Origin of the sequence: Litoreibacter ascidiaceicola (assembly GCF_900129235.1) — a bacterium.
GTDB classification, from domain to species: domain Bacteria; phylum Pseudomonadota; class Alphaproteobacteria; order Rhodobacterales; family Rhodobacteraceae; genus Litoreibacter; species Litoreibacter ascidiaceicola.
In genome coordinates this window covers 566,373-621,246 of record NZ_FQUV01000001.1, presented here as the reverse complement: position 1 = coordinate 621,246, position 54,874 = coordinate 566,373, and the positions used below count along the sequence as shown (strand labels likewise).

56 protein-coding genes and 1 tRNA gene (1 of these 57 running past the window's edge) are annotated in these 54,874 nt (G+C 60.0%); 32 read left to right on the top strand and 25 right to left on the bottom strand.

All coding sequences use genetic code 11. The annotated features are described in order from the left end of the window. The first annotated feature begins 105 nt into the window (after positions 1-105). From ribB to nusB, 3 genes are read left to right on the top strand one after another with little or no spacing between them, the layout of a single operon-like run. On the top strand, positions 106-1,197 hold the full coding sequence (gene ribB, locus BUB72_RS02960; protein WP_245814692.1) for a 3,4-dihydroxy-2-butanone-4-phosphate synthase: 1,092 nt from the start codon (positions 106-108) through the stop codon (positions 1,195-1,197). A gap of 3 nt (positions 1,198-1,200) precedes the next feature. Further along, on the top strand, positions 1,201-1,737 hold the full coding sequence (locus BUB72_RS02955; RefSeq protein WP_073140297.1) for a 6,7-dimethyl-8-ribityllumazine synthase: 537 nt from the start codon (positions 1,201-1,203) through the stop codon (positions 1,735-1,737). Beyond that, positions 1,734-2,201 (top strand): transcription antitermination factor NusB, encoded by a 468-nt coding sequence (gene nusB, locus BUB72_RS02950; RefSeq protein ID WP_073140293.1) that lies wholly within the window; start codon positions 1,734-1,736, stop codon positions 2,199-2,201. The genes BUB72_RS02955 and nusB overlap by 4 nt, the downstream gene beginning before the upstream one ends. Here nusB and BUB72_RS02945 read toward each other — a convergent pair. Further along, complete coding sequence (locus tag BUB72_RS02945) at positions 2,198-2,803, bottom strand: class I SAM-dependent methyltransferase (RefSeq protein WP_245814691.1); 606 nt, start codon at positions 2,801-2,803, stop codon at positions 2,198-2,200. The genes nusB and BUB72_RS02945 overlap by 4 nt on opposite strands. An 88-nt stretch (positions 2,804-2,891) precedes the next feature. Here BUB72_RS02945 and BUB72_RS02940 point away from each other — a divergent pair, with 88 nt between their 5' ends. Further along, complete coding sequence (locus BUB72_RS02940; protein ID WP_175549110.1) at positions 2,892-3,776, top strand: LysR family transcriptional regulator; 885 nt, start codon at positions 2,892-2,894, stop codon at positions 3,774-3,776. Here the strand turns inward: BUB72_RS02940 and BUB72_RS02935 are convergent. Further along, a complete protein-coding gene (locus tag BUB72_RS02935) occupies positions 3,773-4,219 on the bottom strand; it encodes an aggregation factor core (protein ID WP_139250599.1) in 447 nt (148 codons plus the stop codon). The two genes, BUB72_RS02940 and BUB72_RS02935, sit on opposite strands and share 4 nt — an antisense overlap. A gap of 178 nt (positions 4,220-4,397) precedes the next feature. Here BUB72_RS02935 and BUB72_RS02930 point away from each other — a divergent pair, with 178 nt between their 5' ends. Both BUB72_RS02930 and BUB72_RS02925 read left to right on the top strand, forming a co-directional pair. Beyond that, the gene (locus BUB72_RS02930; RefSeq protein ID WP_073140281.1) at positions 4,398-4,691 is read left to right on the top strand and encodes a hypothetical protein; all 294 of its coding nucleotides are present in this window, start codon (positions 4,398-4,400) and stop codon (positions 4,689-4,691) included. Positions 4,692-4,898: 207 nt separating this feature from the next. Then, on the top strand, positions 4,899-5,333 hold the full coding sequence (locus BUB72_RS02925; protein ID WP_073140515.1) for a DUF1801 domain-containing protein: 435 nt from the start codon (positions 4,899-4,901) through the stop codon (positions 5,331-5,333). Positions 5,334-5,335: 2 nt separating this feature from the next. On the opposite strand, the gene BUB72_RS02920 is transcribed toward BUB72_RS02925, so the two are convergent. Next, on the bottom strand, positions 5,336-5,752 hold the full coding sequence (locus BUB72_RS02920; RefSeq protein ID WP_073140277.1) for an SRPBCC family protein: 417 nt from the start codon (positions 5,750-5,752) through the stop codon (positions 5,336-5,338). After that, complete coding sequence (locus BUB72_RS02915) at positions 5,745-6,068, bottom strand: ArsR/SmtB family transcription factor (RefSeq protein WP_073140273.1); 324 nt, start codon at positions 6,066-6,068, stop codon at positions 5,745-5,747. Before BUB72_RS02915 ends, BUB72_RS02920 begins: the two co-directional genes overlap by 8 nt. 115 nt (positions 6,069-6,183) lie before the next feature. Here BUB72_RS02915 and BUB72_RS02910 point away from each other — a divergent pair, with 115 nt between their 5' ends. After that, positions 6,184-6,639: an MmcB family DNA repair protein gene (locus BUB72_RS02910; protein ID WP_073140270.1), complete on the top strand. Its 456-nt coding sequence runs from the start codon at positions 6,184-6,186 to the stop codon at positions 6,637-6,639. A gap of 150 nt (positions 6,640-6,789) precedes the next feature. On the opposite strand, the gene BUB72_RS02905 is transcribed toward BUB72_RS02910, so the two are convergent. Together BUB72_RS02905 and BUB72_RS02900 are read right to left on the bottom strand one after the other, a co-directional pair. After that, complete coding sequence (locus tag BUB72_RS02905; protein WP_073140266.1) at positions 6,790-6,987, bottom strand: hypothetical protein; 198 nt, start codon at positions 6,985-6,987, stop codon at positions 6,790-6,792. Next, on the bottom strand, positions 6,984-7,730 hold the full coding sequence (locus BUB72_RS02900; RefSeq protein WP_083588533.1) for a DUF6502 family protein: 747 nt from the start codon (positions 7,728-7,730) through the stop codon (positions 6,984-6,986). The genes BUB72_RS02905 and BUB72_RS02900 overlap by 4 nt, the downstream gene beginning before the upstream one ends. 81 nt (positions 7,731-7,811) lie before the next feature. Between BUB72_RS02900 and BUB72_RS02895 the strand changes: the two genes are divergently transcribed. Then, positions 7,812-9,110 carry a vWA domain-containing protein gene (locus BUB72_RS02895; RefSeq protein ID WP_073140260.1) on the top strand — a complete coding sequence of 433 codons (1,299 nt, stop codon included), beginning with the start codon at positions 7,812-7,814 and terminating at the stop codon, positions 9,108-9,110. On the opposite strand, the gene BUB72_RS02890 is transcribed toward BUB72_RS02895, so the two are convergent. Continuing rightward, the gene (locus tag BUB72_RS02890) at positions 9,107-9,307 is read right to left on the bottom strand and encodes a DUF6324 family protein (RefSeq protein WP_073140256.1); all 201 of its coding nucleotides are present in this window, start codon (positions 9,305-9,307) and stop codon (positions 9,107-9,109) included. The genes BUB72_RS02895 and BUB72_RS02890 overlap by 4 nt on opposite strands. A 164-nt stretch (positions 9,308-9,471) precedes the next feature. Here BUB72_RS02890 and BUB72_RS02885 point away from each other — a divergent pair. Next, positions 9,472-9,548 (top strand) — tRNA-His (locus BUB72_RS02885). A 28-nt stretch (positions 9,549-9,576) separates the two neighbouring features. Here BUB72_RS02885 and BUB72_RS02880 read toward each other — a convergent pair. The 4 genes from BUB72_RS02880 to BUB72_RS02865 form a co-directional block, all read right to left on the bottom strand. Continuing rightward, the gene (locus BUB72_RS02880) at positions 9,577-10,134 is read right to left on the bottom strand and encodes a hypothetical protein (protein ID WP_073140253.1); all 558 of its coding nucleotides are present in this window, start codon (positions 10,132-10,134) and stop codon (positions 9,577-9,579) included. Between the two features lie 61 nt (positions 10,135-10,195). After that, positions 10,196-11,041 carry a zinc metalloprotease gene (locus BUB72_RS02875; protein ID WP_073140250.1) on the bottom strand — a complete coding sequence of 282 codons (846 nt, stop codon included), beginning with the start codon at positions 11,039-11,041 and terminating at the stop codon, positions 10,196-10,198. A gap of 1 nt (position 11,042) precedes the next feature. Further along, positions 11,043-12,524, bottom strand: a complete 1,482-nt coding sequence (locus BUB72_RS02870; protein WP_073140247.1) for a DUF4123 domain-containing protein — start codon at positions 12,522-12,524, stop codon at positions 11,043-11,045. A gap of 121 nt (positions 12,525-12,645) precedes the next feature. After that, positions 12,646-12,960 carry a DUF6476 family protein gene (locus BUB72_RS02865; RefSeq protein WP_073140244.1) on the bottom strand — a complete coding sequence of 105 codons (315 nt, stop codon included), beginning with the start codon at positions 12,958-12,960 and terminating at the stop codon, positions 12,646-12,648. Here BUB72_RS02865 and BUB72_RS02860 point away from each other — a divergent pair. The 3 genes from BUB72_RS02860 (at position 12,959) to BUB72_RS02850 (ending at position 16,161) form a co-directional block, all read left to right on the top strand. Beyond that, a complete protein-coding gene (locus BUB72_RS02860; RefSeq protein WP_073140241.1) occupies positions 12,959-13,981 on the top strand; it encodes an RluA family pseudouridine synthase in 1,023 nt (340 codons plus the stop codon). The two genes, BUB72_RS02865 and BUB72_RS02860, sit on opposite strands and share 2 nt — an antisense overlap. Before the next feature lie 179 nt (positions 13,982-14,160). After that, entirely contained in the window at positions 14,161-15,057 is an 897-nt protein-coding gene (rpoH, locus tag BUB72_RS02855) for an RNA polymerase sigma factor RpoH (RefSeq protein WP_073140237.1), read from the top strand. A gap of 111 nt (positions 15,058-15,168) precedes the next feature. Further along, a complete protein-coding gene (locus BUB72_RS02850; RefSeq protein ID WP_073140234.1) occupies positions 15,169-16,161 on the top strand; it encodes an ankyrin repeat domain-containing protein in 993 nt (330 codons plus the stop codon). Here the strand turns inward: BUB72_RS02850 and BUB72_RS02845 are convergent. Beyond that, positions 16,158-16,511: an MmcQ/YjbR family DNA-binding protein gene (locus BUB72_RS02845; RefSeq protein WP_073140231.1), complete on the bottom strand. Its 354-nt coding sequence runs from the start codon at positions 16,509-16,511 to the stop codon at positions 16,158-16,160. The two genes, BUB72_RS02850 and BUB72_RS02845, sit on opposite strands and share 4 nt — an antisense overlap. A 187-nt stretch (positions 16,512-16,698) precedes the next feature. Here BUB72_RS02845 and BUB72_RS02840 point away from each other — a divergent pair, with 187 nt between their 5' ends. Continuing rightward, positions 16,699-18,264 (top strand): glycosyltransferase family protein, encoded by a 1,566-nt coding sequence (locus BUB72_RS02840; RefSeq protein ID WP_073140228.1) that lies wholly within the window; start codon positions 16,699-16,701, stop codon positions 18,262-18,264. Between the two features lie 39 nt (positions 18,265-18,303). On the opposite strand, the gene BUB72_RS02835 is transcribed toward BUB72_RS02840, so the two are convergent. The 7 genes from BUB72_RS02835 to BUB72_RS02805 form a co-directional block, all read right to left on the bottom strand. Further along, positions 18,304-20,136, bottom strand: coding sequence for a M3 family oligoendopeptidase (locus BUB72_RS02835; protein ID WP_073140225.1), 1,833 nt, complete (start codon positions 20,134-20,136; stop codon positions 18,304-18,306). 82 nt (positions 20,137-20,218) lie between these two features. Next, complete coding sequence (locus BUB72_RS02830) at positions 20,219-21,022, bottom strand: phosphodiesterase (RefSeq protein WP_073140222.1); 804 nt, start codon at positions 21,020-21,022, stop codon at positions 20,219-20,221. 129 nt (positions 21,023-21,151) lie between these two features. Then, positions 21,152-24,595 (bottom strand): pyruvate carboxylase, encoded by a 3,444-nt coding sequence (locus BUB72_RS02825; RefSeq protein WP_073140219.1) that lies wholly within the window; start codon positions 24,593-24,595, stop codon positions 21,152-21,154. Positions 24,596-24,728: 133 nt separating this feature from the next. Beyond that, a complete protein-coding gene (locus BUB72_RS02820) occupies positions 24,729-25,859 on the bottom strand; it encodes an alpha-hydroxy acid oxidase (protein WP_073140512.1) in 1,131 nt (376 codons plus the stop codon). Between the two features lie 10 nt (positions 25,860-25,869). After that, complete coding sequence (locus BUB72_RS02815) at positions 25,870-26,667, bottom strand: alpha/beta hydrolase (protein WP_073140216.1); 798 nt, start codon at positions 26,665-26,667, stop codon at positions 25,870-25,872. Continuing rightward, entirely contained in the window at positions 26,667-28,046 is a 1,380-nt protein-coding gene (locus BUB72_RS02810) for a helix-turn-helix domain-containing protein (protein ID WP_073140213.1), read from the bottom strand. The genes BUB72_RS02815 and BUB72_RS02810 overlap by 1 nt, the downstream gene beginning before the upstream one ends. A 58-nt stretch (positions 28,047-28,104) precedes the next feature. Beyond that, positions 28,105-29,319 carry a multidrug effflux MFS transporter gene (locus BUB72_RS02805; protein WP_073140210.1) on the bottom strand — a complete coding sequence of 405 codons (1,215 nt, stop codon included), beginning with the start codon at positions 29,317-29,319 and terminating at the stop codon, positions 28,105-28,107. 173 nt (positions 29,320-29,492) lie between these two features. Between BUB72_RS02805 and BUB72_RS02800 the strand changes: the two genes are divergently transcribed. The 8 genes from BUB72_RS02800 to BUB72_RS02770 all read left to right on the top strand — a co-directional run bounded on the left by BUB72_RS02800 (position 29,493) and on the right by BUB72_RS02770 (position 35,977). Continuing rightward, a complete protein-coding gene (locus BUB72_RS02800; protein ID WP_073140207.1) occupies positions 29,493-31,025 on the top strand; it encodes an acyl-CoA carboxylase subunit beta in 1,533 nt (510 codons plus the stop codon). A gap of 7 nt (positions 31,026-31,032) precedes the next feature. Beyond that, the gene (locus tag BUB72_RS02795) at positions 31,033-31,428 is read left to right on the top strand and encodes a RidA family protein (RefSeq protein WP_073140204.1); all 396 of its coding nucleotides are present in this window, start codon (positions 31,033-31,035) and stop codon (positions 31,426-31,428) included. After that, positions 31,425-31,826, top strand: a complete 402-nt coding sequence (locus BUB72_RS02790) for a DUF6497 family protein (RefSeq protein ID WP_073140200.1) — start codon at positions 31,425-31,427, stop codon at positions 31,824-31,826. Before BUB72_RS02795 ends, BUB72_RS02790 begins: the two co-directional genes overlap by 4 nt. Positions 31,827-32,040: 214 nt before the next feature. Next, positions 32,041-32,172 (top strand): hypothetical protein, encoded by a 132-nt coding sequence (locus BUB72_RS19150; RefSeq protein WP_281250176.1) that lies wholly within the window; start codon positions 32,041-32,043, stop codon positions 32,170-32,172. Positions 32,173-32,361: 189 nt separating this feature from the next. Then, positions 32,362-32,721 carry a hypothetical protein gene (locus BUB72_RS02785; protein WP_073140197.1) on the top strand — a complete coding sequence of 120 codons (360 nt, stop codon included), beginning with the start codon at positions 32,362-32,364 and terminating at the stop codon, positions 32,719-32,721. A gap of 355 nt (positions 32,722-33,076) precedes the next feature. Next, positions 33,077-33,277, top strand: a complete 201-nt coding sequence (locus BUB72_RS02780; protein ID WP_073140194.1) for a hypothetical protein — start codon at positions 33,077-33,079, stop codon at positions 33,275-33,277. A 114-nt stretch (positions 33,278-33,391) separates the two neighbouring features. Continuing rightward, entirely contained in the window at positions 33,392-35,392 is a 2,001-nt protein-coding gene (locus BUB72_RS02775) for an acetyl-CoA carboxylase biotin carboxylase subunit (protein ID WP_073140191.1), read from the top strand. A gap of 6 nt (positions 35,393-35,398) precedes the next feature. Continuing rightward, on the top strand, positions 35,399-35,977 hold the full coding sequence (locus BUB72_RS02770; RefSeq protein ID WP_073140188.1) for a hypothetical protein: 579 nt from the start codon (positions 35,399-35,401) through the stop codon (positions 35,975-35,977). Positions 35,978-36,096: 119 nt separating this feature from the next. Here BUB72_RS02770 and BUB72_RS02765 read toward each other — a convergent pair whose 3' ends face one another. Continuing rightward, positions 36,097-36,573, bottom strand: coding sequence for a DUF4174 domain-containing protein (locus tag BUB72_RS02765; RefSeq protein WP_073140185.1), 477 nt, complete (start codon positions 36,571-36,573; stop codon positions 36,097-36,099). Positions 36,574-36,619: 46 nt separating this feature from the next. Between BUB72_RS02765 and BUB72_RS02760 the strand changes: the two genes are divergently transcribed. The 6 genes from BUB72_RS02760 to BUB72_RS02735 all read left to right on the top strand — a co-directional run bounded on the left by BUB72_RS02760 (position 36,620) and on the right by BUB72_RS02735 (position 44,424). Continuing rightward, on the top strand, positions 36,620-37,690 hold the full coding sequence (locus BUB72_RS02760) for a hypothetical protein (protein ID WP_073140182.1): 1,071 nt from the start codon (positions 36,620-36,622) through the stop codon (positions 37,688-37,690). Continuing rightward, positions 37,653-39,785, top strand: a complete 2,133-nt coding sequence (gene scpA / locus BUB72_RS02755) for a methylmalonyl-CoA mutase (protein WP_073140179.1) — start codon at positions 37,653-37,655, stop codon at positions 39,783-39,785. The genes BUB72_RS02760 and scpA overlap by 38 nt, the downstream gene beginning before the upstream one ends. After that, positions 39,785-40,300 carry an MAPEG family protein gene (locus BUB72_RS02750; protein ID WP_073140175.1) on the top strand — a complete coding sequence of 172 codons (516 nt, stop codon included), beginning with the start codon at positions 39,785-39,787 and terminating at the stop codon, positions 40,298-40,300. Before scpA ends, BUB72_RS02750 begins: the two co-directional genes overlap by 1 nt. 112 nt (positions 40,301-40,412) lie before the next feature. Continuing rightward, complete coding sequence (locus BUB72_RS02745) at positions 40,413-41,492, top strand: AI-2E family transporter (protein WP_073140172.1); 1,080 nt, start codon at positions 40,413-40,415, stop codon at positions 41,490-41,492. A 4-nt stretch (positions 41,493-41,496) separates the two neighbouring features. Then, a complete protein-coding gene (locus tag BUB72_RS02740; protein WP_073140169.1) occupies positions 41,497-42,168 on the top strand; it encodes a P-loop NTPase family protein in 672 nt (223 codons plus the stop codon). Between the two features lie 81 nt (positions 42,169-42,249). Continuing rightward, positions 42,250-44,424 (top strand): RNA degradosome polyphosphate kinase, encoded by a 2,175-nt coding sequence (locus tag BUB72_RS02735; protein ID WP_073140167.1) that lies wholly within the window; start codon positions 42,250-42,252, stop codon positions 44,422-44,424. Here the strand turns inward: BUB72_RS02735 and BUB72_RS02730 are convergent. Then, a complete protein-coding gene (locus BUB72_RS02730) occupies positions 44,421-45,464 on the bottom strand; it encodes a YeeE/YedE family protein (RefSeq protein ID WP_073140164.1) in 1,044 nt (347 codons plus the stop codon). The two genes, BUB72_RS02735 and BUB72_RS02730, sit on opposite strands and share 4 nt — an antisense overlap. 255 nt (positions 45,465-45,719) lie before the next feature. Here BUB72_RS02730 and BUB72_RS02725 point away from each other — a divergent pair, with 255 nt between their 5' ends. From BUB72_RS02725 to BUB72_RS02715, 3 genes are all read left to right on the top strand, one after another. Continuing rightward, the gene (locus BUB72_RS02725; RefSeq protein ID WP_073140161.1) at positions 45,720-47,243 is read left to right on the top strand and encodes a Ppx/GppA family phosphatase; all 1,524 of its coding nucleotides are present in this window, start codon (positions 45,720-45,722) and stop codon (positions 47,241-47,243) included. Between the two features lie 107 nt (positions 47,244-47,350). Then, positions 47,351-48,688, top strand: a complete 1,338-nt coding sequence (proS, locus tag BUB72_RS02720; protein ID WP_073140158.1) for a proline--tRNA ligase — start codon at positions 47,351-47,353, stop codon at positions 48,686-48,688. Then, complete coding sequence (locus tag BUB72_RS02715; protein WP_073140155.1) at positions 48,688-49,296, top strand: SGNH/GDSL hydrolase family protein; 609 nt, start codon at positions 48,688-48,690, stop codon at positions 49,294-49,296. Before proS ends, BUB72_RS02715 begins: the two co-directional genes overlap by 1 nt. Positions 49,297-49,349: 53 nt before the next feature. Here BUB72_RS02715 and BUB72_RS02710 read toward each other — a convergent pair whose 3' ends face one another. Together BUB72_RS02710 and BUB72_RS02705 are read right to left on the bottom strand one after the other, a co-directional pair. Next, positions 49,350-50,903: an alanine/glycine:cation symporter family protein gene (locus BUB72_RS02710; RefSeq protein ID WP_073140151.1), complete on the bottom strand. Its 1,554-nt coding sequence runs from the start codon at positions 50,901-50,903 to the stop codon at positions 49,350-49,352. 10 nt (positions 50,904-50,913) lie between these two features. After that, complete coding sequence (locus BUB72_RS02705; protein ID WP_073140509.1) at positions 50,914-51,351, bottom strand: universal stress protein; 438 nt, start codon at positions 51,349-51,351, stop codon at positions 50,914-50,916. A gap of 395 nt (positions 51,352-51,746) precedes the next feature. Between BUB72_RS02705 and BUB72_RS02700 the strand changes: the two genes are divergently transcribed. After that, on the top strand, positions 51,747-53,012 hold the full coding sequence (locus BUB72_RS02700; protein WP_073140147.1) for a lipoprotein-releasing ABC transporter permease subunit: 1,266 nt from the start codon (positions 51,747-51,749) through the stop codon (positions 53,010-53,012). Continuing rightward, positions 53,005-53,688, top strand: a complete 684-nt coding sequence (locus BUB72_RS02695) for an ABC transporter ATP-binding protein (RefSeq protein WP_073140144.1) — start codon at positions 53,005-53,007, stop codon at positions 53,686-53,688. The genes BUB72_RS02700 and BUB72_RS02695 overlap by 8 nt, the downstream gene beginning before the upstream one ends. On the opposite strand, the gene BUB72_RS02690 is transcribed toward BUB72_RS02695, so the two are convergent. Continuing rightward, positions 53,685-54,632 carry an alpha/beta hydrolase gene (locus BUB72_RS02690; RefSeq protein WP_073140140.1) on the bottom strand — a complete coding sequence of 316 codons (948 nt, stop codon included), beginning with the start codon at positions 54,630-54,632 and terminating at the stop codon, positions 53,685-53,687. The two genes, BUB72_RS02695 and BUB72_RS02690, sit on opposite strands and share 4 nt — an antisense overlap. After that, positions 54,629-54,874: the 3' portion of an SCP2 sterol-binding domain-containing protein gene (locus tag BUB72_RS02685; RefSeq protein ID WP_073140137.1), read on the bottom strand. Its footprint extends 42 nt past the window's final position; 246 of the gene's 288 nt are visible here — the last part of the coding sequence; its start codon lies off the right edge, out of view; it ends in the stop codon at positions 54,629-54,631. Before BUB72_RS02685 ends, BUB72_RS02690 begins: the two co-directional genes overlap by 4 nt.

Sequence of the window (54,874 nt, the reverse complement as noted above, 5' to 3'; positions counted from 1 at the left end):
CCTAAATCCCCACCTCTCGGCCCCCGCGACGTCACGACATTGCCCTGCACCCTTCCCAAGCGCCGCCAAACCCTCTAATTGGCAGGCCATCAAAGGATGCTGCCCATGACCGACTATTCAGACGCAATCGCTCCCATCGAGGACATTATCGAGGACGCGCGCAACGGGCGCATGTTCATTCTTGTGGATCACGAAGACCGCGAGAACGAGGGCGATCTGGTGATCCCCGCTCAAATGGCAACGCCCGAGGCGGTTAACTTCATGGCCACCCATGGTCGCGGCCTGATCTGTCTGACGCTCACCTCCGAGCGGATCGACGCGCTGGGCCTGCCGTTGATGGCGTCCTACAATTCGTCGCGCCACGAAACCGCGTTCACCATTTCCATCGAGGCGCGCGAGGGCGTGACCACCGGGATCTCCGCCCATGACCGCGCCCGCACCGTCGCGGTGGCCATCGACGCGGGTAAAACCGCCGCCGATATCGCCACCCCCGGCCATGTTTTCCCATTGCGCGCCCGCGATGGCGGGGTGCTGGTTCGCGCGGGCCATACAGAGGCCGCCGTGGACGTGTCCCGCCTTGCGGGTCTGAACCCCTCCGGTGTGATCTGCGAGATTATGAACGATGACGGCACCATGTCCCGTCTGCCCGATCTGATCAGCTTTGCGCAAAAGCATGCGCTTAAAATCGGTACCATTTCCGACCTCATCGCCTATCGTCGCCGCCATGACAATCTGGTCAAGGAAGCCGCGCAACGCCCTGTGAAATCCGAGTTCGGCGGCGACTGGATGATGCGTGTCTTCACCGACGAAACCCAAGGCGCGGAACATATCGCGCTGACCAAAGGTGACCTGACCAGCGACGCGCCGGTTCTGACCCGCATGCACGCGCTCAATCCGGTCGAGGACGTGCTGGGCCTCGGCCCCAGCCCCGCGTCCGAAATGGCGCAGGCGATGGAGACCATCGCCAAGGAGGGCCGCGGCGTCGTGGTCCTGCTGCGCGATACGCAAATGAAGATCGACCCCGAGGGCGGTCAGTCCCCTAACACCCTTCGCCAGTACGGCCTCGGCGCGCAGATACTCGCGGCCCTTGGCCTGTCGAAGCTGGAGCTTCTGACCAATTCCCCGTCCCCCAAGGTCGTTGGTCTCGACGCCTACGGGCTGTCCATCACCGGCACCCGTCCCATCGAAGGAGCTTAATCCATGGCCACCGCAGAGCAACATCACATCATGGACACGCCCGCGTTCGACAAGCCGGTCAAGCTCGCTATCGTCGTGTCGCCCTATTACAAGGATATCGCCGCCAACCTGATCGCCGGAGCCAAAGCCGAGGCCGAGAAGGCCGGTGCCACGGTCGAGGTCATCAACGTCCCCGGCGCGCTGGAAATCCCGCCCGCCATCCGCATTGCCTTCCGCCAGTCGAATTTCGACGGGTTCGTGGCACTTGGCTGCATCATTCGCGGCGAGACCACGCATTACGACACCGTTTGCAATGACAGCTCTCACGGCTTGATGCTGCTGGGGTTACAGGGCGCAAATATCGGCAACGGCATCCTGACGGTGGAAAACCGCAAGCAGGCCGAGGTCCGTGCCGACCCGAAAGATCAAAACAAAGGGGGTGGTGCCGCTGCTGCGGCCTTGCATCTCATCGCGTTGCAGCGCAAATACGGCGCTTCCAATTCGGGCGTGGGATTCTTGCCGCGCTCAAACGATGATGATGAGAGTTTCCAGATCGCATGACCATTTCAGGTAACCAAAAACGCGCCATGCGCTCCGCCGCGCGGCTCTATGCCGTGCAGGCCCTGTTCCAGATGGAGCATAGCGACCACAGCATCGACAAGGTGCGCGCGCAGTTCGAGGACCACCGCTTCGGGGAAGTGATCGACGACAACGAAATGATCGAAGGCGATATCGAGACTTTCCGCGCCTTGCTTGAGGGCGCCGTGGCCGAGCAGTCGACAATCGACCAGATGACTGACCGCGCACTGGTCGCCAAGTGGCCCATTGACCGCATCGACCCGACCCTGCGCGCGCTGTTCCGCGCTGCGGGGGCCGAACTGGTCGCAGGCAAAACGCCCCCCAAAGTGGTGATCGTGGAATTTGTCGACGTCGCCAAAGCCTTCTTCCCCGAAGGCAAGGAATCCAAATTCGTCAACGCCGTGCTAGACCATATGGCCCGCGAAGCCCGCCCCGACGCGTTTTAGGCTTTTCGCGCCACGATATATCGGCTGCCATAGTCTTCGGCCTCAATGATCTCGTAGCCCGCATCGGTAATTGACTGTTCCAGATAGGCAGGTTTGATCAGCAGCACGTCGGGGGCTTTGCCAAAGAGCTGCATCACCCAAAGCAATGGTGCGAACAACCACTTCTTGGAGCCAAGGCACGGAGTCTTGGTGATCAGTAAACCGCCTTCGCGCGTGATCGAATGGATATGACCCAGCGTGGTGGGCAAATTATCGACCAGATGCAGCAGGTTATAGGCCATGACCGCGTCATAAGCCGTGCCAAGCGCGTCGCTATCCGCATCCGCCACAATGAAATCCAGATTGCTTTGACCCGCCTCCACCAGCTTGTCCTTAGCGATCGCGATCATCTTCGGGGACACGTCGGAGCCGGTATAAAGCGCGACGCTCGGGGCCAGCAGCAACGCGGTCGAGCCTGTGCCGCAGCCCAGTTCCAGCACCCGGTCGCTCTCGCGCAGGTAGGAGCGCGTGCGCTCCAGTGACAGGTGATATTGCTCGGGGTTGCGGATCGCCATCTTGGCGTATTTCTCCGCCACGCCGTCCCAAAATTTTGCAGGTGTCATGATGTGCCTCCATTGCTTGGGGACGTCATACATATGCGCAAGTCATATAGAAATTGCCTAATTTTGGCGATCACCTATACATAAATGCATGAATTGGAATGCCATCTCCTTTGACTGGAACCATGTCCGCGCTTTCCTTGCGACGGTCGAGGAAGGCTCGCTCTCCGCCGCCGCCCGCGCAACGGGTCAAACGCAGCCCACGCTGGGCCGCCAGGTTGCTGCGCTGGAAGAGGCCATCGGGGTGACCTTGTTTGAGCGGGTTGGCCGTTCGCTGACCCTGACCACATCGGGCGCGCAACTGGTCGATCACGTCCGCGCCATGGGCGAGGCCGCCAACCGCATCTCGCTTGCCGCGTCCGGCCAGTCGCAAAGCATTGAAGGTCTGGTGCGTATCAGCGCCAGCGATGTGCTCTCGGCCTACCAGTTGCCGCCGGTCATCGCCCAACTGCGGGACCGCGCGCCGGGGATCGAGGTCGAGGTTGTCTCCTCCAACGCCATCTCGGACCTGTTGCGCCGCGACGCCGACATTGCCTTGCGCCATATCCGGCCTGAACAGCCGGAGCTGATCGCGCGCAAACTGGCGGACAGCGATGCCTATCTCTACGCGACGCCGGACTATCTGGCGCGCGTTGGCAACCCCAAGGTGGTGGACGATCTGAAAGCCGCCAATTTCATCGGCTACGGCGCGCCGGACGAGATGCTTCCGCATTTCGTCGCCATGGGCCTGCCGCTGACCCGCGACAATATCCGGTATCATTCAGATAGTGGCGTGGTGGGCTGGCACATGGTTCGTCAGGGGCTTGGGATCGGGGTGATGTCCGAGCATGTTGCCGCCCTGACGCCCGATATTGTGCGTGTAATGCCGGGTTTGCCACCGGTCAGTTTCCCGACATGGCTGGTCAGTCATCGCGAGCTGATCACCAGCAGCCGCATCCGGCTGGTCTTCGATCACTTGGCCAAAATGCTGGGTTAAGCCCCGCAAAACCCGCGTATTGTGGCGCGTCGGGTATTGTCGAACACTGCGAAGCCGGAAGCCCCACCTGCGTTGATCCGCACCTCTGCCCCTGCGATCTCGCCGCCAGACACTTGCGTCTGGCCCAGGTCGCCATGGCGCAGCACGTCATCCACGTCGATGGTGAAGCTGATCTCCGCGCCCTCAGGCCAGTCTGATACTGATAGGCTCAGCACGTCCGCCCCGTCGCTGACAGTGACCGAGGCCACGTCGCCGCTGACGCTTTCAAAGGGCTGAAACACCTCGACGCCTGCGCCGCCGCCTTCGGTGTCGAAGATCAATCCGCCCGCGCTGCCTGTCATGTCCAGCACCACCGTCGCTGCCCCCAAAGCGCATCCGGAATTTACGAAGGTGAACGTATCCTTCGGGGCCCCTTCTACGAAACGGGCGTCAATCTGGGCCATGGCAGAAAGGGGGGCGCATAAAGCGAAAACAAGGGCGAGGCGGGACATTGGGGGCTCCATTTGTCGGCGGTTCACAGCTCAATTAGCGTGGCAGGACGTTAAGTCCAGCGTTCCGCTTTGATCCTGCACCCCGATCGGGTGTATCATAATGAAGTAACGCGACTCACGGCGGATCGTCATGCCCAAGCTCATCAAATTTCTATTTCGCAACGCCCTTGGTGGCGCACTGGCAGGGGCGTTCTTTTCGGGTCTTTTGATCTGGTCGAATGTTGCAGGGTTGCGGCATCTGGTGCTGGAGACCGCGGACGGACCGTTGGCGGCTGGCATCATGACGGTGTTTTTCATGATCACCTTCGCGTCGGTCCAGATGGGTCGCGCGATCATGGGGATGGCCGACCCCGAGGATAACAACGACCTGACCCCGCCTCGCAATGGCGAAATGGTCGCTATTCGGGTACATGATCGGGGGTAGGTGACGGAACCACCACAACCGTGGGACGCTTATTCCCGCAGACCTGTATGTACAGGTGGGCACCAGGTAACTGAACCAGGGTCCAGACAGAGCCAGCTCCCGAGGAATTGCTTAAGGCAGCTGGAATGTAGCCTCCATATTACGAGGAGGGCAGAACCGTCACTCATGCAGATAGGCCTGCTTGGTCTGCAAAGCAAGGGGCAGCCCATGGCAAATTCGGAAAACAAGACCAAACCGGAGGCCGTTGACCCGGCGGCGATGATTGCTGCTGTCGAGCATCCCCAACGCCGCGCCGACGCCGAGGTGTTGCTGCCGTTCTTCACCCGCATCACCGGTTGGCCCGCGCAAATGTGGGGACCAGCGATTGTGGGCTTCGGGCGGTACCACTACAAATATGAAAGCGGGCGGGAAGGCGATTTCTTGATCACCGGCTTTAGCCCCCGCAAAAGCTACACCTCCGTCTACATCCTGCCCGGCTACCGCGACCTGTCAGAGCCTTTGTCGCGGCTGGGCAAGGTCAAGCACGGCAAATCCTGCCTCAATATCAACAAGCTGGCCGATATCGACATGGACGTCTTAGAGGAACTCGTGCGCGACGGTGTGACCCATATGAAGGCCAACTACACCACCGCCGCGCGCTAGGGTTATTCCGCGTGGGCATCCGCGCGCATCCGTCCCAGATGCTCGTCCCAACCTTTATCAAGTGCGAGTGTCAGACCGAAAGCCTCGGCGCCTTGCGGCAGGCCTGTGTGCTCCAGTGACAGGCGAGTACCACCCGCGACATCCTCCAACGTCCATTTGACGGTGCTGGTTGCATCTCCCATCGGCGCGATGGTGAAGGTGTATTCCAAATAGTCATGCGGGCGGGCTTCGTTGACCTTGCCCCACATCAGCTTGTCGCCGCTTTCGGTGCCGAACATCGCGTAGTCCTGCCCGTCCGCCAGCGCCACTTTGGGTTTGTGGAACCAGATCGCCAGCTTGTTCGGTTCTGTCAGGTAGTCCCAAACTTCGGCCTTGGTTGCACGCAGGTAGATGGATTTTTGAATGATGGTGTCAGTCATTGGGTTGGTTCTTTTCAATGGCGGATTTCAAATCTGTGAGGCGGTCGTCCCAGAACTGCTCGAAGAAGACGAGCCAGTCGCGCACGGGGGCGAAGCCTTCTGGGTTCAGGGCGTTCACCCGCTCGCGTCCTCGGGTGCGCACGGTGATAAGGCCACCGTCGCTCAGCACGGTCAGGTGCTTTTTGACGGCGGCGCGGGTCATGTCGAAATTGTTGCTGACTTGCGCGATGGTCATGTCGCTGTCTGCAAGCTGGCGCAGGATTTCGCGCCGCGTCGGGTCTGCCAGTGCTTTGAAGGTGGGTTGTTCGGTTATCATGGAGTGACCTCAGAAGTGGTACCGTTTGGTATCATTTATATATGAAACCATTTGGTATCACGTCAAGGTAATTCTCACACTTGATTTTTGTTTACCTTTTGTTCACATTCTGAATATGCCTGATGACCTGACACTTCCGCTCCAACCCGGCCAGCTTCTGGCGCGTGGTGTTGCACGCCATCTGACCTCGCACGGGTTCGCCTGCCTTGAGGAATTTGTGCCCGAGCGCGGCAAGCGGGTCGACGTGATGGGGCTTGGCCCCAAAGGCGAGTTGTGGGTGGTGGAGTGCAAATCCTCGCGCGCGGATTTTATGTCGGACAGCAAGTGGGAGGGGTATCTGGACTGGTGCGACCGCTATTTTTGGGCGGTCGACGAGAACTTCCCGACCGACCTTTTGCCTGACGGCACCGGACTGATCATCGCGGATGCCTACGACGCGGAGATCATCCGCATGTCGCCGGAGGACAAGCTGGCGGGGGCGCGGCGCAAGGTGATTGTCCAGAAGTTCGGGCGGGTTGCGGCGCTGCGGTTGAACCTGATGCGCGACCCTGATCTGAGACGGTCAAGCTAATCAAATCAAGATCCGCGTGAATTTGATTTGATTAAATTAACCCTTTGAAAACAGGTGTAAAAGCGTTCGGTGCTTTGGTCTGATCTCATTCACAAAAAGAGTTAACACGCAACGGCTGGAGGTAACCCATGGGTTACCCTGTCGGGGCGCTCAATCGACCGCGCATCCCGTGCCACCGATACCGTCATCCTCCCCCGGAACGCAGGCTTCCAGCTTTGAATTCGGGGCGGGCGAGGCTTCGACTGCAGAGGGTTCAGCCATGACCGGCTCGACAATGACGACCTCTTCTTCCGGCATCGCGCAGGCTGTCAAAGCCAGTGCCAAAACCGCCGCTGCAATCCGCCTCATGTCACGTCCTCGTGGTAGAAATATCCGCCTGCGCGGAACCTGACGGCCAATTTGGGGGTGGGTGCGTCGGAAGGCAAGGCCTTCATCGCGGCGGCCTCTTTGTTGATCTGTTCCAGCAATGCCATCTGGCCCTCGCGGAACTGTTGTTCCAATGCCGCGACCTGCGCGGGTGACAGCGCCGCGTAATGCACCGCGCGCTCAAAGAACGGGGCTGCGTCGGAGGTGATGTTGGTGGTGGCCGCGCTTAAATGGTCGCCCATGTTGCGGGCGAGGTAAGCCATCTGATCCTCGGATCCGGCCAGTGGTTGATAGGACGTTTCCAGCAAGGTGACCGTTTCCCCCTCCACCAAAACGGTGCCAGCGGCCAGCAATGTGTCCAACATCGTGCGCGGGTGGACGTCGCGGCGGACCTCCCATGCCAGTGCCTCGAAGGACGGGGCGGGGCCGCTTTTGGGCAGGGGCTTGCCTGCGTAGTCGTCTTCAGTCTGCCACAGCGAGACGAGGCGCGACAGGTGCGTCAGACGCGGCTCGTTCGGGTGGAAGTCCCGCAGCCGCGCCACGTCGCGGCGCTGCAATCCGGTCATCACGGACAGGCGGCTGTCGGTGGGTTTGCCGTCGCAAGTCTTGCGCGCGGCCTCGACGTAATGCGCCTTCAGGCGCTCCGCCAGATCGGGGAACGGCACGCCAAGCGCCACCATCAGGCGGGCGAAGGGGGCGAGGAGGGCATCGAGTATATCCAGCATATGCGCAATATGCACATTTTTCTTGACGGGAGCAAGTGGATTTGAAATATGTGCAAAATACACATTAAATGGAGTACCCCCATGACCAAGATATTTTCAGCCCCCCGCGCAGCCCTTTTGGCTGCAACATTTCTGGCCGCCTGCGCCGGAGGAATTGAGGAAGAAGTTGTGATCGTAGAGCCGGTCTTGGCGGAGCCATCGGTCTCAGCCGAAGCCGCCCCAAGTGCCAAGGTCAGCACGACGATTGCCCCAAGACCGCTGCCGGTTCCTGTGCCGTCCCATCAAGGTGCTGCGCGACGTGGTGTGATTACGGCAGGCGACATTGACGACGCGCTGAACCTCGCGGCATTTTCCCGCTATCAAGCGAAGTCCCGCAAGGAATTAAAGCTGCCGATGGCAAATCTGGCGACGCCGGTATTGGCGCAGTTGCGCGGGGCGGATGGCAAAGCGGCCCCCGGTGTGCGTGTCACGTTGCGCAAACCCGGTGCTGCAGAGCCGTTTTATTCGGGTTATTCCGGCGTGGACGGCATGATCTCGATCTTTCCGGCGAGCCTTGGGGCGGGGCGTCTACGCGAGGTGGAGCTGCGCGCGATCCCTGACGGGCAAGGCGCGCCGATGGTGCAGCGGCTGAGAACTGGGCAACGCGCGCAGGTGCAACTTCCGTTTAACGGGAAGTGGTCGCCAGAGTTTCTGGATCTGGCATTCGTTGTCGACACAACGGGGTCCATGGCGGACGAATTGGCGTGGTTGACCAAGGAATTAAAGGGCCTCGTGCGTCAGGCCAAGCGGGCCGCACCGGGGGTCGATATCCGCTATGGCTTGGTGGTCTACCGCGATGACGGGGATGCCTATGTGGTGAAGAATTACGGGTTCACCAAGAAACAATCGCAGATGCAGGGTTGGCTGCGTGCGCAGTCTGCGGGCGGCGGGGGCGACTATCCCGAAGCGGCGGCACGGGCTTTGGCGTCGGCTGCTGGCATGCAGTGGCGCAATGGCAAGGGCGAGCGGTTGATGATCCACGTCGCCGACGCGCCGGAGCATGACCACCGTGCGAAGGCCTACCTGCAAGCCGCCCGCACGGCAGCGGCGAAAGGTGTGCAGGTGTTCGGGCTGGGGGCCAGCGGCGTGGGACCGGAGGCGGAGTACCTGATGCGCCAAGCGGCGGTGCAGACCGGCGGGCGGTATATGTTCCTGACCGACGACAGTGGCGTCGGCTACGGGCATATGGAGCCGACGGTGTCGTGCTACCGCGTCACCGCGCTGTCTGATCTGGTGAGCCGTGTGCTGCGTTCGGAGCTATCGGGGCGGCGCATAGAGGCGGCCCCGTCCAAAGTGGTGCGCACGGTGGGCAGCTACCGCAATGGTGTTTGCGTAAACTAGCGCTTCTTGCCTTTGTTGATCGCGCGGGCGCCCTGAGCGGCCGCGCGAATTTCTTCGGCGATTTCCTCGGCCTCTTCGGGGTCAAAGTCGAAGGGCAACTCGATACCGTCCGCCTCGACATAGATGCGCACCATCCCGTCGGTGGTCGGACCGATTTGCAGGTTGCCCGCAATTTCGCTTTCGCTGTTGATACCCATTGGACCCTCTTTGCCTTGGCTGGGTCTTGAGGTATCCCTGATGCGGCTGTGAGGCAAGGGGGCAGGACACGGTCGGGCAGGGATCGAACTTTCACTTTAAGCGGAATTAATCGCTTTAGCGGTCTTGCAATCGCGCGTCCCTATGGGTAAATCCCACGCAGTGTGCCGCCTTAGCTCAGTTGGTTAGAGCACTGGTTTGTGGAACCAGGGGTCCCCCGTTCAAGCCGGGGAGGCGGTACCATCCCCCCGATTTGACAGGATGACGCTGATTACTCCTCGAGTTTCGGCGTAAGCACGATTTCGAGCGGAATGGTGAGAGGCACTTGTACCCGTGCCCCGTCGGCGCTGAAACCGGACGTGTAGGTCAGCTCGAACCGCCGGAGCCATTGGTCCGGCTCGCTCACGTCCCCGCCGTCGTAAGCAACGCCGTTGACTGCCATCTTGGCGATCGGAAGCATGTGGCTGGGAGTGCCCGGAATGACGTGCGACGCCCCCGGCGCAAGTGATACCTTTTCTTCGCGAACTTTGGCAGGATTAACAGGGGGCCTGCGAATTTTCGCCTTGTGACGGGTTGGTGTTTGCCCCGCCAGCATTTCAACCACTTCAGTTTGGGTGAAGGCCCGCTGGGCAATCGCGCCGGACGGGTAAGTCACCTCAATCGGGCTCGTGCTTTTGTTCGTGACTTGCAGCCGCGCCGCATAAGGGCGCGGATCAAAGGGCTTGCCCTGCACAATGCACAATTGTCGCGACGCAATTACCGAAAGTTCAAGCGGACCAGCTTGCTGGGTGGTCAGGGCTTCGAGTTTCATTTCGCAGGTCTCGGGCATTTTGGAATTCCCCATACAGGAGGTCATGGTCAGCAGCAAAAAAGCGGCTGCTAGGGTTGCTTTAAACGACTTTGACAACGGCGATCACTCCCTCGGAGCGGAGGATACGGTCGACTTCAATCGCGATCCAGTAATAAAGGTATTTTGGATGAGTGGTGTCGCTGTCCTGTCCCATTACGGTCGTGTTGTCGAAGGCAAATTGAGCCGGATCGTCGGGGGGGATCGCAGACGCAGACAATGTCACGGATTCGTCCGGATCACTTGCCCCTTTGTAGGTCAGCACCGGCGCGGTGTTTGTCGGGCGGTCGTAGCTGTATTCATCTGGCAGGCCCAAGGTGTGGCCCAATTCGTGGATCATGGTCCATTCAATGTCGGCTGCGGTGACGTAAAAAGTCATCGCGGTGCCTTCCTCCACATAGCTGCGCAGAGGATCTGCGGGATCGTCGGCCGTGCCGTCGACGTCGATGGCAATATCCGGCGCGCTGGCAACCTCGCTGCTTTTGAACTTGATTTTGAGCTTTTGTTTCGGGCAACCGGGCTGCTCCACCTGAATTTTGTAGCTACCAGCCTTGGACTCCCATGTGCCAAAAGCCTTGGTGATCGCGCTTTTGACTTTGGCGCCATTCCCGGCTTCGTCGGTTTCAGCGCCGTTGGTGTAGGACAGCTCGAACGTCTTGGTCACCGTTACGGTCCCTGATTTCCCGCTTCTTTCGATCTTGATGTGAGCCTTGTTGTTCAAGGGCCAGCTAGGGTCGTCCATCGGCGAGGAATAATAGGTGCCGTTGCCGTCGGTTGTGAAGTCGTCCTCGGCCGGGCAATCGCAGCACAGGCCCGTGCCACCGGACGAGCCGCCGGGAGGAGAACCGGGTGGGGTGCCGGATGGGGTGGTGCCAGTTGTTGCGCACATGTCAGGCGGCTCCCTTCTGGAAATCAGCGAGCATCTTGCGCCCGCGTTTCATTGCATAGTCTGCGATAGCGGGCAGGGCGGGCTCTAGGGTGTCGTGCTCGGCGGCCAGCTCTATGGCCCACGGAAACAGCGGGTCCTCGAAGAACGCGTGGCCCATTGTGTATGAAAACAGCAGCACGACCCCGCGCGCAGAGGGGTGTGTCACCTTGCGGGCGTCACAATCGTACTCGACGCGCCGTAAAAATTCGTCGAGCCGCGCGCGGTCTTCGTCGCCAAGATGTGGGGTTGCAGTCATGATCAACTGGCGCGCGGTGTCGGGGTTGAAGCGTGACCAACCGCCTGCCTTGGTCAGGTGGCCATCCAGCTGCGTAAAGAGCTTCGCCCAGTTGCGATAGGTCACGTCCGCATCGCCCATCAGGTCTGAATGGGCGCGCAGGAAGGCGGGTTCCAAGTTCGCGCGGCGGGCGCGGCCGTCTTCGACCAGTATCCTGCTAATCTCGGGCATACGGCCTGATTTATGAAACCACCCGCCGAAATAGCTCATCATATACAGCAGGTAGACGTATTCCTCTTTGAAGGTGAACTTTAACGCGTCGCCCTCCCTCAGGCCGTGATCAACGAGGGCATAGAGCTGGTCTTCGGAGAACGGCTTGAAGCGTGGTTCGTCCATGCGCAGCAGCCATTCGGCCAGTTCCTGCCGGAAACGGGGGCGGCGGGCGGAGGCGAAGACATGCGCATCGCGGCTTTGAAACACGAAGGCAGCCGGGCGCTCTGCGGGCAATGTCTCCGGATCGGGCGCGAAGATATGCGCGGTGGCGGCGACCGAAGACAGCGTGATGATCCGGTCGACCAGCGTGCCGTCATGCAGGCGGTAGAACTGCGCCATGCGGTCGGGCCACGCGCGGATCGCGTTGAAATAGAGCGTGGCTTGCTCTGGGTCATAAAAGCGGAAGTATTGCCATTGCGTGCGGTCGCCGTCGGGCACGCCGTCCATGCGCACTTTGGTGAACTTGCGAAAATGGGCGCACAGGTCCGCAAGGGAGGCGGTCGAGCGCAGGTAGATGCCTGCGTCTTTGGACCAATGGGTCCAAGGGCTGGGCGGGTCGGTCAGCGTGAACAGGCTGCGGGTGAAGCTGTTGTCGTCCTCCAGCCGGACAATCCACGGGGCGACATGGCCCAACTCTTCTAACGCGTCGCCGACAAACAGACATTGGTGATCCAAGCCGGAGCCGGTCAGAATTTCGGGCAGATCCGTGATTTTCGCGGCATCCAGAATGGTGAAGGTCGGCATCTCGACATCGTCTACCGCCCCGAAAAGGAGCGCAGCCAGCGTGTCGGGCACGGACTTACGGTCGGTCTCTTCAGTTTGCGCGTCGAGCGGTTCCAGATCCGAAATCAGGTCAACCTTACCGCTTGGTTCTGTGGCAGCGGCATGTTGGTCGGAGGCCCCGCTGGCCGCGCCAAGCTGCCAGATGTCTTCCATGGTACAATCCAAATGTTCAATTTAGTGCTTAAAATGCCCATTCAGGATGCGCCTAGATTGTAGATCTGGCAACGAATTTATCTGCCTTTCTTTCAACGCCTTACGGTAGTGAACAGTTTATTCACGGGCGTGAATTGACGGAAATCTGCTGTGTCAGCTCGCCACTGTCGCGGTTGAAAATCAGGATGCGGTCGTCGGCGGTGACCACCGCATACCAGTTCGGGGCCTGCGTGAAGGCGGTTGCGCGGGTGCCGTTGGGTAGCTCGATATAGTCGGGCAGGGCAAGGTCGGGGGTGCTTGCGTTCAAGCGGATGACAACCAGCGTTATCATCACTACAAGGCCCACAATCATCGTTGCGGTCAGGGTTGTTACCAGCCGCCGCAGAAACTTCAGGTTGGCGGGTTCTTCCGCCGGAAATTCGGGATCATTGTCCATGTCGCCTCAAACTATCGCGGTCGAGATCACTGACGCCCCGCCTGCGCGTCTTGATAAGGCATTGGCCCTGTTTGCGCCAGTGGAGGCGCAGCTGAGCCGGTCACGCATTGTGAAGCTGATCGAGCAGGGCGCGGTGGCGCTTGACGGGGCTGTCGTGACGGAGCCGAAGACCAAGGCCGCGCTGGGGCAGGTGTGGATGGTGACCATTGGCGAGGCGGTAGAGTACAACACCGTGGCCGAAGATATTCCACTGGACGTGATCTTCGAGGATGACGCGCTGATCGTAGTGAACAAGCCTGCGGGTATGGTGGTACATCCGGCCCCCGGCTCGCCCAATGGCACGCTGGTGAACGCGCTGCTGCATCACTGTGCCGACAGCCTGTCGGGGATCGGTGGGGAGAAGCGTCCGGGAATTGTGCACCGCATCGACAAGGAAACCTCCGGCCTGCTGGTGGTGGCCAAGACCGACATTGCGCATCAGGGACTGGCCAAGCAGTTCGAGAAACACACGGTCGAGCGGCGCTACAACGCGCTGGTGTACGGCGTGCCCGAAGCCTCTGACCCGCGGATCAACGGCTTGCCGGGGGTGGCGTTCGAGCAGGGCAACATCCTGCGGGTGATTGCCAACCTTGCGCGCCACAAAACCGACCGTCAGCGGCAGGCTGTGGTCAAAAACGCGGGCCGCCACGCGATCACCCGCGCGCGGGTGTTGGAGCGGTTCGGCAAGCCTGCGGTGGTGTCCTTGCTGGAATGCTGGCTGGAAACGGGGCGCACTCACCAGATCAGGGTGCATATGGCCCATGTGGGGCATTCACTTGTGGGTGATCCGGTTTACGGAGGGCGACGGAAACTGGCCAAAAACGCGCTTCCGGAAGCGGCTCTGGAGGCCATTCGGGAGTTCCCGCGACAAGCGCTTCATGCCGCTACACTTGGGTTCGAACATCCTGTTTCACACGAAATGTTGCGATTTGAGGCACCGTTGCCGCCTGATTTCGAGGCACTTTTGAAGGAATTGGGGTGATTCACTGACATTTATGTGAATACTCGTAACATAACCCTTTTGGAACCAATCCCGAGTTCCTACATTAATTCATAAGTAACCCGCACAGCGTATGTGCGCACCAAAAACTTGAGTAGGGCGAAACCTGCTCGTATATTCACGTTCCGACGACGCACACCTTTTAAGGGGGGCAAGACACAATGGCGAATTACACTGGATTACCAGCTCCGAGCCCGGAGCAAGGTCTAAACAGATATATGCAAGAAATCCGCAAGTTCCCGATGCTGGAGCCTGAGGAAGAATACATGCTGGCCAAGCGCTGGGTGGAAGACGAAGACACCGAAGCGGCGCATAAGATGGTCACCTCGCACCTGCGTCTCGCGGCCAAGATCGCCATGGGCTATCGCGGCTACGGGCTGCCGGTTGCGGAAGTGATATCCGAGGCCAATGTGGGCCTGATGCAGGCCGTGAAGAAGTTTGACCCCGAGAAGGGCTTCCGCCTCGCGACCTACGCGATGTGGTGGATCCGCGCGTCCATTCAGGAATATGTCCTGCGGTCGTGGTCGATGGTCAAGCTGGGAACGACCAGCGGGCAAAAGAAGCTGTTCTTCAACCTGCGTAAGGCAAAGAACCGCATTGGCGCGTTGGAAGAGGGTGACCTGCGTCCTGAAAACGTGGCCCGCATTGCCAATGACCTGAATGTCACCGAGAAAGAAGTGATCTCAATGAACCGGCGCATGTCGGGCGGGGACGCATCGCTGAACGCGGTTGTCTCGGCCGATGGCGAAGGGGCGACGCAGTGGCAGGACTGGCTTGAGGACGAAAGCGCCGACCAAGCTGGCGACTACGAGGCCAAGGACGAGTTGGACACGCGCCGCGAATTGCTGGCCGAGGCCATGGAAGTGCTGAACGACCGCGAGAAGGACATCCTTGTCCAGCGCCGCCTGCAAGACAAGCCGATCACGCTGGAAGAACTATCGGGCCAATATGACGTGTCGCGGGAGCGTATTCGTCAAATCGAGGTCCGCGCCTTCGAAAAGCTGCAAGAGCGAATGCGGGAATTGGCGGCTGAAAAAGGTCTGCTTGAAAGCGCCTAATTTTCGCCAAACTGAGATGCCAGAAGGGGCCGTGCACTGCGCGGCCCATTTTTTATTGGCCCGCTGGAAGGGGGCTATAAGCTTGAGGCAGATGGATCGAAAGGGGCGGACATGATGTTTTCACGCACGGCGCCCGTGGTGCTGTTTACAGCGTTTTGCCTCAGCGTGACCGGAGCCTATGTGACCGATGGCAGCCGCTCTCTTGGCCCTCCCGGGGCGATGAGCGAGGCGCAGCTTCAGGCATTGGACATCTATTACACCGAAATGAGATTGGCGCTTCAAGTCGGCGATACTGCCCGTTTTGAGGAGCTGATTTCGCACCAGATTGAAGACATGCAAACGGGAAGTGCCAGCCGCGTACAGCCCGACCTGTTGCCGGCCCCGTATGGTGAGCTGCGCGACCTGTTGTTCGAGGGCAGCGTGACCTCGGCCAAGGCGTTTCTGGCGCAGCATCCTAACATTAATTTGAACAAACCTCAGGGACGCTACGGGGCCGTGCCGTTGATCTGGGCGATGGGACATGCAGATTTCATGCCGGAGATGGTCAAGCTGTTGCTGGAGCACGGTGCCGACCCCCGCTTTCAAACGGCGCAGGGTTATACCCTGCTGCACGCCGCCGCGTCACCGTTCAACTATTACACCCGCGCGCAGGATGTGGACGAGATGCTGCGCATGATGCCAGCAGACTTGGTTACGCAGGCGAACCGGATGGGGCTGACGCCGCTGCATCTGGCGTTGATCGGCGCACAATCCGCGCAGGTGGAGGGGCTATTGGCCCATGGCGCGGACCCGAACGCGCCGCCGCCAGCGCATGTCGAAGCGGACTATTTGCCGGGGCAACCACCGCTGATGATCGCGGGGGGGAACGCCAGAATGGTCGAGGTTCTGCTTGGGGCCGGTGCTGATCCCACGGCTGTGGACCAGCGCGGGAGGGCGATCCTTGATGTCGTCGCCGAGGGGGCCTTGGCGGCAGAGCGGGACTTGCAGGAGCGCGTCAGCGCGAGTGCGGCGGAAGAGAGCGACCGCGAATATGCCGCGGACTATGCGCGGGCACGGGACATGATCCGCGCGGCAGTGGACGGGCGGATGGCGCGCGGGGGCTAAATGCCCAATTCCGCGCGGGCCTTCTTGGTGAGCTTGGCCGCGACCATGTCGTAGGAGGCACGGATATGGGCCTCCAGCTCGGCGTCGGACAGGCCGGGGGGCTTGTAGTGCTGTATCCATTTCATGCCCCGCGACGCCAGATAAGGGGCAGGGCGCAGGCCTGGCATGTCGGGCAAGATTTCCCACGCGATATCCGAGACCTTGAAGGTAAACGCATCGGCCCCGTCAGCCCAGCCGCCGACCGCGAAAAGCTTGGGGCCGACCTTCCACACATCCGCATTCCCCCATTGCACCACATGATTTGTGGCAGGCAGGGAGGCGCAGAAGGCGTTGAATTCATCTCGGGTCATGGGCGGCTCGCTTGGGGCGTTTGGGCAGTGTGATGTGCAGATGCCCCTATGGCAAGGGAGCAGAGTTTACGCGAGTGGATTTCGATTGGCATGGTTGCTACAGAGATTGCAGCACATGCCACGCGTTCCCGTTGCAGGCAGATTTTCAGCATATTGGTGCCAGAATGACATTGAAAACACATACCCTATGACCGCTTCCAACTTGCCCGCGCGGCCCCGCATATCCGACATGAACAGCGCCTTCATCATTGGCAGCGCGCTGACCTTCTTGGCCCTTTGCGCCCTGTTTTGGGGGTTTACAGCGGATGACGCCTATATCGTCGGGCGATACGCAAAGAACGCGGCGGCGGGCCACGGGCTTGTCTACAATTTGGGGGAATATGTAACGGCGCTGACGTCCCCGTTACACGGGTTGCTGGAGACGGGGTTGGCGCTGCTCGGGCTTGATCCGGTGACCAGTTACCGCCTTATCGCGCCATTCGTGGTGCTCGCGGGCTGGTTTGTCGCGCTTCGCCAGACGGGCATTCAGGGGCAGGCTTTGGTCGTGTTCACTGTGGTGGGATTACTGTCGCCATTCTTGGCGCTGTGGACCGTCGGCGGGTTGGAAACCCCGCTGCTGGCCTGTTTTACGACGCTACTGGTGTCCAAACTGATCGTGGTGAACCGTGCGGGAGTGGTCAGCGGCCGCGACTTCGCCATTTTGGGGTTGCTTGCAGGGCTGATGTTTCTGACGCGTTTTGACAGTGTTTTGGTCAGCGTTCCCGTCCTTTTGGCGGTTTTGATAACGCAATACCGGCGACCAGTCATTTGGGCAGGGGCTGCGTTTAGCTTGGCGTTGGCGGTAAGCTGGTTGGTGTTTTCTTGGGCCTATTACGGCGACATTTTTCCGACGTCTTATTACGTGAAATTGGCGGTCGGTGGTCGGCCACCTATTGATAGCCTGTCGGCGCTTTTGAATTTTGTTGTCCTGTCCGGCCTTTTGGTGCTCGTCTTTTTCGTGCGCTCTGGGGATGTCGAAAAGCGAACACCACTGTCGAAAGCAATCTTGCGTGGGGCGGCGATTAGCGCTGTGCTGCTACTGCTTTACGCCAGCCGGTCTTCGGGGCAGCACATGATGTTCGGCTACCGCCTGTTCATGCCGTATCTGATGGCGGCGGGGTTGGTGCTGTCTTTGTCACTTAGAAAAGAGCGCCCAATGTTGACTGCAGGGCTAGTTGGCGGACAGGCCACGATGATAGGCATCGTCACGTTTTGGGGCGTGAACCCCGCCCCATTGGCGCGGCTTCCGCTGCTGGACCGCGCTTATGCGGAATATGAGTTTATCACCCCCAAAACCTATGGTCTTTTTATGGATATGCTGAAGGCGGATGCGCAAGACATCGCGGCGCATTGGCAGGAGACTGGCCGAGACGTGCAACCGCGCATTTACTTGCGGACCGGTGGCACGGGCTACTGGTTGCCCGAGTTCTACGTGTTCGAGGCGCTGGTGTCGTACCGTCATGGATGCGGCGTGCAAACAGAAGGCTCCATCCTCGGCGCGCATTACATGCAGCAGCTTGGTTTCAGTAAGATGGGAACATATGTCGAGGACAGGGGCCACGCGCGCGATGATGTGGCGCATGATGCACCATTGATGTTTTCGACGACGCTGGAATGGATGGGCCCGCAGGTGACCGGCTACCTGTATGGGCCGGAGCCAACGCCGCTTGAGCTAAGCACCACAATTGGGGGCGGATGCAGCAAGTCGCAGTAGCGCCCGCCCCTTTGGGGGCAGGCACTTGATCGGAGGGGGTTACCCCTCCATCGCCTCCAACTCGTCGATCATCCCCGAGATCATAGACAGGCCCTTGCCCCAGAATTTCGGGTCACTCGCGTCCAAACCAAACGGGGCCAGCAGCTCCTTGTGGTGTTTGGAGCCTCCGGCTTTCAGCATGTCGAAATACTTGTCCTGGAAGTCGTCCCCGCCTTCCTCGTAGACGGCATAAAGCGCATTTACCAAGCCGTCTCCGAAGGCGTAGGCGTAGACGTAGAAGGGCGAGTGGACGAAATGCGGGACGTAGGACCAGAAGGTCTCGTAGCCGTCCATGTATTCGAACGCAGGGCCAAGCGATTCCGCCTGCACCGACATCCACAAAGCGCCGATATCGTCGGGGGTCAGCTCGCCATGGCTGCGGGCTTCGTGGAGTTTGCATTCGAAGTCGTAGAAGGCGATCTGGCGGACGACGGTGTTGATCATGTCCTCGACCTTGCCTGCGAGCAGGATTTTGCGCTCGGCTTGGGTTTTCGCCTTGGAGAGCATCTTGCGGAAGGTCAGCATCTCGCCGAAGACGGAGGCGGTTTCGGCCAGCGTGAGCGGGGTGGAGGACAACAGCTCACCCTGACCCGCGGCAAGCACCTGATGGACGCCGTGGCCAAGCTCGTGCGCGAGGGTCATCACGTCACGAGGTTTGCCCAAATAGTTGAGCATCACATAGGGGTGGACGTCGGCGACGGTGGGGTGGGCGAAGGCGCCGGGGGCCTTGCCGGGCTTGACGCCCGCGTCGATCCAGCCGCGGTTGAAGAACGGCTCGGCGATACCGGCCATCTCGGGGGCGAAGTCGTGATAGGCTTCCATCACGGTGGCTTGCGCCTCTTCCCAGCCCACCAAGCGCGGGTCTTCCAGCGGCAGGGGCGCGTTGCGGTCCCAGACCTGCATGACGTCGAGACCCAGCCATTTGCGCTTCAGCTCGTAATAGCGGTGCGACAGTTTGGGGTAGGCGGCGACGACGGCGTTGCGCAGGGCCTCGACCACCTCGGGCTCCACATGGTTGGCAAGGTGGCGACCGGTTTGGGGCGTCGGCATGCCACGCCAGCGGTCCTCGATCTGCTTCTCTTTCGCCAGCGTGTTGTGAACGCGGGAGAACAGCTTCACGTTTTCGCCGAATACCCGCGACAGCTCGCGCGCACCGGCCTCGCGTTTGGCGCGGTCGGGGTCGGTAAGCAGGTTGAGGGTGCCTTCGATGCCAAGCTCTTCGCCGTCGACCTCGAACTTCAGCCCCGCGATGGTCTCGTCGAACAGCCGGTTCCATGCCGCTGCACCGACCGCAGACTGGTCATGAAGGAACTTCTCCAACTCGTCGGAAAGCTGGTAGGGGCGCATGGCGCGCAGGCGGTCGAAAATGGGCTTGTAGCGGGCGAGGTCGGGGTCTTGGGCGAACAGCGCGTCGAGTTGTTCGTCAGGGATGCGGTTGATTTCAAGCGAGAAAAACACCAAAGGCGTGGAAAACGCGGTGATCTTGTCCTGCGCGTTGGCCATGAACTGGGCGCGTTCTGCGTCGGTGGTGTTTTGGTAGTAGCGCAGCCCTGCGTAGGACATGATGCGGCCGGAGATCAGGTCGATTTTCTCATACCGCAGCACGCAATCCCAAAAGCCCTTGGCGTCCAGATCGGCCAGCTTGCCTTCGTAATCGGCGGCAAACTCGGCGCAGGCGTTCTCCAGCCAGTCCATGTCGCGTTTGAATTCCTTGGCGTCGGGGGCGGTGTAAAGGTCGCTTAGATCCCAGTCGGGCAGGTTGCCCAATCCGCCGCCGCCTTCGGCCAAATCACGAAGGGGAGTTTTGGGTACGGGCAGGAATGGGGTGCGCATGGGAAGTCCTTTATTCGAGTTCCCCCGCAACTTATGTGCGGGGGGCAGGGGCAACAAGGCGAAGGTGAACAATTCGTGGAGATCAGGCGGAATGACCGTCCACTGTCGGCGCGCCGCGCGGGGCAAGATCATCGTTGTGGACGATGACGCCGTCATCGGTGAACAAGACGACCCCGTAGCCGCCCGCCTCGTCAATGGAATGATCGCTGCCAGCGACGCCCAAATACATCGGCGTCTGATGACAGGTACCCTTGAAGGTCGCATAGGGAGTGCCGCGCGCGCCGCCCGAGATGGTGCGATGGACGTGCCCGCATAGCAGCTGCACCACGTTGGGAAATTCTGCAATCAGGGCATGCAACTCGTCCTCGTTGCGTAGGCGAATATCATCCATGCCGTCTAGTCCGGTCAGGAAGGGCGGGTGGTGCAGCGCCAATGTGACAGGCGCGCCGTCGGCCGTCTCTAGAGTGTTGCGCAGCCAGGCTAGGCGGGCCTCACACAGGATGCCGGAATGACGAGGGGTCGCATCCGCGTCGAAACTGTCGAGGCAAATCAGACGATGGCTGCCAAGCTCGACCACATGCTGGACATGGCCGGAGGTCGTCAGTGGCGCATCTGGAAATTCGGCGATAAATGTGGCGCGGTCGTCGTGGTTGCCCAGCATCAGCGAAACCGGAATGTCTACGCGTGCCAGCAGGTCTCTCAGTCGCGCATATTGAACAGCGCGCCCGTGATGGGTCAGATCCCCAAGGATGACGATCCGTGCGGCATCGGGATGGTGTTCCAATGCATGGTCCAACACATCGGCGAGCCGCTCGGAAGGGTTGAGCCCTATGATATCTTCACCCGGTTCAACCAGGTGGGTGTCTGTCAAAACAAGGAGTTTCATCTTGGTTCAAATATTCCCGCCGGAGGCTCCGAACTGAGCCACAAACGAATCCTAGCGGGCCATTTCACAGCCCGCTAGTCCAAGTCTTCCAAAAATATGATGCCGCCCGCACAGCGGGCGACAATTAGGTCAGACCTCTTCGAACTCGATCAGCAGATCTTTGGCGTCGATTTGCCCACCGGGGACGACATGTACGGCCTTGATGATCGCGTCGCGCTCGGCGTGGATGCCGGTTTCCATTTTCATCGCCTCGATGGTCAACAGCAGATCGCCCTCTTTGACTTCGGCCCCGGCTCGGGCCGCGACCGTGGCCACAACTCCGGGCATCGGCGCGCCGATATGGTTGGGGTTGCCAACTTCGGCCTTCGGCATCCGCGCGGTGGCGGAGCTGGCCTTGCGGTTTGGCACGCGCACCACGCGCGGGGCGCCGTTCAGCTCGAAAAACACCTTGGCGTCGCCAGCGTCGTCGGTTTCGCCCACGGCCTGCATGCGGATTTCCAGCGTTTTGCCCGGGTCGATCTCGGCGCTGATCTCCTCGCCCGGCTCCATGCCGTAAAAGAAGGTCCGCGTAGGCAAGGTGCGCACGGGGCCGTAGATTTTATGGCGCTCGGCATAGTCGGTGAAAACTTTGGGGTACATCAGGTAGCCATTCAGGTCTTCGTTGTCGATATCGCGGCCGCCCAGCTTTGCAGAGACCTCGGCACGGGCCGCTTCCAGATCGACCGGCTCCAGCTTCTCGCCGGGGCGGTGGGTCATGGGTTTCTCGCCCTTGAGGATTTTCTTCTGGATCGCCTTCGGCCAGCCGCCGGGAGGTTGGCCCAGATTGCCGCGCATCATGTCGATGACACTGTCCGGGAAGGCCACGTCGGTGTTCGGGTCCTCGACCTGCGCACGGGTCAGGCCTTGGGAGACCATCATCAACGCCATGTCACCCACCACCTTTGAGGATGGCGTTACCTTCACGATGTCGCCGAACATCTGGTTCACATCCGCATAGGTTTGCGCGACCTCGTGCCAGCGTTCCTCCAGCCCGACGGAACGCGCCTGTGCCTTGAGGTTGGTGAACTGCCCGCCGGGCATTTCATGCAGGTAAACCTCGGAGGCGGGGGCCTGCATGCCGCTCTCGAACGCCGCATATTGACCACGCACGGCTTCCCAATAGTCGGAAATCTGGCGCACGGTTTTGATGTCGAGGCCGGTGTCGCGCTCTGTATGCGCCAGCGCCTCGACCACAGAGCCGAGGGTCGCCTGAGAGGTGTTGCCCGACAGCGCGTCCATGGCGCAATCGACGGCGTCCACACCAGCGGCGGACGCCGCGAGGATTGACGCGATTGCGCCGCCTGCGGTGTCATGGGTGTGGAAGTGGATCGGCAGGCCGACCTCTTCTTTCAAGGCCTTTACAAGGATGCTGGCAGAGGCGGGTTTCAGCAGCCCCGCCATGTCTTTGAGGCCCAGTACATGCGCGCCCGCGTCTTTGAGCTGTTTGCCCATTTCGACATAGTATTTCAGGTTATACTTTGCGCGGTCGGGATTCAGGATGTCGCCCGTGTAGCAGATCGCGCCTTCGCAGACCTTGCCGGAGGCGTTCACGGCGTCCATTGCCACGCGCATGTTTTCGACCCAGTTCAGGCTGTCGAACACGCGGAACACGTCGACACCGGTTTCGGCGGCTTGACGCACGAATTCCCGCACCACGTTGTCGGGGTAGTTGGTGTATCCAACGCCATTGGACGCGCGCAGCAGCATTTGCGTCATCACGTTGGGCATGGCCGCGCGCAGGTCGCGCAGGCGCTGCCACGGGCATTCCTGCAAGAAGCGGTAGGCCACGTCGAACGTGGCCCCCCCCCAGCATTCCATGGAGAACAGCTGTGGCATGTTCGCAGCATAGGTCGGGGCGACGCGGATCATGTCGATGGAGCGCATGCGGGTGGCGAGCAGCGATTGGTGCCCGTCGCGCATGGTGGTGTCGGTGATCAGCAGTTGTTTCTGGTCTGCCATCCAATCGGCCACGGCTTGGGGGCCATGATCCTCCAGAATGTTGCGCGTCCCGTAGGCCGGCTGGCCCACAGGTTGCGGCGCGCGCGGGATGCGGGCTTCGGCTGGCACGGGGCGGCCTTCGGTCTCGGGGTGGCCGTTGACCGAGATATCCGCGATGTAGGTCAGGATTTTTGTTGCGCGGTCGCGGCGCTTTTTGAAGTCGAACAGCTCCGGCGTCTCGTCGATGAACTTGGTGTGGTACTCGTAGTTCAGGAAGGTCGGATGCTTGAGCAGATTTTCCACGAAGGCAATGTTCGTGGACACGCCGCGCACGCGGAATTCGCGCAACGCGCGGTCCATGCGCCGGATCGCGGCTTCGGGCGTCGGCGCCCATGCCGTGACCTTGGTCAGCAAGCTGTCATAATAGCGTGTGATCACCGCACCCGCATAGGCGGTGCCGCCGTCGAGACGGATTCCCATGCCGGTGGCAGAGCGGTAGGTGGTGATGCGGCCATAGTCAGGGATGAAGTTGTTTTGCGGGTCCTCGGTCGTGACGCGGCATTGCAGGGCGTGGCCGTCGAGCTTCACATCATATTGTGACGCGCAACCTGTGGCCTCGATCAGGGACTTGCCCTCGGCGATCAGGATCTGCGCGCGGACGATGTCGATGCCGGTGACTTCTTCGGTGACGGTGTGCTCGACCTGAACACGGGGGTTCACCTCAATGAAGTAAAACTCGCCGCTGTCCATATCCATCAGGAATTCGACGGTGCCTGCGCATTCGTAATTCACGTGTTCGCAGATTTTCTTGCCGAGCTGGCAGATCTGCTCGCGCTGCGTGCCTGACAGATAGGGGGCAGGGGCGCGTTCAACGACTTTCTGGTTGCGGCGCTGAACCGAGCAGTCACGCTCGTACAAGTGGTAGATTTCGCCGTGGCTGTCGCCGAGGATCTGGACCTCGACGTGACGGGCGCGGACGATCATTTTTTCAAGGAAACCTGCGGCGTTTCCGAAAGCGGCTTCGGCTTCGCGGCGGCCTTCAAGCACCTTTTCTTCCAGCTCGTCTTCGGAGTTGATGGCGCGCATCCCGCGACCACCACCACCCCAAGAGGCTTTGAGCATCAGGGGGTAGCCGACCTTCGCGGCCTCTTTCTTGATGGCGTCCATGTCGTCGCCCAGAACGCCCGTCGCGGGGATCACCGGAACGCCCGCGTCTACGGCCACTTGGCGGGCGGAAGCCTTATCGCCAAGCGCGCGCATGGTTTCGGCCTTGGGACCGATGAACTTGATGCCAGCTTCGTCACAGGCGTCAACGAATTCGGGGTTTTCGGACAGCAGGCCATAGCCCGGATGGATCGCGTCTGCGCCGGACATTTTGGCGACGCGGATGATTTCCTCAATGCTGAGATAGGCGGCCACGGGTCCAAGGCCTTCGCCGATCTTGTAGGCCTCGTCCGCTTTGAAACGGTGCAGGCCCAGCTTGTCCTCCTCGGCATAGACGGCGACGGTTTTCTTGCCCATTTCGTTGGCGGCGCGCATGACGCGAATGGCAATTTCGCCGCGGTTTGCGATAAGAATTTTCTGAAAATCGGCCATGGCAGAAGGACCCCTATTTGTGCAGTTGCAGCATGAATAGGGGCAAAGGGGCGGTGCGTAAACTAGCTACGACTGGGTAGCCGCAAATTTCTGTTGGCGCTAACAAGATGCTGGAGCCCTTGTTTGTCTGCGCTCACAACAGACGGGCTGGCAGCTCTTTCAGGGTTTTCGTGCCCAGCTGGCCCATGTTGGAGACCATGTCCTTAGCCAGCATATCGGCCAAATGGGCGGGTCCGGCATCGCCCAATGCGCCCAATGCATAATGCCACGGGCGGCCCAGCATGACGAAATCCGCGCCATGGGCGATGGCCCGCAGGATGTCCAAACCTCCCTCGATACCACTGTCGAAGATCAGCGGCAGGGTGGTGGCGGCGCGGACATGGGGGAGGGCCTCGATGGTGGACGGGCCGCCGTCGAACTGGCGGCCAGCGTGGTTGGAGACCCAGAGAGCGTCTACGCCTTCGTCTTGCAGCCGCGCCGCGTCGTCGGCGTTGCAGACGCCTTTGATGATCAGCGGGCCGTCCCATTCGTCGCGCAGGTATTTGACGTAATCCCAGCCGGGCGAGGTGCGCAGCAGGTAGCCGACATGCTCGGTCGAGGACAGGCTGGTGGTCTGCTCTGCGTAGCTGTCCATCAGCTTCATGCGGGGCATGCCGGTTTTGCGGATGCCGTTGAGCCACGCGGGGCGCAGCGCCGCCTGCATCGCCAGCCTTCCGGTCAGGCGCGGGGGCTGGGTCAGGCCGCCACGGGTCTGGCGTTCGCGCCGGGAGGCCACGGGGACGTCGACAGTCATGATCAGCGTGTTGAAACCTGCCGCTTTGGCGCGTTTCATCATGTCTTTGCGAATGTCGGGGTCGCGGGGGGGATACATCTGGAACCACGCATCCTCGCCCAGATACGGGGCCACGTCCTTGGGTGTCTGAGTTGCGACAGTGGACATGGAATATGGGATACCTTGGCGGGCGGCTTCTTGGGCCAGCAGTCGTTCCGCGCCGGGCCAGATCAGCCCGGACATGCCGACGGGCGCGATGCCAAAGGGCAGCTTGTAGTCGCGGCCAAGGAAGGTTGTGGACAGCTCGGGCGTGAACTCGCCATGCAGAATGGAGGGGCGCAACAGCACCTCGTCGAGCTTGGTGCGGTTGCGCTTCAATGTGGCCTCTTGGCCCGTGGCGCTGTCTAGATATTCCCAGACGAAATGCGGGATACGCTTGCGGGCGCGAGCCTTGAGGTCGGAGAGGTCGGGGTATTTTGCGTGGTGATCCATCATGGCGACCTCAGAACTGGCTTAGAAACTTGTAGAGCCGACGCTGCGCATCGCCAGTCCACATATTGATATGGCCCGCGCCTTGGACTGCGTAAAGCTCCTTTTGTGCGGAGCCTGCGGCAGCGAGTAGGGCGCGGCCCATGGAGATCGGGATCAGGTTATCCTTGGTGCCGTGCAGGATCAGAAGCGGCGATTTGACTTGCGGGATGCGCTCAAGCGATGGCCACCGGCTGAGCATCAGGCCCGTTGCCAGCGGCAGTTGCGGATGCATATGCGCCGCGACGTCCTTGAGGGAGGTGAACGGAGCCTCCAGCACAATGGCACGAGGGCGCGGTGTGCCGTGGTCCATCATGTAGCTTGCGCTCAGACTGATCGCGACGGCGGCGCCAATGCTCTCCCCGTAGATGATCGGGACGGTGGGCGCGCCGGTTATGTGACCGGCAGTAAGCGCGCGGTACAGGTCACGAATATCGTTGGTGATGGCTTTTTCGGTCGGCCAGCCCTTGCTGCCATTACCGCCGCGCAAGGACGGGGCCACGAGGCCGTAGCCGCGATCCATCAGCCGTTGGAACCGTGCGGTGCGCTTGGCGATGTGGCCCGCGTTGCCGTGCAGATAGAGGATCGTTGGCTTGCCGCGTTTAGGCGGGGCAGTCCAGATGACCATGCCACCGAGTTTGGTCTCGGAGATGCGGGCGTCGGACGGGGCGATGGCGCGTGGATCCAATGGGTAGACGACAAGACGCTCCAGCGTGAAATAGATGCCGAAGAACAGCGCCAGCAGGACAATCGCGCGCAGCAACAGGCGCATTATTCGACCGTGTAAGGCAGCGTGCCGCGTTGGTCATGATCGACGCTGAGTTTGCTTTCAAGCGGCGGGACGGAGCGTTGGTGGCAGTCGCGGCGCGGGCAGATGCGGCAGGAGATGCCAATGGGTTCAAAAGCTTGCGGGCTGGCAGGGAGCATGTCGTCGGCATAGACCAAAGCGCTGGCATGGGTCATCTCGCAGCCCAAGGCGATCGCGTAGCGGCGGGTGGGTGCGGTGAAGCTGCCACCGGGTTTGGAGACGTCGCGGGCGATGGAGATGTAGCGCACGCCATCCGGCGTTTCGGCCAGTTGACGCAGGAACCGGCCGGGGGTTTCGAACGCGCGATGCACGTTCCACAAGGGGCAGGGGCCACCGAAACGGGCGAATTGCAGGCGCGTGGCGGAATGGCGTTTGGTGATGGTGCCTGCCTGATCGACGCGCACGAAGAAGAACGGAATGCCCTTGGCACCGGGGCGTTGCAGGGTGGAGAGGCGGTGGGCGACCTGCTCGATGGATGCGCCGAATTGGTCCGCCAATTGCTCTAGGTCGTGACGTGTGGTCTGAGCGGCTTCCAGAAACGCGGTGTAGGGCATGAGGGCCGCGCCCGCGAAGTAGTTGGCCAGCCCGATCTTGGCGATATGGCGCGCGGCGTCGGTTTGGAAGCGGGCGAGGTCCAAAGTGGCGTCCAAAAGCTCGTTTTGTTCGAGAAGGGCAATTTGGTGCAGCAGCTGGAAGCGCTGCGTGGAGGGCGTTGAACTGGCGGCAAGGCGGAGTGCATTCGCGACAGGATCGTATCGGCGAAGGGTTTTACTGTCAGTGAATTGCAGCTCGAAGTTGAGGTTTGATGCTCGCAGGATGTCACCCTCGATGGTGCTTGCAAAACGCTCAGCGGCACGGTCCACGGCGTCGATGTAATTGTCGCAATAGTGAAAGAAGTCCCGGACCTCTTCCCATGGGCTGGGCTGCAAATTCGTTGCTTCCTGCCCCAAAACCTCGTCCAGAGAGGCGAGGCGTTCGTGAGTTTGGCGGTAGGCGCGGTGCAACTCGATGAAGGCACGCGACAGCGCAGGCGCATTCGATGCGGCAAGGCGTAGATCAGCCAAAGGCGGGGCGATTTCGGCGAAGATCGGGTCGGACAGGGCTTCGGACATATCGGTGACCATGCGCTCTGCATCGCCGCTGGACAGCTCGGTGACATCGAAGCCGAACTCGCTTGCCATGGCGAGGACCACGGATGTGGAGACCGGCCGATTGTTGTTCTCCATCTGGTTGAGATAGGGCAGTGACACGCCCAGTTTGGCTGCAAAGGCCTTTTGGGTCAGCCCCATACGGGTTCGCAGTTCGCGCAGCTTGGTGCCCGCGTAGAGTTTGCGTGGGGCCATATCCGGCATGCCTTTGCAGTTTTGCTATGTCACGTCATAGCCTTTGCAAAGCTGTGGCTCAAGCGCGGCGAACCGCTTTCTCGCGGCGCAGGACCAGCAGGACGGATACGAGGCTGGCAACTGCGCTCAGCAGCATGACCCATTGCAACGGATAGCTGCCATGGCCGTGTTCCAGCAAGGTGCCGGAAAGGGCTGCGAGCGCTGCGCCGCCGCCGATCATGATGGCCCCGCCGACGCCGGAGGCCGTGCCAGCCAGATGCGGGCGGACGGATAAAAGGCCTGCGGTGGCATTTGGCAGCACCATGCCATTGCCGAGACCCACAAAGGTACAAAAGGCAAAGAAGGTGAAGGCCGAGCCGTAACCGATTGCTGTCACAAACAAAGATGCCGCCATTCCGAAGACCAGCAGGAGGCTGCCGATCAGGATCATGCGGTTTACACCGATGCTGACGGAATAGCGCCCGGATATCAGGTTGCCGACGAAATAACCCACCGCGGGCACCCCGAAAAGGTATCGCGTGGTGGTGGAAGGCAGCTCGTACACCACGGAGGCCACATAGGGGGAGCCGCCAAGGAAGGCGAAGAATGCGCCCGAGGCGAAGGCGGCGGACAGGGCGTAACCCCAGAAACGAGGGGAGGTGAACAGCTCCGGATAGTCCTTGATCTGCGCCATAAAGCTAACGGATTTCGCCTGATTGGTTTCGCCCTGATCGGCCCAGCACAGCAGTGTCAAGCCCGTTCCGGCGGCGAAAGTGAACAGGAAGATCGCGCGCCAACCGAAGATTTCATCAATGAAGCCACCGATGGTGGGGGCAAACATGGGCACCAGCGACATGCCCATGGTGACGTAACCGATCATCGACGCGGCCTCGGCCATAGGGACCACGTCGCGCACGATGGTGCGCGACATCACCATGCCGACCGCGACAGAGGCCGCGATCATGCGGAAGGTCAGAAACATCTCGATCGTCGTCGACAGGTAACATCCGAGCGAAGCCATCGCGAAAATCGCCAGCGCCCCTAAAACGATGGGCCGGCGGCCAAAACGGTCCGATAGCGGGCCGATGATGATTTGGAGCGCTGCGGTGAAAGCCAGATACAGCGAGATCGACAGCTGCATGACGCCGTATTCGGTGTCGAAAGCCTGCGTCATCACCGGCAGCGACGGCAGGAATATCGACATATTCATTGCCGAGACCCCAGCGAGGAGCACGAGCGTTACGATATGTGGCGGAGTGGCGCGATTAAATAGGCGCGCGGACGAATAACTCATGAGCCGACGATAAGACGGCGAATTTGGAAGGTGAACCCGTTAGTTCAGATAATTTGCAGTTTTGCAGTATTCTACATGATGGGTTTGCTTAGTTTGCAAATTTGCCGTTTCGACCTTTGCCGCAACGCGGCGCGGGTGTAGGTTCTGCGCAACTTATTAGGGAGGCCCGCGCCATGAAAGATATCCTAAGCGAATTGGAAGACCGCCGCGAGACGGCCCGCCTTGGAGGTGGGGAGCGCCGCATTGCGGCTCAGCACGCCAAGGGCAAACTGACGGCACGTGAGCGGATCGAGCTGCTGCTGGACGAAGACAGCTTTGAAGAGTTCGACATGTTCGTGGCGCATCGCTGCACCGAGTTCGGGATGGAGAAAGACCGCCCCGCCGGCGACGGCGTCGTGACAGGTTGGGGCACCATCAACGGGCGGCTGGTTTACGTGTTTTCCCAAGACTTTACGGTGTTTGGCGGCTCGCTGTCGGAAACCCACGCGCAGAAGATTTGCAAGATACAGGACATGGCGGTGCAGAACGGCGCGCCGGTGATCGGGATCAACGATTCCGGCGGTGCGCGCATCCAAGAAGGGGTGGCGTCTTTGGCCGGATACGCCGAAGTGTTCCAGCGCAACATCATGGCATCCGGCGTGGTGCCGCAGATCAGCTTGATCATGGGGCCATGCGCGGGTGGTGCCGTGTATTCGCCTGCGATGACCGACTTCATCTTCATGGTGAAGGATTCGTCCTACATGTTCGTCACCGGCCCCGACGTGGTGAAGACCGTGACCAACGAGGTGGTGACTGCCGAGGAACTGGGTGGGGCATCTACGCATACGCGCAAGTCCTCCGTGGCCGATGGCGCGTTCGAGAACGATGTGGAAGCGTTGGCCGAAGTGCGCCGCTTGGTGGATTTCCTGCCGCTGAACAACCGCCAGAAGGCGCCCGTGCGCCCGTTCTTTGATGATCCGGCGCGGATCGAGGACAGCCTTGATACGCTGGTGCCAAGCAATGCGAACAGCCCGTATGACATGAAAGAGCTGATCACCAAGTTGGCGGACGAAGGCGACTTCTTCGAGATTCAGGAGGACTTCGCCAAGAATATCCTGACTGGCTTTATCCGCCTCGAAGGGCAGTCCGTCGGTGTTGTCGCCAACCAGCCGATGGTACTGGCGGGGTGTCTCGACATTGACAGCTCGCGCAAGGCGGCGCGGTTTGTGCGGTTCTGCGATGCGTTCGAAATTCCGATCCTGACGCTTGTGGACGTGCCGGGGTTCCTGCCGGGGACGTCTCAGGAATATGGCGGCGTGATCAAGCACGGCGCGAAATTGCTGTTTGCCTATGGTGAGGCGACCGTGCCGAAAGTGACCGTGATTACCCGCAAAGCCTATGGCGGCGCCTATGACGTGATGGCGTCCAAACACCTGCGTGGCGACTTTAACTACGCATGGCCCACCGCCGAGATCGCGGTGATGGGGGCCAAAGGGGCGGTCGAAATCCTGTACCGCGCCGAGTTGGGGGATGCCGAGAAGATCGCGGCGCGAACTGCTGACTACGAGGACCGCTTTGCGAACCCGTTCGTGGCCGCCGAGAAGGGCTTCATTGACGAGGTGATCATGCCGCACTCCACCCGCAAACGGATCGCGCGGGCTTTCGCGTCGCTGCGGGGCAAGTCGGTGACAAACCCGTGGAAGAAACACGACAATATACCGTTGTGAGGGCGTGATGACCGAATTTCACAACATCTCCGACGCGCCCACGCATGTAGCTCCGTTCTCTCATGCGGTTGAATCTGATGGTTGGGTGATCCTGACCGGACAGATGCCGACCAAGCCGGGAGGGGCCACCACGGACCCGCTGGACGACGGCGTGGAGGCGCAGACGCGTCAGGTGATGTTGAACCTCGAGACTGTGCTGAAGGGCGTCGGGCTGGACCTGAGCCATGTTGTGCAATGTCGCTGCTTTCTGACCGAGTTCGAGCGGGATTATGCGGTGTTCAACGAAACCTACAAAAGCTTCTTCCCGGCCGACAGATTGCCTGCGCGCACGACGGTGGGGGTGACGGCTTTGGCGGTCGGGGCCTTGGTGGAAATTGACTGCATCGCGAGGCGACCTGAATGAAACTTGCGGCGCTGATACTGGGGATCGCGACGGGGGCGGCTTCGGCGGATCAAGCTCCGTTGCAGGCCGTCTCAGCGGTGGAGTATTTGCCCCAAGAAGTGCTGTTCGAGCCATCCGGCGTCGATGATGCGGCGCGCCGTATAGTGCGCATGCGGCTGCTTGCACCACAAATTGTGGACCAAAAACAGTTCGGATTCGATGTCATCGAATCCGATTTTCAAGCGCTCTGTGAAAGTGAAGGGCTTCGAATTGTTGCGGAATCAGCGCCCAATGCCCGTGAAATTGTTGTCTCTGTTGCATCAGAAGCAATGCCATTCGGCGAATCCGCGCCGAATGTGGTGCAATATTTCGATCTGTTCACGGTCGTGGATGGCACCTGTGTTTGGGGTGGATTATGACGAAAACACAATATGTTGGCCAGTTTAGTTCAAGCTGTGGCGCGGATGATGCAATCGCAACACATCGCGTAAGAGACACATCGAAGATATATTTTTTTGCCAATGGAACGGCTACCTTGCGGGAAGGTTACATTTCTGTGACCCGTAATGTGTGCGATGAAGGAGTGGGGATTAGCCTCATTAATGATTCGCCATACCAAAACAGGAGACTCAGATGTCCAAGAGCATCAAAGCACTCGCAGCCTTCGGCTTCGTCGCAATCGTCGCAGCATGCGGCGGCCAGCAAGAAGAAGAAGTTGTTATCATTGAGCCAGTTGCTGCTGAACCAGCATACAACAAATACTAAAACTACATTTGCGGGGCGGGCTTTCCGCATCGCCCCGCAAAACCCTACCGGCCTGACAGCGCAGCCAGCGCGCGCGGCCCACTCCATTTTCAATAGTGATACCCGTCCCGTAACTCGCGCCCGCGCGACCCGTTCGCATGCGCGCGTGTCAGAACGCGGGATGCACGACATACGCTCAAAGGTGACACCATGTTAAAGCACAAGGGCTTTCCCTCGCGGCTGCCGGGAACGGATTTCCAGTTTACCATCCGTCGCGATAACAAGGACGGGGCCACTCCTTTAACCAAGCGCGAACGCTATGCAGACCGGCGTCCGATGGACCGGCGAGCTGATGCCGGATTCATGTGGGCTTTGGTGCAGCATTTCGGTGAGGAGCCGTTCGAGCGTGGCAACCTTGATGCCGGGCGGTTGAGCTGGCTCTTCGGTCGCGAAGTCGTCCCGGCGGAGGATCCGTTCGATCCTGCAAGCTACGAAGCGCTGCTGCGCATAGACATCCGCCGCGTACAAGGCACGTTCCCGAACGCATTTGCTGAAGAATTCATCGAATAATGGGCAAAATTGCGCTGACATATGAGCGATTTAAGCGAATTAATGCTCAAATTGACGCTACGGCAGTAATCGAGTTTGCTCAACCTGCCGCATGCCGCATCGTCGCTGGGCAGGTTAGTCCCTCCAGCACAGAGATGCGCCTGCATGTACAAAACCGTTACCCTTCCCCTCTGAAGAGGTCTGCTCGTTTGGGCAGACCTCTTTTTTTCTGTGCGGGCAGGCGCGGGCGGCAAAGTGCCGATGCCTCCCCTGCGGTTCGCGCAGAATTCCGCCAAATTCAGAAATTTAGAAAGTTTTTGAAACTTTTTCAGGCATTCGGGTGTTGGGTCTCTAAGAGCAATCAAGGAGAATTCCAATGCGTAAGACATTCCTCATCTCGACCCTTTTTGCGGCAGCCTTCGCGCTGTCAGCCTGTGATTCCGACGCCGAACGCGGCCTTGTCGGGGCAGGCGCAGGTGCAGCCGTCGCCTCGGCCACAGGTGGCAACGCCGTTACGGGCGCTGTCCTTGGTGGCGCGGCAGGCGTGTTCTGCGACGACGCAGGCATCTGCAAGTAATAACCAGACAACCACTAACCAGACCAACAGGGCCGGGATGCGCAGATGCGCGCCCCGGCCTTTTTTGATGCAAGACCCCCAGCCGATGGGCTGGGCAAGAGGGGACCTGACCTAATGTTCAAGAAAATCCTGATCGCCAACCGTGGTGAAATTGCCTGCCGTGTCATCAAGACCGCCCGCAAGATGGGTATCAAAACGGTGGCGATATATTCGGATGCCGATGCGCAAGCGATGCATGTGCAAATGGCAGATGAGGCGGTGCATATCGGGCCACCCCCAGCCAATCAATCCTACATCGTTATCGACAAAGTGATGGCGGCGATCAAGGAGACGGGGGCAGAGGCCGTGCATCCGGGGTACGGGTTCTTGTCGGAAAACTCCAAGTTTGCGGAAGCGTTGGAAGCCGCCGGCGTCGCCTTCATCGGACCACCTGTTGGCGCGATCGAGAAAATGGGGGACAAGATCACCTCCAAGAAGATCGCCCAAGAGGCCAACGTGTCCACGGTTCCGGGGCATATGGGGCTGATCGAGGACGCTGAAGAAGCGGTGAAGATTTCGAAGGAAATCGGCTATCCGGTGATGATTAAGGCCTCCGCCGGTGGCGGCGGCAAGGGAATGCGGATTGCATGGAATGACGACGAGGCCCGTGAGGGGTTTCAGTCCTCCAAGAACGAGGCGGCGAGTTCCTTTGGTGATGACCGCATTTTCATCGAGAAGTTTGTCACCCAGCCGCGTCACATTGAAATTCAGGTTCTGGCCGACGCGCATGGCAACAGCATTTATCTGGGCGAGCGGGAATGTTCGATCCAGCGTCGCCAGCAGAAGGTGATCGAGGAAGCGCCATCGCCGTTTCTGGACGAGGCGACCCGAAAGGCGATGGGCGAGCAGTCCTGTGCCTTGGCGCAGGCGGTTGGTTATACCTCTGCCGGTACGGTTGAATTTATCGTCGATGGCGACCGCAACTTCTACTTCCTTGAGATGAACACCCGTTTGCAGGTGGAGCATCCGGTGACGGAGCTGATTACCGGTGTCGACTTGGTCGAGCAGATGATCCGCGTGGCCTATGGCGAGAAGCTGAAGCTGAAACAGAAAGACATCAAGCTGAACGGCTGGGCGATGGAATCGCGGCTTTACGCGGAAGACCCGTATCGCGGCTTCCTGCCGTCGATTGGCCGCCTGACCCGCTACCGTCCACCGGCTGAGAAGCACAATGACAAGCGCGCCGTGCGCAATGATACGGGGGTGTATGAGGGCGGCGAGATTTCGATGTATTACGACCCGATGATCGCCAAGCTGTGTTCTTGGGGGCCAACCCGCGCGGAAGCCATCGAGCATATGCGTGTGGCTCTGGACAGCTTCGAAGTGGAAGGCATTGGCCACAACCTGCCGTTCTGCGCCGCTGTTATGGACCATCCGAAGTTTGTGTCCGGCGACATCACCACTGCGTTTATCGAGGAAGAATATCCTGAGGGTTTCATGGGGGTGGAGCTGCCGAAAGAGACCTTGGCACGCATTGCGTCCTCGGCGGCGGCTATGCACCGCGTTGCCGAAATCCGCCGCGCGCGGATTTCCGGCACCATGGACAACCACCGCCGCAAGGTGGGCAAGGATTGGGTCGTGACCCTGCAAGGCGAGCGCTTTGAGGTGAAGATCAAGGCCGACAAAAAGGGCGCGACCGTGAAGCACGCCGACGGCACCAAGCAACGTGTCTCCTCGGACTGGACGCCGGGCGACAGCCTTGCCAAGCTGAAGGTCGATGGCGAGAAGCTGGTGCTGAAGGTCGAAAAGATCTCTGGCGGGTTCCGGATGCGCCACCGTGGCGCGGACCTGAAAGTGCATGTGCGCACGCCGCGTCAGGCTGAACTGGCATCCTTGATGCTTGAGAAGACGCCACCGGACACTTCCAAGCTGCTGCTCTGCCCGATGCCGGGTTTGATTGTCAAAGTGGACGTGAAAGTCGGTGACGAGGTGCAGGAAGGCCAAGCGCTGTGCACTGTCGAGGCGATGAAGATGGAGAACATCCTGCGTGCGGAGCGCAAGGGGAAGGTCTCCAAGATCAACGCGGATGCCGGCGATAATCTGGCAGTGGACGACATCATCATGGAGTTTGAATAGACCGCGATGGCCGTTTTCGACAACATCATCGACCCAAGGGTGCAGCAGGCAGTTGTCGGCGGGCTCTTCTTGGCGGTGGGGTGGGTTTATAACGGCCATCGCAACCGGCTGCGGGAGCGGCGGCGGCGTCTGGAGAAGATGCAGGATGTGCAGACCGCGTTGATTGCGGAGATCGACCACTACGTGGTGACGTTGAAGCAGTTTGACCTGACGGCCACGTGGCAGCGCATTGTCGGTGCCATGGAAGATGACGACAGCTACACGCCCGTGGTGCCCAGCGAGCGCAACGATACGGTGTTTTCGGCGCTTGTTGCGGAAATTCATCTGCTGCCGGAGGAGGTTATCCAGCCGGTCGTCGGTTACTACAATCAGGTGTTCGCGGTGGATGCGATCATCGACGACTTGCGGTCCGATTTATTTCGGGAAATGGATCAGGTGCAGCGCATCGGCATGTATACAGACTACATTGCCCTGAAGCAGGAAGCATTGGCACGTGGAGAAAGAGCCCTGCGCGCGTTACGCGTCAGCACGGGCCGTGAGCCTAACCCTAGTAGCCGGGTCGCGGGCCCGTCTGACCAGTCATAGGGGGCGGAGATTTTGGTGTCTTGGACATATCACTCACCTCTTGGGTCTACGGTCGGGCAGTATGCCGTTCCTGCGACTAATATAGGTACCTTTGCGTTAATGCGCAATGAAGCAGGAGCTCAATCGTTCAATTCGGCGTCTTGCGCCGCCCGTCTGTCGCGGAGTTCCTGCAAGCGCAGTGGCATCTTGTCGATGGCGCGGGTGATTTCGCGCACATCCCACGGGGATGGCTTGCGCAGCTCCACCTCGCCATCCTTACCGATCAGCACCATCATGAACCCGCGCGGACGCAGTGTGTTGCGAATTTCGGACGGGTTTTTAGGGTCTGAGTCGATCAGGATCACCACATCGCGGTCAATCAGGGGGTCCGGTCGCGCCTCCAAAAGCTCGATCTGGCGGGTGAAACGCGGATCGGCCGGGGTGTCGGCAAACACCACAACGGCGCGTCTGAGCCAGAGAAAATCGCTCAAATTCGCCTCAACTGCATCATATGGGCCAATTGCGGTGGGGTCGTCCAACACGTTTTCGGGCAACCCGGCGGCCGAGGTCTGGGTGGCAAAAAATGCAGATAAAACAAATAAGATAGCGTGTTTCATGAAGGCTCCCTCTGCCCCTAATATAGGGGGCAATTTCGGGAATGGAATGGTGCGCTTGCGCACAAATGCGCCAGCCTTGCGTGTTAAGCCAATGGTCAGCCTTTGGGCTGACAACAAACGCTCCAGCCGGTCGCACAGGGCGACAGGTGCTACAGGGGCGTTTGTTGTGGATATTTGCCTGCATCTTGGGGCGCATCGGACCGGCTCGACCGGTTTTCAGGTCATGCTGAACGGCCAACGGCCTGCGCTGCGCCGCGCCGGACTTGCCTTTTGGGGGCCAGAGCGCACTCGCGGTGGCCTGCTGGCAGGGCTTGTCAAAAACCCGCATCATCTGAGCGCGCGCGATACACAGCTTGGTCAACGCTCCTGCGGGCGGTTGCGCATGGAATTCACGCGGCTGGAGCAGGCAGGTGTCCAGCAGCTTATTCTGAGCGAAGAAAACCTTATCGGCACCATGGCGCAGAACTTGGAGGCGGTGCGCCTCTATGGTCAGCTATCAGACCGTCTTGAACGGGTTGGTCCAGCATTTGAGGGACGTGGTTTGCGCATCGGTATCGCTATCCGTGCATATGACCTGCATTGGGCCTCGCAACTGGCGTTCAGGGTGAAAGCAGGGGCGGCTTTGCCGTCTGCGGCAGATTTGGACCGGCTGGTTACCCAACCACGTCGCTGGCGCGATGTGATTGCCGATATCGGCGATATCTTTCCCATGGCGCAGCTTGTGGTCTGGCCGTTTGAAGGCTGGGTTGCCAATCCGGCCCCGTTGGTTGCGGCCCTCGCCGGTCGGCCCGTGGCACTTGGACCGATGGCCAAGCCGTCTAAATCCAACGCCTCTGCGCCAGCAGCAGCGCTCGCCGAGATTGCTGCGGAACGCGGCGATCTGGATGGCGCTTTGAGGCTGGCCACAGCACGGCATGGCGCTTGCTACATGCCGTTTGACAGCGAACAGGTGTGGAAGCTGCAAGAAGATTACCGCGCGGACATCGCCTGGCTAAAAGCCGGAGCGGGGCCGCGTGTGACCTACCTCGACCCGACCGAAGACACATTCGGCGGGGCAGACATGACAGAAGGAAGCCACCATGACCGACAAGAAAGAAGCGTGGGAAGCACGCGCTGAAAAAGAGCTGCGCGGCCGCCCGTTGGAAGACTTGACGTGGGACAGCCCCGAAGGCATCGCGATCCAGCCGGTGTATACCGAGGAGGACGCGGCGGATCTTGAGCATATGGGCTCCATGCCCGGAGAGGGGCCGTTTACCCGCGGCCCGCGTTCCACCATGTATACGGGGCGTCCTTGGACGATCCGGCAATATGCAGGATTTTCCACGGCGGAAGAGTCCAACGCGTTCTACCGCAAGGCGTTGGATGCGGGTCAGCAAGGGGTTTCCGTCGCATTCGATCTGGCGACGCACCGCGGCTATGACAGCGACCACGCCCGTGTTGAGGGCGATGTGGGCAAGGCCGGTGTGGCGATTGACAGCGTTGAGGACATGAAAATCCTGTTCGACGGCATCCCGCTGGACAAGGTGTCGGTGTCGATGACCATGAACGGTGCGGTGATCCCCGTACTGGCGTCGTTTATCGTCGCAGGTGAAGAGCAGGGCCACGACCGCGCGGTGCTGTCCGGCACCATCCAGAACGACATTCTCAAAGAATTCATGGTCCGCAACACCTACATCTACCCGCCGGAGCCATCTATGCGGATCGTTTCGGATATTATCGCGTTTACGGCGTCGGACATGCCGAAATTCAACTCGATCTCGATTTCCGGCTACCACATGCAGGAAGCGGGCGCGAATTTGGTGCAGGAGCTGGCGTTCACTCTGGCGGACGGGCGCGAATATGTGCGCGCGGCGATTGCCAACGGCATGGACGTGGATGCGTTCGCAGGGCGGCTGTCGTTCTTCTTCGCCATTGGGATGAACTTCTTCATGGAGGCCGCCAAACTGCGCGCGGCGCGGTTCCTGTGGCACAAGATCATGAGCGAGTTTAACCCCAAGAAAGAGGGCTCGCTAATGCTGAGGACGCACTGCCAGACTTCCGGCGTGTCGTTGCAGGAACAAGACCCCTACAACAACATCGTGCGCACGGCTTACGAGGCGATGTCGGCGGTGTTGGGTGGCACGCAGTCGCTGCACACCAATTCGTTTGACGAAGCCATCGCGCTGCCAACAGCGTTCTCCTCGCGGATAGCACGGAACACGCAACTGATCTTGCAGAACGAGACCAAGGTGACCAAGGTCGTCGACCCGTTGGCGGGGTCTTACTATGTTGAGAAACTGACCTCCGATCTGGCGGACGAGGCGTGGAAAATCATCGAAGAGATCGAGGAAATGGGCGGCATGACCAAGGCCGTGGCTTCCGGCATGCCCAAGCTGCGGATCGAGGAAGCGGCGGCTCTGCGTCAGGCGCAGGTGGACCGTGGCGAGGAAGTGATTGTCGGGGTCAACAAGTTCCGCTTGGACAAGGAAGACCCGATCGACATTCTGGATGTGGACAACGTGGCAGTGCGGCTGAGCCAGATCGAGCGGCTCGACAAGATTAAGGCCACGCGGGACCAAGCGGCGTGTGACGCAGCTTTGGCGGCACTCGAAGAGGGCGCAAAGTCGGGTAACGGCAACCTGCTAGAACTGGCGGTCGATGCCGCACGTGCACGGGCAACAGTTGGAGAAATCAGCATGGCCATGGAGAAAACATTTGGTCGCCACCGCGCAGAAGTGAAGACTTTGGCGGGGGTCTATGGCGCAGCCTATGAGGGAGACGCAGACTTCGCCGCGATCCAGAAGGACGTCGAGGACTTCGCCGAGGAAGAAGGCCGACGCCCGCGTATGCTGGTGGTCAAGATGGGGCAGGACGGACATGACCGTGGCGCGAAAGTGATCGCGACCGCCTTTGCCGATATTGGCTTCGACGTTGATGTGGGGCCGCTGTTCCAAACACCGGAAGAAGCTGCACAGGACGCGGTGGACAACGATGTGCATGTCATCGGGATCAGCTCTCAGGCAGCGGGGCACAAGACCTTGGCGCCTAAACTGGTGGAGGCATTGAACGCCGCCGGTGCAGGCGACATTCTGGTGATTTGCGGCGGGGTGATCCCGCAGCAGGATTATGATTTTCTCTACAAGGCAGGCGTGAAAGCCATCTTCGGGCCCGGAACGAATATTCCGGAAGCAGCGAAGGACATCCTCGCCTTGATCCGCAAGGCGCGCGGCTGATGGGCAAGCGGGCGCTCATCCTGATGGGGATGGGTGCCGGCGCTGTTTGGGCGCTGGCGGCGATACCGTTGGCGCGTCAGGTATCATGGCATATGAAAATGCCGCTGATGGACGCCATGGCATGGTCGCTTTTACCCGGTGGCATTGTGCTGTTGTTGATGATCGGCCGCTTGGCCCAGCGGCGGTTCTTTGATGATGCGATCATTGATGGCGAGCCGTATCAGGAAGGGTCCGCCGCCGAAATTGACCAACGTGTGTTGCGCAATTCGGTGGAACAACTGGTGCTCAATATGGCGCTGTGGCCGTTTATTGGACTCACATTGGGGGCAGGGCCTGTGTTGCTATTGGGCGCATCCTTCGGCGTGACGCGATTGTTGTTCTGGCTTGGCTATCACATCTCGCCACCTCTACGGGCCTTCGGGTTCGCAGCGGGGTTTTACCCAACGATCACCCTGTTGGCTCTGGCACTGATCATCGCGGTCGAGGATTGGCGCTTTGCGTCCCTGACCGGTTGATCCCGAAAACGCAAAACGCCCGTTCGCGTGACAAGTTTTCGGTCACATTCGAGCGGAACCCTTGAAACCCGCCGTTCCATAGGTCACATCTGAACGGGAAATGAGGGATGATATGGCGCTACCAGTCCGCGAGCAGGCGAAATATTGGGGCATCGCGACTGCGGTGTTCCTTTTGGCGTTGTGGTATCTTGGCGACGTCATGCTGCCTTTTATCGTCGGTGGCGCGATTGCCTACGGGCTGGACCCGTTGGCCGACCGGCTGGAGCGAATGGGCGCCAGCCGCGTTGTGGCCACGACGGTTATCAGCCTTGTGGCGATCTTCGTATTTATCTTGATGGCGGTGTTGATCATTCCAATGATCGTCAGCCAAGCGGCGGGCCTGTTCGAGAGCGCGCCGGACCTGTTTGCGCGTCTGCGTGATTTCCTGTCGGAGCGATTTCCTGATCTGGGGGATGCAAACTCGACATTACGCCAGTCGTTGTCTTCCATCGGAGCGACCATTCAAGAGCGTGGCGGTGCCTTTGCCCAAAGCGTGTTTTCCTCGGCCCTAGGGGTCATCAACGCCGTTGTATTTATCGTCGTGGTGCCTGTTGTGGCGTTTTACATGTTGCTCGACTGGGACAACCTTGTCGCCAAAATCGACACGCTGCTGCCACGGGACCACGCGCCGCAGATTCGCAGGATCGCGGGGGAGATCGACAAAACCCTTGCCAGCTTTGTGCGTGGACAACTCACGGTGTGCTCCATCCTCGGTGTGTTTTACGCGGTAGGCTTGATGCTGGTTGGCCTCCAGTTCGGGCTGGTGGTCGGGTTTATTGCCGGGCTGATTTCATTCATTCCCTATGTCGGCGCCGTCATTGGCGGTGTCTTGGCGGTTGGCTTGGCCCTGTTCCAGTTTTGGGGCGAGCCCGCGATGATCGGGGCTGTGGCCGCCGTCTTCGTGGCGGGGCAGTTTCTGGAAGGGAACGTGCTGACGCCAAAACTGGTCGGCGAAAGTGTCGGCTTACACCCTGTCTGGCTGATGTTCGCGCTGTCTGTTTTTGGTACTTTGTTCGGCTTTGTGGGCATGCTCGTGGCCGTACCAGTTGCGGCGTCGTTGGGTGTCGTGGCTCGCTTTGGAACGGAGCAATACCGCTCAAGCCTCCTCTATAAGGGGCTGGATCGCGACGAAGAGCCGGAAGGCGACACTTAACATCATGTCTGAACAATTGGCCTTTTCCCTGCCCGCCAAAGAGGCGTTGGGGCGCGAAGATTATTTCGTTTCCGGTGCGAATGCGTTGGCTGTGGCTGCGGTTGAAAACTGGCTCAACTGGCCGTTGAACAAGATGGTTCTGGTGGGGCCGACAGGGTCTGGTAAAACCCATCTGGCGATGGTTTGGGCGCATGAAACCAGCGCGCGGATCGTGCGCGCGGATGCACTGGATGATCCGGTGGCGCTTGCACAGGGACCACTTGTTATCGAAGACCTGCACCTGATCGTCGGTGATCGCGCCGCCGAGACGCAGGCGTTTCATATGCATAACTTAATGCAAGAGGCGGGGCAGCCTATGCTGGTCACGTCTGCCCGTGCACCGGCACGGATCGAGTTTGCGCTGCCTGACCTGAGAAGCCGGATGGAAGGCACCTCCATCGCCACGTTGGAGGCATTGGATGACGCGTTGCTGATGGCGCTGGTGATGAAAATGTTCTCTGATCGCCAGATCGCGCTGAAACCTGACCTTCTAAACTACATCCTGCCAAGATTGCCGCGCAGCTTTGACGCCGTGCGCGGGTTTGTCGAGACGATGGACGCCCGTGCGCTGGCCGAGAAACGCCCGATTGGCAAAGGGTTGGCCCGTGACGTTTTGGCCGAGATCGCGGGTGAATAAACGCCAGCCATCTGGACTCCGGCTCGCAAAATCCGCACATTCATCATCGTGACCTTACATTCTCAAATCAAGACGCTTCCTATGTGTGGTGCTGACTTTCTGACATCCGGCTACCCCGAACCAGTGGAGATCGCTGATCTCGACACGCAAGGGCCATCCCGGTTTTTCAATCGCGAGCTGAGCTGGCTCGCGTTCAATTGGCGTGTGCTGGACGAGGCCGCGAACCCGCGCGTTCCCTTGATGGAGCGTGTGCGCTTCTTGGCTATTTCTTCGACCAATCTTGACGAATTCTATACTGTGCGCGTCGCAGGTCTGCGCGAGCTGGCCAATGCGGGCAATCGCACGCCGTCCTCCGACGGGCGGACGCCAGAAGAGCAGCTCGTGCTCATTGACCAGAACGCCCGCGCCCTGATCACCAAGCAGGACGCCGTCTGGGAAGCCCTGAAAGACGAGATGGAGACCAGCGGCATCTGGCTGCTGGACGCCGAAGATGTGACCCCCAAGGATCGCGAATTCCTTGACCGTTATTTCATGTCGAACGTGTTTCCAGTACTATCGCCACTGGCGATTGACCCTGCGCACCCGTTTCCGTTCATCCCGAATGAAGGCTTCTCGTTGGCGTTGCAACTGGAGCGGCCAAGCGACGGGCGCACCTTGCAGGCACTGCTACCAATCCCTGCACAGATCGAACGCTTCATTTCATTGCCCTGCGAGCCCGGCCAACAGCGCTTCCTGCCGATGGAGCAATTGCTCACCATCAAAATCAGCGAGATGTTTCCGGGGTATCAGGCGGTCGGGCACTGCGCGTTCCGCCTGCTGCGCGACAGCGATCTGGAGGTCGAGGAAGAGGCCGAAGACCTCGTGCGCGAATTTGAGGTGGCGTTGAAGCGACGCCGCCGGGGTGAAGTCGTCCGGCTGAAAATCAGTTCCGGTGCACCTACAAAGCTACGCAATCTGGTGATGAAAGCCCTTGAGGTGACCGAAATCGACGTGATCGAAATTTCGGGGATGATCGGCCTGTCTGACCTGAGCGAACTGGTCTCCGCCGCACCGCCTGATTTGCTTTGGCCATCGTTTAGCCCGCGTGTGCCGGAACGGGTGCAGGATAATGACGGCGACATGTTTGCAGCCATTCGCCAGAAAGACATGCTGCTTCACCACCCCTATGAGAGCTTTGACATGGTCATCCGCTTTCTGGCGCAAGCCGCGCGGGATCCAAATGTGGTGGCGATCAAGCAGACGCTCTACCGGACCTCGAACGAGAGCCCGATTGTGGATGCCTTGTGTGAAGCCGCCGAGAATGGCAAATCCGTTACCGCCTTGGTGGAACTGAAAGCGCGGTTCGACGAGGCCGCCAACATTCGCCAGTCGCGCAAGCTGGAACGCTCTGGCGCGCATGTGGTCTACGGGTTCATCAATTACAAAACTCACGCGAAGATCAGTACTGTGGTCCGCCGCGAGGGCGACTCGCTGGTGACCTACACGCATTACGGGACCGGCAACTATCACCCGATCACGGCGCGGATTTATACCGACCTGAGCCTGTTTACCTGTGACGCATCACTCGGGCGCGATGCCACCAAAGTGTTCAACTATATCGGTGGATACGCGCAGCCGGAGCATCTTGAGAACCTGTATCTGTCACCTACGGGCATGAAGCAGAAGCTGATCAAGATGATCGACAAAGAGGCGGGTTATGCCGCTGATGGCAAGCCTGCGGAAATCTGGGCGAAGATGAACGCGGTCGTCGAAGCCGACGTGATCGACGCGCTGTATCGTGCGTCGCAGGCGGGGGTGAAAATCAGCCTCGTGGTGCGCGGGATTTGTGCCGTGCGGCCCGGCATCAAAGGGCTGAGCGAGAATATCCGTGTCAAATCCATCGTCGGGCGCTTCTTGGAGCATTCCCGCATTGTGTGTTTTGGCAACGGGCACGGGCTGCCGTCGAAGAAGGCCAAGGTTTATATGTCGTCAGCTGACTGGATGGGCCGTAACCTGAACCGTCGTGTGGAAACCTTGGTCGAGATCACCAACAAGACGGTGCAGGCGCAAGTGATGAGTCAGATCATGGCGGCCAATCTGGCCGACACCGCGCAAAGCTGGATCTTGTCGCCTGACGGCTCTTATGTGCGGGCTGACGTCGAGGGGCAGGAGAACCCGTTCAATTGCCACCGGTTCTTTATGGAGAACCCGTCGCTGTCGGGCCGCGGGTCAGCAGGCGCAGGGGATGTGCCCGAACTGACCCACACGCCTGATTAAGCGGGGACTGCTACTGCATTAGGTGACAGCGCACGGCTGGTGGCCCAAGCACCGGCAATGATGCTGACCAATGCGACCAATGCCGCGATGCTCAGGGACGCGGAGCCGCTGAGGCCTGCGCCAACCGTGCAACCGCCAGCCAACACGCCTCCAAAGCCCATCAGCACAGCACCCAAGGCGTAACGGCCTGTTTGCGCGGCGCTCTCGAAGGACGCAGTTTGCAACTCGCCACGCAGGGCGGCGCTTGCAAAGCTGCCGAACAGGATGCCGCCAATGAAGCCTGTGCCGAAACCTGCGGGGACTGCCGTGGAGGCGATAACCCAGAACAGTGTATCGGACCAAGGCAGCGTAAAGGCGGCGGATTGAACGGCAAGCGGATCGAACTCGTCGAACAGCAGCACGCTTGTGGTGGCCCAGCCCAGAACAGGGACAAGACCGATGACAACACCAAGTGCGACATGGTGCCAAGACGGGCGGAAACGCTGGATCAACCAAGCGGCAGCGACGACAGCAATCGCGCCACTCAGGGCCGCACCACCTGACAGCTCTGCGAAGGAGGCAAAAGGCAGGTCTATGGTGACAGAGCCCAAAGCCGTGCGAACAGGTGACAGCACGCCTTTCAACATGGCGTGGGCGGTAATTGCGAAGATGATCAGTACCGTGGCGGCACGCATGTTGCCGGTGGCGCTGAGTACCGTCAGGCGGGAGACGCATCCGCGTGTGAGAACCATCCCGGCCCCGAAGGCGATCCCACCGACGACGATGGCAAGGACCGCAAGATCGGTCGCAAGGAAGCGGTGGTCCTCGATGGCAACGAAGCCGTAAGCGCTGGCCAGTTGGAAGCCGAGGATGGCCGTGGCGAAGGCGGTGAGCCATACGGCACCCGCTGCCCCACGGTCTTCGCTGTCTACGGCTACTGCGCGGCGCAGGCAGAACCGTGAGATTTGTGCAGCAACGCCGAAGACAAGGCCAAGGCCAAGCCCGAACAGCAATTGCAAGGTGCGGGCTTCAAGCCCCCAATCGTAGGTTTCCAGCAGCATGGTGTCTCTCCAATTAATCCCGTGCGGGATATCTGCCTAAAAGACATGCTGTCAAACGGGCAAAGTGGAACGAAGTGAGTAAAAATCCGGATTTGGTGGGAAATAATTCCCAAATGAGCATGCGCGCCTCTGACTCGTGCTGCTTTCGCCGCGCATTCCTCTTCTTGGTTCCTTTCTTGCCCCTTTCGCATTGACGTCGCGCCCCGCCAGCCGCCATTGTCGCGGCCAACGCAAGAACCGGTAGCGAGACGAGCTTTGGACGGATATCACGACGAAGACGGCCCCTTCGGGCGCCCCTTGTTCAACGACCCAAAATCCAAGGCGCTAAAGCGGGTGGGGGCCATTGACGTGGGTTCCAACTCGGTGCGGATGGTGGTGTTTGACGGGGCTGCGCGCAGCCCTGCGTATTTCTTCAACGAAAAAGTCATGGCGGGATTGGGCGCTGGTCTGTCCGAGACCGGGCACCTGAACCCAGAAGGGCGCGACCGCGCGCTGGCGGCGTTGCGACGTTTCGCGTTGTTGGCGCAGGGGATGGGCGTATCGCCGATGACTTGTGTGGCGACCGCAGCCGTGCGCGATGCGTCGGACGGGGCAGAGTTTCGCGCCGAAGTCGCCCGTGAGACAGGGCTGAACCTGTGGGTCGCGGAAGGTGTCGAAGAGGCACGCTTGTCGGCGCAAGGGGTGTTTCTGGGCTGGCCCGAAGCACGCGGATTGATGTGCGATATCGGCGGCTCCTCCATGGAGCTGGCGGAGCTTGGCGACGGTGTTGTCGGACGGCGCGTGTCGTCGCAGATCGGCCCGTTGAAGCTGATGAGCATGAAGGGTGGGGCAAAGGCCCGCAAGGTGCTGATCGACGAGACGATTGATGATCTTCGGGTGGAGATTGACGGCGATTACGAGACCTTGTTCCTTGTCGGTGGCTCGTGGCGGGCGATTGCGCGGCTGGACATGGAGCGTCGCGGCTACCCGCTAAAAGTGCTGCACGAATACCGGATGACTGCCAAATCCATCCTGCAAACTGTCAAATGGATAAACAAGTATTCCGTGGACGAATTACGGGCGATGACAGGCAATTCCGAGGCGCGGATGCGGCTTGTGCCGATCGCGTCACAGGTTCTTAAGTCTTTGATCCAGCGGTTTAAACCCAAGTCTGTTGCGGTCTCCAGTTATGGTATTCGTGAGGGGCTGCTTTACGAGCAAATGCCGTTCGAGTTGAAGCGCCGCGACCCGTTGATCGAGGCTTGTCGCTACGACGAGGCGATGAACGCCCGGATTCCGGGGTTCGGGAAGTTCCTGTACCGGTTTATCGAGCCGCTCTTTGATAAAGCATCGCCGGAACGCATCCGTCTGGTGAAGGCGGCCTGCTTGCTGCATGACGTCAGCTGGCGCGCGCATCCCGACTACCGTGCGGAGGTGTGTTTCGACAACGCGACCCGTGCAAACCTGGGCGGGCTGGACCATCCGGGGCGTATTTTCCTCGGAACGGCCTTGCTGCACCGGTACAAAAACTCCCGCTCCGGCACCCATTTCCAAGAGCTGTTCGACTTGCTGTCCGAACGCGAATTGCGTGACGCGGAAGTGTTGGGCAAGGCTATGCGATTCGGGGCGATGTTCTCGGTCCAGCGGCCCGAATTGATGGGGCAGCTGAAGTGGCACCCGAAGAAGCGATTGCTGAAACTGAAGCTGCACCCCGATACCAAAGCCCTGTTCGGGGAGGTGGCGCAGGCACGGTTTGCCTCGCTCGCGTCGTCGCTGGACGCGGAGACTTTGGTCTCTTGATAGGGCGCACCATCCACAATTATTGAAAAACCACGCACCCCAACTTGGCAAGGGGCGGGCATTGGCGTAACTCGTGGGTAACCACTCATGAGAGAGACCCAGTACCCATGCGCATGTCCCGCTATTTCCTGCCCGTCCTGAAAGAAACCCCCTCGGAGGCGCAGATCGTGTCGCACCGCTATATGCTGCGTGCTGGGATGATCAAGCAGTCCTCTGCGGGCATCTATTCGTGGCTGCCTTTGGGCTACAAGGTGCTGAAAAAGATCGAAAATATCGTGCATGAAGAGCAAGCGCGGGCAGGGCATCTGCCGATGTTGATGCCGACGATCCAATCAGCGGACCTGTGGCGCGAAAGTGGCCGTTACGAAGCCTTCGGTGATGAGATGCTGCGCATCAAGGATCGCCACGACCGCGACATGCTGTTCACGCCCACGGCGGAAGAACTGATCACCGACATCTTCCGCTCCCATGTGAACAGCTACAAGGACTTGCCGCTGACTATGTACCAGATCCAGTGGAAATTCCGCGACGAGGTGCGGCCAAGGTTTGGCGTGATGCGGGGCCGCGAGTTCTACATGAAGGACGGCTACAATTTTGACCTGACTAAAGAGGACGCACTGCACGCCTATAACCGCCATCTGGTGAGCTACCTGCGCACTTACGAGCGCATGGGGCTGCAAGCGATCCCGATGCGTGCGGATAGTGGCGCGATGGGTGGCGACAACACGCACGAGTTCCTCGTGCTGGCAGACACGGGCGAGTCCGAGGTGTTCTATGACAGCGCCGTGACCGACCTGACTTTCGGCGACCGCGAGATCGACTATGACAATGTCGAGCAATGCGCCGGCGTGATGGAAGAATTCACCACCAAGTATGCCCGCACCGACGAGACCCATGACGAGGCGCTATTCAATGCCATTCCCGAAGCGCGCCGCAAGACCGCCCGTGGCATCGAAGTTGGCCAGATATTTTACTTCGGCACCAAGTATTCCGAGGCGATGAAAGCCACCGTTCAGGGGCCGGACGGCAAGCCTGTGCCGCTTCACATGGGGTCGCACGGCATCGGCGTCTCCCGCCTTCTGGGCGCGATCATCGAGGCCAGCCATGATGACAAGGGCATCATCTGGCCGGAGGGCGTGACGCCGTTCCATTGCGGCATCGTCAACCTCAAGCAGGGTGACGAAGAAGCCGACGGCGCGTGTGAGGCTTTGTATAAGTCGCTGACGACTTCTGGCCTTGAGCCGCTTTATGACGACCGCAACGAGCGGGCAGGGGGCAAGTTTGCCACCATGGACCTGATCGGCCTTCCTTGGCGCATCACGGTTGGCCCGCGTGGGTTGAAGAATGGCGTGGTCGAGCTGACCTCGCGCCGCACGGGCGAAAGTGAAGAGCTTTCGCCGGAAGACGCGGTGAAAAAGGTGGCGGCGATTTACGCGGAGCACTGATGCGTTCTGTGCTGGCCTACGGTGACAGCCTGACATGGGGCTCGCGCCCTGATGGGGGCGGGCGACACCCTTTTGAGGATCGCTGGCCGAATGTGCTGGCGGCACTGTCCGGGCTAGAGGTGATATCCGACGGCCTGCGCGGGCGGACGACGGCGTTTGATGTGCCCGTGAGTCCCGCCGAGATGAACGGCGCAACATTGTTGCCAACGGTGTTGCACACCCACGCGCCGCTTGATCTGGTTATTTTGATGCTGGGAACAAATGATGCCTTTTGCAGTGGAGAGCCGGGGATGGCAGCCCGCGGTATGGCCCGGCTGATAGAAATTGTGCGTCATCATCCGTACCGCACGCCCTGCGACATCCCTCAGATACTGGTCGTAGCCCCGCCTGTCCTTGTGCCAAGCGACGGGATCACCAAAGCCATGATCGAAGCCAGCCGTGAATATCGCGGGTTGGTGGGCCAAGTCGCACAGATCGGCGGGGTCGCGTTTTTTGACAGTAACACTGTGGCCGAGACGTCCTCGCTGGATGGCCTGCACCTTGATGCAGAAAACACCCGCGCGATTGGCAAAGCCCTTGCCCCGATCGTGACGGGGTTGCTCAGATAATCCAACGAAAAGGGGCACCCGAAGGTGCCCCAAATTCTGTTTATCTCCACATCTTAGTGGGTGAACTTCTTGATCTCGCCAGAGTTGAGGCGCGCGGCGTAGGAGGCCAACTCGGACTTCACCAACCTCATCAGGAAGTAGAGGCAGAAGATGTTGACCACCGCCATGGCGAAGATCGCCGCGTCGGAGAAGTCGATCACCGGGCCAAGGCTCGCTGCCGCACCGATCACGATGAACACGCAGAAGATCAGCTTGAACACCAGCTCGGAGGTTTTGCCCTCGCCGAACAGGTAGGTCCATGCTTTCAGGCCGTAGTAGCTCCACGAGATCATGGTCGAGAAGGCGAACAAGACCACCGCAATCGCCAGCACATACGGGAACCAGCTGATAGCCGACCCGAATGCCGCCGAGGTCAATGCCACGCCGCTGTTGCCGTCTACGGTTGCAATCGCACTACCCGCTTCGTTCAGCATATAGTTGCCCGTTGCCGGATCGACGATCAGCTGTTGCGAGATCACGATGACCAACGCCGTCATCGTACAGATGACGACGGTGTCGATCAGCGGCTCCAGCAAGGACACGAAGCCTTCGGTGATCGGCTCTTTGGTTTTCACCGCAGAGTGCGCAATCGCAGCAGAGCCAACGCCCGCCTCGTTCGAGAAAGCGGCCCGTTTGAACCCCTGTATCAGCGCCCCGACAAAGCCACCAGCGACGCCCAGACCAGTGAAGGCCCCTGCGAAGATTTGGCCGAAGGCCCAACCGATTTTGTCGTAGTTGACGATCAGGATTACCAGCGCCGCGCCGACATAGAGGATGCCCATGAAAGGAACCACTTTCTCGGTCACTGCCGCGATGGATTTCACGCCACCCACGATCACCACAAACACCACTGCTGCAAAGATCACACCTGTGATCCAGCCAGGGTAGTCGCCCACGATGCCCGAGATTTGGGCATGTGCCTGATTGGCTTGGAACATGTTCCCGCCACCCAACGCACCAAGGATACAGAAGACCGAGAACAGCACCGCTAGGATTTTACCGCCCGGCAGACCCAGTTCGGTAAAGCCCTTGGAAATATAGTACATCGGACCACCCGAGACGGTGCCGTCGGGGTATTCGTTGCGGTATTTCACGCCCAACGTACACTCGGTGAACTTGGACGCCATGCCTAGAAGACCCGCAAGGATCATCCAGAACGTAGCCCCCGGCCCGCCGATACCAACGGCCACGGCAACACCTGCGATGTTTCCAAGTCCCACGGTGCCTGAAAGGGCAGTTGCCAGCGCTTGGAAGTGGCTCACCTCGCCTGCGTCATTCGGGTCAGAATAGTCGCCTTTCACCAGACTGATGGCATGGCTGAAGAAGCGGAACTGGACGAAGCCGAAATAGATGGTGAAGATGGATGCCGCAACGACAAGCCACAGCACGATCCAAGGGAACGCCGTGCCGGGAAGCGGTGCGAAGATGAAGTTGACGAAGGGCCCTGTAGCTGCGGCAAAAGCAGCGTTTACGCGGGCGTCAAGGCTTTCGGCCTCCTGCGCCAAAGCAGGGCCGGCAGTGACTGCCAGCAATGCGGCAGAGGCCGCGGCTTGAGTAAAGCGTTTCATGTCAGCCCCCTTAATTGACGACCGTGACGGGCACGCTGGCCTCCATCACGAGGTTTGCGGTTGAGCTGCCAAAGATGCGCTTGGACAGGCCGGATTCAGTAGAGCGACCGACGATAATCTGCGTGGCACCGGCCTCTTTGGCGATGTCGTTCAAAGTGTCGGCGACGTTGCCGTGACGCACGCGTCCGGTGGCTGTCAGTCCGCTATCGGTAAGCGATTTGACAGCAGGGGTCACGACGCGATCTTGCGCAGTCGAGATTTCCTCTTCGCGGCGCTTGTGACGCTGGGCGTTTTCTTCGGCGGTTTGGAAGGAATAAGGCGACCATTCAATAACATAGACCACGAGCAACTCGCAGGCACCAATCTGGCCTGCCAGGGTCTTCGCGAACTCCAGCGCGCGGTCCCCCGAGCTGTGCCCATCCAGGCCAATTACCAATTTAGTTGACATAATACTGTCTCCCATTGCGACCGCTCTTTGGTAGCTTTGCGCCTTGGCGAGAGACTTCTGGCTTCTAGTTTGAAGGCCTCAGCGCGTATCTGCGGTCGAGTTTTTCTATCGTCTCTCACCAGTGAGTTTAGTCGATTCTGCTGAAATTCCACGATAAATCCGGTCGTGAGGCGGTGAAATTCGCCAAAATGCGGGGCGTTTTCAGGCGAATTGACCGTAGGGCAGCTTCGAGAGCGGTTCCGTTCAACGAGCGTAGGCTTCGGCAACATGTCGCCTCTCAAGGCTTGACCCTCTATCGCGATCAGCGCAAACGTGGCGACAAAACCTAAAGCCGGAGAGCGCCGTTGAGCAGCAACAGCCCCACCTCTACCCCCCCGTTTGCGGGGTTTGAATGGATGATCGCTTGGCGCTACCTGCGCGCCAAACGTGCCGAGGGCGGCGTTTCCGTGATGACGTGGATCAGCTTGGTCGGCATCACATTGGCCGTGGCCGCATTGATCATCACTTTGGCTGTGCGTTCGGGCTTCAGGTATGAGTTTGTCGACACCATTTTGGGCGCGAATGCCCATGTCACGGTGTATTCGTCGGGTCAAACCAGCGAGACGGGGACCTATGCCCGGGTCATTCAGGACTATGACGGGCTGACAGCCAAGATGGCCAAGGCCGATGGCGTGGTGAGTGCCGCGCCACTGGTGAAGGGGCAGGTCATGGCGGCCGCGACATCGGGTGGCAATGCGGCCGCCGAGGTCTACGGCATCCGCGCCGATGATCTGTTTGGTGTGCGTCGTGTGGCAGAGCCTGAACAAAAGCTGGGCGATATCGCGCAGTTTGGCGTGGCCAATAACGGCATGACCATCGCGATTGGCTGGGGGGTCGCCCGCAGTCTGGGTGTGTCCGTCGGCGACAAAGTCAAGCTGATCTCGCCTAATGGGACCAAGACCGCGTTCGGCACTTCACCGCGCATCGTGGCGTTTGAGGTGGTCTACATTTTCCAAGTGGGCCGCTACGACATCGACCGCACGCGGGTCTATATGCCCTTCGACAAAGCGCAAGAATACTTCAACCGCGAAGGCGTGGCGGACGAGATCGAGGTGATCCTCGATGACCCCGAAAACGTCGGAAAATACGAACGCGACCTGCTCAGCGCCGCAGGCGACGGGGCGCTCTTGTGGACATGGCAAGACAGTTCCGGCGCGTTCTTGAATGCGCTTGAGATGGAGGACAACGTGATGTTCCTGATCCTGTCGGTGCTCGTCTTGATCGCGTCGATGAACATCGTGTCGGGCTTGATCATGCTGGTGAAGAACAAAGGCCGCGACATTGGTATTCTGCGCACCATGGGGCTGACCGAAGGCTCGGTGCTTAGGGTGTTCTTCATCTGTGGGGCGTCGATTGGCGTGATCGGAACCATTCTCGGGATGATCCTCGGCTGCCTGTTTGCCATCTATATCGACCAGATTTTCGGCGTCGTGAACTGGGTTGCAGGGGGCGGTGTGTGGGATCCGTCCATCCGCCTGATTTCCAAACTACCGGCGCGATTGGAATGGGGCGACGTGCTGTCGGCGATTTCTCTGTCGCTGTTCCTCAGCTTTGTGGTCACCATCTTTCCGGCCCGCCGTGCGGCCCGCATGAACCCTGTGGAGGCTTTGCGCTATGAGTAAAGCGGCGTTGCTGATCGACGGGGTCGAGAAGGTTTACAATAAGGGGAAGCCGAACGAGATCGCCGTGCTGCGGGGCGTTCAGCTGGAGGTCGCACCGGGCGAGGTGGTGGCTATGGTCGCGCCCTCCGGGGCCGGCAAGTCGACGCTGCTGCATATGGCGGGATTGCTGGACACGCCGGACTCCGGTCGCGTTGTCATCGCAGGGGATGACCTGAGCGGCAAAAGTGACCGCGCGCGTACCGCCGCGCGACGCTCCAAGATCGGGTTCATTTATCAGTTCCACCATCTGCTGCCGGAGTTCACCGCGCTGGAGAATATCGTGCTGCCGCAGCTTGCGGCGGGCGTGTCCAAGCGCGACGCTGAAGCGCATGGGATGGATTTGCTGGGCAAGGTCGGCGTTGCGGAACGTGCAACCCATCGTCCGGGCGAATTGTCGGGCGGTGAGCAACAACGCGTGGCCTTCTGCCGTGCGCTGGCGAACAAGCCGGGTTTGCTGCTGGCAGACGAGCCGACGGGCAACCTTGATCCGAAAACCTCGGATCAGGTTTTTGACGCGCTCATGACACTGGCGCGCAGCACTGGCTTATCGGCCTTGATCGCCACGCATAACCTAGAGCTTGCGGGCCGGATGGATCGCATGGTGCGTTTGGAAAACGGGGTTCTGGTGGACGCTTAGGCGTCTTCCAACGCGCCCAAGAACAGCTCGACAGTGGCGTCATAAACCTCGGCCTGTACGTCAGGCAGGTCCATGATTACCTCATGCTCCGCGCCATCGACCATACGTAACTCACCGTTATGCCAACGGGCCATGCGGTCGTGGATCGCCTTGGCGTCAACGATCCGTTCATTGGTGCCAAGGAAGGTGATCGTTGGCACGTTCGGGGTCGGGCTTAATGACAACGCGCGGCATTCTTTCAATGCTTCGTTGAGCCACGCAAATGACGGGCCACCCAAGGCCAATTCAGGATACGCCTCCAGCTGCTGGCGCATGCCTTCATACATCGCCGCATCGCGGGTGAGCATGTTGTCTTCGAACGGTTGCACCAGAACGTAAGACTGCCCGGTCGTGCCAGGGGCCATCAGCTTTTCAAATTTGGTCTGACGGGTCAGGGTCGACAAGGCCCATCCGGCGCTGCGGCGCAACGGATCAAGGGCGATGCCCCACATCGGGCCGGTGAACACAGCCGCGTCCACAGGCAAACCTTTCATCAGCGCGCGCAGGCCAATGCAGCCGCCCATCGAGTGACCGAGCAGGCCCATCGGTTCTGGCAGGTTCAACTCGGGCAGCGCTGCCATCACGGCAGCGATGTCGGTCTGGTATTCGTTGAACGCGTCCACATGGCCGATCAGCCGATTGTCCAATGCGCGGTCGGCCAAGCCTTGTCCACGCCAGTCAATGGCCACCGTGGAAAAGCCACGTTCCATGAAGCCCTTCGCGGCGGGGCCATACTTCTCGATGTACTCTGTGCGCCCCGGGAAAAGCAGCACCGTGCCTTTGTCCCCGCCACCCCACACGCCGATGCGGATGCGAACACCGTCAGACGTCGTTAGCCAATAGGCGCAACCGCCGTCAGGGCCGTTCGCAATCTCGGCGTGAAAAGGGGCAGGGGTCAAGCTCACGACAGGACCGAGCCCAGCTTCATTGCGGTGCCCATGTCGCCGTCTACGCTCAGTTTGCCGGACATGAACGCGGCGGTCGGGTTCATCTCTCCGTCAAGAATCGCTTCGAATGTTTCGGCGTCAGCGGTCATCGTGCATTCGGCTTCTTCGTCGCCTGCGCGCACGCCGTCGCCGTCAACCATGATGGAGCCTTCGCCCTCGATCACGAACTTTACGGAGCCGTCGAAGCCGCCGTCCATTTT

Bases quoted from the DNA above. Each gene is read 5' to 3' on its own strand.
- BUB72_RS02865 (WP_073140244.1), bottom strand. From the start codon at position 12,960: ATGGACAATGATCCCGAATTTCCGGCGGAAGAACCCGCCAACCTGAAG.
- BUB72_RS02695 (WP_073140144.1), top strand. From the start codon at position 53,005: ATGAGTAAAGCGGCGTTGCTGATCGACGGGGTCGAGAAGGTTTACAAT.
- scpA (WP_073140179.1), top strand. From the start codon at position 37,653: ATGACCGACAAGAAAGAAGCGTGGGAAGCACGCGCTGAAAAAGAGCTG.
- BUB72_RS02790 (WP_073140200.1), top strand. From the start codon at position 31,425: ATGAAACTTGCGGCGCTGATACTGGGGATCGCGACGGGGGCGGCTTCG.
- BUB72_RS02840 (WP_073140228.1), top strand. From the start codon at position 16,699: ATGACCGCTTCCAACTTGCCCGCGCGGCCCCGCATATCCGACATGAAC.
- BUB72_RS02835 (WP_073140225.1), bottom strand. From the start codon at position 20,136: ATGCGCACCCCATTCCTGCCCGTACCCAAAACTCCCCTTCGTGATTTG.
- BUB72_RS02870 (WP_073140247.1), bottom strand. From the start codon at position 12,524: ATGGAAGACATCTGGCAGCTTGGCGCGGCCAGCGGGGCCTCCGACCAA.
- ribB (WP_245814692.1), top strand. From the start codon at position 106: ATGACCGACTATTCAGACGCAATCGCTCCCATCGAGGACATTATCGAG.
- BUB72_RS02730 (WP_073140164.1), bottom strand. From the start codon at position 45,464: ATGCTGCTGGAAACCTACGATTGGGGGCTTGAAGCCCGCACCTTGCAA.
- BUB72_RS02805 (WP_073140210.1), bottom strand. From the start codon at position 29,319: ATGAGTTATTCGTCCGCGCGCCTATTTAATCGCGCCACTCCGCCACAT.
- BUB72_RS02710 (WP_073140151.1), bottom strand. From the start codon at position 50,903: ATGAAACGCTTTACTCAAGCCGCGGCCTCTGCCGCATTGCTGGCAGTC.
- BUB72_RS19150 (WP_281250176.1), top strand. From the start codon at position 32,041: ATGTCCAAGAGCATCAAAGCACTCGCAGCCTTCGGCTTCGTCGCAATC.
- rpoH (WP_073140237.1), top strand. From the start codon at position 14,161: ATGGCGAATTACACTGGATTACCAGCTCCGAGCCCGGAGCAAGGTCTA.
- BUB72_RS02750 (WP_073140175.1), top strand. From the start codon at position 39,785: ATGGGCAAGCGGGCGCTCATCCTGATGGGGATGGGTGCCGGCGCTGTT.
- BUB72_RS02765 (WP_073140185.1), bottom strand. From the start codon at position 36,573: ATGAAACACGCTATCTTATTTGTTTTATCTGCATTTTTTGCCACCCAG.
- BUB72_RS02935 (WP_139250599.1), bottom strand. From the start codon at position 4,219: ATGGCCCAGATTGACGCCCGTTTCGTAGAAGGGGCCCCGAAGGATACG.
- BUB72_RS02770 (WP_073140188.1), top strand. From the start codon at position 35,399: ATGGCCGTTTTCGACAACATCATCGACCCAAGGGTGCAGCAGGCAGTT.
- BUB72_RS02825 (WP_073140219.1), bottom strand. From the start codon at position 24,595: ATGGCCGATTTTCAGAAAATTCTTATCGCAAACCGCGGCGAAATTGCC.
- BUB72_RS02795 (WP_073140204.1), top strand. From the start codon at position 31,033: ATGACCGAATTTCACAACATCTCCGACGCGCCCACGCATGTAGCTCCG.
- BUB72_RS02920 (WP_073140277.1), bottom strand. From the start codon at position 5,752: ATGACTGACACCATCATTCAAAAATCCATCTACCTGCGTGCAACCAAG.
- BUB72_RS02700 (WP_073140147.1), top strand. From the start codon at position 51,747: ATGATCGCTTGGCGCTACCTGCGCGCCAAACGTGCCGAGGGCGGCGTT.
- BUB72_RS02715 (WP_073140155.1), top strand. From the start codon at position 48,688: ATGCGTTCTGTGCTGGCCTACGGTGACAGCCTGACATGGGGCTCGCGC.
- BUB72_RS02940 (WP_175549110.1), top strand. From the start codon at position 2,892: ATGAATTGGAATGCCATCTCCTTTGACTGGAACCATGTCCGCGCTTTC.
- BUB72_RS02925 (WP_073140515.1), top strand. From the start codon at position 4,899: ATGGCAAATTCGGAAAACAAGACCAAACCGGAGGCCGTTGACCCGGCG.
- BUB72_RS02880 (WP_073140253.1), bottom strand. From the start codon at position 10,134: ATGCCCGAGACCTGCGAAATGAAACTCGAAGCCCTGACCACCCAGCAA.
- BUB72_RS02810 (WP_073140213.1), bottom strand. From the start codon at position 28,046: ATGGCCCCACGCAAACTCTACGCGGGCACCAAGCTGCGCGAACTGCGA.
- BUB72_RS02800 (WP_073140207.1), top strand. From the start codon at position 29,493: ATGAAAGATATCCTAAGCGAATTGGAAGACCGCCGCGAGACGGCCCGC.
- BUB72_RS02745 (WP_073140172.1), top strand. From the start codon at position 40,413: ATGGCGCTACCAGTCCGCGAGCAGGCGAAATATTGGGGCATCGCGACT.
- BUB72_RS02760 (WP_073140182.1), top strand. From the start codon at position 36,620: ATGGTGCGCTTGCGCACAAATGCGCCAGCCTTGCGTGTTAAGCCAATG.
- BUB72_RS02850 (WP_073140234.1), top strand. From the start codon at position 15,169: ATGATGTTTTCACGCACGGCGCCCGTGGTGCTGTTTACAGCGTTTTGC.
- BUB72_RS02775 (WP_073140191.1), top strand. From the start codon at position 33,392: ATGTTCAAGAAAATCCTGATCGCCAACCGTGGTGAAATTGCCTGCCGT.
- BUB72_RS02785 (WP_073140197.1), top strand. From the start codon at position 32,362: ATGTTAAAGCACAAGGGCTTTCCCTCGCGGCTGCCGGGAACGGATTTC.
- BUB72_RS02890 (WP_073140256.1), bottom strand. From the start codon at position 9,307: ATGGGTATCAACAGCGAAAGCGAAATTGCGGGCAACCTGCAAATCGGT.
- BUB72_RS02895 (WP_073140260.1), top strand. From the start codon at position 7,812: ATGACCAAGATATTTTCAGCCCCCCGCGCAGCCCTTTTGGCTGCAACA.
- BUB72_RS02955 (WP_073140297.1), top strand. From the start codon at position 1,201: ATGGCCACCGCAGAGCAACATCACATCATGGACACGCCCGCGTTCGAC.
- BUB72_RS02860 (WP_073140241.1), top strand. From the start codon at position 12,959: ATGTCGCCTCAAACTATCGCGGTCGAGATCACTGACGCCCCGCCTGCG.
- BUB72_RS02830 (WP_073140222.1), bottom strand. From the start codon at position 21,022: ATGAAACTCCTTGTTTTGACAGACACCCACCTGGTTGAACCGGGTGAA.
- BUB72_RS02875 (WP_073140250.1), bottom strand. From the start codon at position 11,041: ATGTGCGCAACAACTGGCACCACCCCATCCGGCACCCCACCCGGTTCT.
- BUB72_RS02945 (WP_245814691.1), bottom strand. From the start codon at position 2,803: ATGACACCTGCAAAATTTTGGGACGGCGTGGCGGAGAAATACGCCAAG.
- BUB72_RS02930 (WP_073140281.1), top strand. From the start codon at position 4,398: ATGCCCAAGCTCATCAAATTTCTATTTCGCAACGCCCTTGGTGGCGCA.
- BUB72_RS02815 (WP_073140216.1), bottom strand. From the start codon at position 26,667: ATGCGCCTGTTGCTGCGCGCGATTGTCCTGCTGGCGCTGTTCTTCGGC.
- BUB72_RS02910 (WP_073140270.1), top strand. From the start codon at position 6,184: ATGCCTGATGACCTGACACTTCCGCTCCAACCCGGCCAGCTTCTGGCG.
- nusB (WP_073140293.1), top strand. From the start codon at position 1,734: ATGACCATTTCAGGTAACCAAAAACGCGCCATGCGCTCCGCCGCGCGG.
- BUB72_RS02845 (WP_073140231.1), bottom strand. From the start codon at position 16,511: ATGACCCGAGATGAATTCAACGCCTTCTGCGCCTCCCTGCCTGCCACA.
- BUB72_RS02905 (WP_073140266.1), bottom strand. From the start codon at position 6,987: ATGAGGCGGATTGCAGCGGCGGTTTTGGCACTGGCTTTGACAGCCTGC.
- BUB72_RS02735 (WP_073140167.1), top strand. From the start codon at position 42,250: ATGTGTGGTGCTGACTTTCTGACATCCGGCTACCCCGAACCAGTGGAG.
- proS (WP_073140158.1), top strand. From the start codon at position 47,351: ATGCGCATGTCCCGCTATTTCCTGCCCGTCCTGAAAGAAACCCCCTCG.
- BUB72_RS02740 (WP_073140169.1), top strand. From the start codon at position 41,497: ATGTCTGAACAATTGGCCTTTTCCCTGCCCGCCAAAGAGGCGTTGGGG.
- BUB72_RS02820 (WP_073140512.1), bottom strand. From the start codon at position 25,859: ATGGATCACCACGCAAAATACCCCGACCTCTCCGACCTCAAGGCTCGC.
- BUB72_RS02705 (WP_073140509.1), bottom strand. From the start codon at position 51,351: ATGTCAACTAAATTGGTAATTGGCCTGGATGGGCACAGCTCGGGGGAC.
- BUB72_RS02900 (WP_083588533.1), bottom strand. From the start codon at position 7,730: ATGCTGGATATACTCGATGCCCTCCTCGCCCCCTTCGCCCGCCTGATG.
- BUB72_RS02915 (WP_073140273.1), bottom strand. From the start codon at position 6,068: ATGATAACCGAACAACCCACCTTCAAAGCACTGGCAGACCCGACGCGG.
- BUB72_RS02780 (WP_073140194.1), top strand. From the start codon at position 33,077: ATGCGTAAGACATTCCTCATCTCGACCCTTTTTGCGGCAGCCTTCGCG.